Source organism: Campylobacter sp. RM16189, assembly GCF_012978815.1.
Taxonomy (GTDB): domain Bacteria; phylum Campylobacterota; class Campylobacteria; order Campylobacterales; family Campylobacteraceae; genus Campylobacter_A.
Window position 1 is genome coordinate 1 of record NZ_LIWR01000004.1, and the last position, 57,671, is coordinate 57,671.

52 protein-coding genes, 1 tRNA gene, 1 other RNA gene and 1 pseudogene (1 of these 55 running past the window's edge) are annotated in these 57,671 nt (G+C 34.7%); 17 read left to right on the top strand and 38 right to left on the bottom strand.

Annotated features, from left to right (window positions below; translation table 11 throughout):
* Positions 1-122: 122 nt before the first annotated feature.
* The 5 genes from CDOM16189_RS03345 to CDOM16189_RS03365 form a co-directional block, all read right to left on the bottom strand.
* Entirely contained in the window at positions 123-794 is a 672-nt protein-coding gene (locus CDOM16189_RS03345; protein ID WP_169973106.1) for a hypothetical protein, read from the bottom strand.
* Positions 795-882: 88 nt separating this feature from the next.
* Positions 883-1,425 carry a hypothetical protein gene (locus CDOM16189_RS03350; protein ID WP_169973104.1) on the bottom strand — a complete coding sequence of 181 codons (543 nt, stop codon included), beginning with the start codon at positions 1,423-1,425 and terminating at the stop codon, positions 883-885.
* Positions 1,412-1,879 (bottom strand): Arm DNA-binding domain-containing protein, encoded by a 468-nt coding sequence (locus CDOM16189_RS03355; protein WP_169973102.1) that lies wholly within the window; start codon positions 1,877-1,879, stop codon positions 1,412-1,414. The genes CDOM16189_RS03350 and CDOM16189_RS03355 overlap by 14 nt, the downstream gene beginning before the upstream one ends.
* 214 nt (positions 1,880-2,093) lie before the next feature.
* Positions 2,094-2,454, bottom strand: a transfer-messenger RNA (tmRNA) gene (gene ssrA / locus CDOM16189_RS03360).
* 39 nt (positions 2,455-2,493) lie between these two features.
* Positions 2,494-2,901: a phosphorelay protein gene (locus CDOM16189_RS03365; protein WP_169973100.1), complete on the bottom strand. Its 408-nt coding sequence runs from the start codon at positions 2,899-2,901 to the stop codon at positions 2,494-2,496.
* A gap of 84 nt (positions 2,902-2,985) precedes the next feature.
* Here CDOM16189_RS03365 and panB point away from each other — a divergent pair, with 84 nt between their 5' ends.
* Genes panB through CDOM16189_RS03385 form a run of 4 tightly spaced genes read left to right on the top strand, consistent with a single transcriptional unit; the run spans position 2,986 to position 6,711 of the window.
* Positions 2,986-3,801, top strand: a complete 816-nt coding sequence (gene panB, locus CDOM16189_RS03370) for a 3-methyl-2-oxobutanoate hydroxymethyltransferase (RefSeq protein ID WP_170000722.1) — start codon at positions 2,986-2,988, stop codon at positions 3,799-3,801.
* A gap of 8 nt (positions 3,802-3,809) precedes the next feature.
* Positions 3,810-4,649: a tetratricopeptide repeat protein gene (locus CDOM16189_RS03375; RefSeq protein ID WP_169973096.1), complete on the top strand. Its 840-nt coding sequence runs from the start codon at positions 3,810-3,812 to the stop codon at positions 4,647-4,649.
* Positions 4,650-4,658: 9 nt separating this feature from the next.
* On the top strand, positions 4,659-5,675 hold the full coding sequence (gene ruvB / locus CDOM16189_RS03380; protein ID WP_169973094.1) for a Holliday junction branch migration DNA helicase RuvB: 1,017 nt from the start codon (positions 4,659-4,661) through the stop codon (positions 5,673-5,675).
* On the top strand, positions 5,665-6,711 hold the full coding sequence (locus CDOM16189_RS03385) for an AI-2E family transporter (RefSeq protein WP_169973092.1): 1,047 nt from the start codon (positions 5,665-5,667) through the stop codon (positions 6,709-6,711). The genes ruvB and CDOM16189_RS03385 overlap by 11 nt, the downstream gene beginning before the upstream one ends.
* A gap of 1 nt (position 6,712) precedes the next feature.
* Here the strand turns inward: CDOM16189_RS03385 and CDOM16189_RS03390 are convergent, their stop codons facing one another.
* The 10 genes from CDOM16189_RS03390 to CDOM16189_RS03435 form a co-directional block, all read right to left on the bottom strand.
* Positions 6,713-8,557, bottom strand: a complete 1,845-nt coding sequence (locus tag CDOM16189_RS03390; RefSeq protein ID WP_169973090.1) for a dynamin family protein — start codon at positions 8,555-8,557, stop codon at positions 6,713-6,715.
* The gene (locus tag CDOM16189_RS03395) at positions 8,550-10,676 is read right to left on the bottom strand and encodes a dynamin family protein (RefSeq protein WP_169973088.1); all 2,127 of its coding nucleotides are present in this window, start codon (positions 10,674-10,676) and stop codon (positions 8,550-8,552) included. Before CDOM16189_RS03395 ends, CDOM16189_RS03390 begins: the two co-directional genes overlap by 8 nt.
* 111 nt (positions 10,677-10,787) lie before the next feature.
* A complete protein-coding gene (locus CDOM16189_RS03400) occupies positions 10,788-11,507 on the bottom strand; it encodes a fumarate reductase iron-sulfur subunit (protein ID WP_169973086.1) in 720 nt (239 codons plus the stop codon).
* Positions 11,500-13,488, bottom strand: coding sequence for a fumarate reductase flavoprotein subunit (locus tag CDOM16189_RS03405; RefSeq protein ID WP_169973084.1), 1,989 nt, complete (start codon positions 13,486-13,488; stop codon positions 11,500-11,502). The genes CDOM16189_RS03400 and CDOM16189_RS03405 overlap by 8 nt, the downstream gene beginning before the upstream one ends.
* A 16-nt stretch (positions 13,489-13,504) precedes the next feature.
* A complete protein-coding gene (locus CDOM16189_RS03410) occupies positions 13,505-14,209 on the bottom strand; it encodes a fumarate reductase cytochrome b subunit (protein ID WP_169973082.1) in 705 nt (234 codons plus the stop codon).
* Positions 14,210-14,311: 102 nt separating this feature from the next.
* Positions 14,312-15,124: a prolipoprotein diacylglyceryl transferase gene (lgt, locus tag CDOM16189_RS03415; protein ID WP_169973080.1), complete on the bottom strand. Its 813-nt coding sequence runs from the start codon at positions 15,122-15,124 to the stop codon at positions 14,312-14,314.
* Positions 15,121-15,678: a hypothetical protein gene (locus tag CDOM16189_RS03420; protein ID WP_169973078.1), complete on the bottom strand. Its 558-nt coding sequence runs from the start codon at positions 15,676-15,678 to the stop codon at positions 15,121-15,123. Before CDOM16189_RS03420 ends, lgt begins: the two co-directional genes overlap by 4 nt.
* Positions 15,679-15,727: 49 nt before the next feature.
* A complete protein-coding gene (locus tag CDOM16189_RS03425) occupies positions 15,728-17,896 on the bottom strand; it encodes a heavy metal translocating P-type ATPase (RefSeq protein WP_169973076.1) in 2,169 nt (722 codons plus the stop codon).
* A 1-nt stretch (position 17,897) separates the two neighbouring features.
* Entirely contained in the window at positions 17,898-18,101 is a 204-nt protein-coding gene (locus CDOM16189_RS03430) for a heavy-metal-associated domain-containing protein (RefSeq protein WP_169973074.1), read from the bottom strand.
* Positions 18,101-18,652 (bottom strand): GNAT family N-acetyltransferase, encoded by a 552-nt coding sequence (locus tag CDOM16189_RS03435; RefSeq protein ID WP_169973072.1) that lies wholly within the window; start codon positions 18,650-18,652, stop codon positions 18,101-18,103. Before CDOM16189_RS03435 ends, CDOM16189_RS03430 begins: the two co-directional genes overlap by 1 nt.
* Positions 18,653-18,768: 116 nt before the next feature.
* Between CDOM16189_RS03435 and CDOM16189_RS03440 the strand changes: the two genes are divergently transcribed.
* From CDOM16189_RS03440 to CDOM16189_RS03450, 3 genes are all read left to right on the top strand, one after another.
* Entirely contained in the window at positions 18,769-19,476 is a 708-nt protein-coding gene (locus tag CDOM16189_RS03440; RefSeq protein ID WP_169973070.1) for a YebC/PmpR family DNA-binding transcriptional regulator, read from the top strand.
* Positions 19,477-19,493: 17 nt separating this feature from the next.
* On the top strand, positions 19,494-19,988 hold the full coding sequence (locus CDOM16189_RS03445; RefSeq protein WP_169973068.1) for a peptidylprolyl isomerase: 495 nt from the start codon (positions 19,494-19,496) through the stop codon (positions 19,986-19,988).
* Positions 19,989-20,182: 194 nt separating this feature from the next.
* Positions 20,183-21,487 carry a cation:dicarboxylate symporter family transporter gene (locus CDOM16189_RS03450; protein ID WP_169973270.1) on the top strand — a complete coding sequence of 435 codons (1,305 nt, stop codon included), beginning with the start codon at positions 20,183-20,185 and terminating at the stop codon, positions 21,485-21,487.
* 36 nt (positions 21,488-21,523) lie between these two features.
* Here CDOM16189_RS03450 and CDOM16189_RS03455 read toward each other — a convergent pair.
* Positions 21,524-22,546 (bottom strand): annotated as a pseudogene (locus CDOM16189_RS03455) (dicarboxylate/amino acid:cation symporter).
* Positions 22,491-22,649 carry a hypothetical protein gene (locus tag CDOM16189_RS10015; protein ID WP_349304323.1) on the bottom strand — a complete coding sequence of 53 codons (159 nt, stop codon included), beginning with the start codon at positions 22,647-22,649 and terminating at the stop codon, positions 22,491-22,493. Before CDOM16189_RS10015 ends, CDOM16189_RS03455 begins: the two are co-directional and overlap by 56 nt.
* Positions 22,650-23,060: 411 nt before the next feature.
* Between CDOM16189_RS10015 and pepT the strand changes: the two genes are divergently transcribed.
* On the top strand, positions 23,061-24,293 hold the full coding sequence (pepT, locus tag CDOM16189_RS03460) for a peptidase T (protein ID WP_169973066.1): 1,233 nt from the start codon (positions 23,061-23,063) through the stop codon (positions 24,291-24,293).
* 337 nt (positions 24,294-24,630) lie between these two features.
* Here the strand turns inward: pepT and dcuC are convergent, their stop codons facing one another.
* The 13 genes from dcuC to CDOM16189_RS03525 all read right to left on the bottom strand — a co-directional run bounded on the left by dcuC (position 24,631) and on the right by CDOM16189_RS03525 (position 38,159).
* The gene (gene dcuC / locus CDOM16189_RS03465; protein ID WP_169973064.1) at positions 24,631-25,920 is read right to left on the bottom strand and encodes a C4-dicarboxylate transporter DcuC; all 1,290 of its coding nucleotides are present in this window, start codon (positions 25,918-25,920) and stop codon (positions 24,631-24,633) included.
* Positions 25,921-26,006: 86 nt separating this feature from the next.
* Entirely contained in the window at positions 26,007-26,711 is a 705-nt protein-coding gene (gene pepE / locus CDOM16189_RS03470) for a dipeptidase PepE (RefSeq protein WP_169973062.1), read from the bottom strand.
* A 295-nt stretch (positions 26,712-27,006) separates the two neighbouring features.
* Positions 27,007-27,225 (bottom strand): hypothetical protein, encoded by a 219-nt coding sequence (locus CDOM16189_RS03475; protein ID WP_169973060.1) that lies wholly within the window; start codon positions 27,223-27,225, stop codon positions 27,007-27,009.
* A complete protein-coding gene (locus CDOM16189_RS03480) occupies positions 27,222-28,919 on the bottom strand; it encodes a PepSY domain-containing protein (RefSeq protein WP_169973058.1) in 1,698 nt (565 codons plus the stop codon). The genes CDOM16189_RS03475 and CDOM16189_RS03480 overlap by 4 nt, the downstream gene beginning before the upstream one ends.
* Positions 28,916-29,164: a hypothetical protein gene (locus tag CDOM16189_RS03485; protein ID WP_169973056.1), complete on the bottom strand. Its 249-nt coding sequence runs from the start codon at positions 29,162-29,164 to the stop codon at positions 28,916-28,918. Before CDOM16189_RS03485 ends, CDOM16189_RS03480 begins: the two co-directional genes overlap by 4 nt.
* Before the next feature lie 174 nt (positions 29,165-29,338).
* Positions 29,339-29,827 (bottom strand): heme utilization cystosolic carrier protein HutX, encoded by a 489-nt coding sequence (gene hutX / locus CDOM16189_RS03490; protein WP_169973054.1) that lies wholly within the window; start codon positions 29,825-29,827, stop codon positions 29,339-29,341.
* Positions 29,828-29,877: 50 nt separating this feature from the next.
* Positions 29,878-30,030 (bottom strand): type II toxin-antitoxin system RelE family toxin, encoded by a 153-nt coding sequence (locus CDOM16189_RS03495; RefSeq protein ID WP_169973052.1) that lies wholly within the window; start codon positions 30,028-30,030, stop codon positions 29,878-29,880.
* A gap of 191 nt (positions 30,031-30,221) precedes the next feature.
* A complete protein-coding gene (locus CDOM16189_RS03500) occupies positions 30,222-30,887 on the bottom strand; it encodes a M48 family metallopeptidase (RefSeq protein ID WP_169973050.1) in 666 nt (221 codons plus the stop codon).
* Entirely contained in the window at positions 30,880-33,921 is a 3,042-nt protein-coding gene (locus tag CDOM16189_RS03505; protein WP_170000723.1) for a type I restriction endonuclease subunit R, read from the bottom strand. Before CDOM16189_RS03505 ends, CDOM16189_RS03500 begins: the two co-directional genes overlap by 8 nt.
* Positions 33,918-34,874, bottom strand: a complete 957-nt coding sequence (locus CDOM16189_RS03510; protein WP_169973046.1) for a hypothetical protein — start codon at positions 34,872-34,874, stop codon at positions 33,918-33,920. Before CDOM16189_RS03510 ends, CDOM16189_RS03505 begins: the two co-directional genes overlap by 4 nt.
* Positions 34,875-34,878: 4 nt before the next feature.
* Complete coding sequence (locus CDOM16189_RS03515; protein ID WP_211436575.1) at positions 34,879-36,084, bottom strand: restriction endonuclease subunit S; 1,206 nt, start codon at positions 36,082-36,084, stop codon at positions 34,879-34,881.
* Between the two features lie 9 nt (positions 36,085-36,093).
* Positions 36,094-37,581, bottom strand: a complete 1,488-nt coding sequence (locus tag CDOM16189_RS03520) for a type I restriction-modification system subunit M (RefSeq protein ID WP_170000725.1) — start codon at positions 37,579-37,581, stop codon at positions 36,094-36,096.
* A gap of 2 nt (positions 37,582-37,583) precedes the next feature.
* A complete protein-coding gene (locus tag CDOM16189_RS03525) occupies positions 37,584-38,159 on the bottom strand; it encodes a restriction endonuclease subunit S (RefSeq protein ID WP_170000726.1) in 576 nt (191 codons plus the stop codon).
* A gap of 129 nt (positions 38,160-38,288) precedes the next feature.
* Here CDOM16189_RS03525 and CDOM16189_RS03530 point away from each other — a divergent pair, with 129 nt between their 5' ends.
* Complete coding sequence (locus CDOM16189_RS03530) at positions 38,289-39,635, top strand: ATP-binding protein (protein WP_169973038.1); 1,347 nt, start codon at positions 38,289-38,291, stop codon at positions 39,633-39,635.
* Positions 39,636-39,985: 350 nt separating this feature from the next.
* Here the strand turns inward: CDOM16189_RS03530 and CDOM16189_RS03535 are convergent.
* From CDOM16189_RS03535 to kdsA, 5 genes are all read right to left on the bottom strand, one after another.
* Positions 39,986-40,076 (bottom strand) — tRNA-Ser (locus CDOM16189_RS03535).
* A gap of 303 nt (positions 40,077-40,379) precedes the next feature.
* Positions 40,380-41,075 (bottom strand): orotidine-5'-phosphate decarboxylase, encoded by a 696-nt coding sequence (gene pyrF, locus CDOM16189_RS03545; protein ID WP_169973036.1) that lies wholly within the window; start codon positions 41,073-41,075, stop codon positions 40,380-40,382.
* On the bottom strand, positions 41,072-41,467 hold the full coding sequence (gene nusB / locus CDOM16189_RS03550; RefSeq protein WP_169973034.1) for a transcription antitermination factor NusB: 396 nt from the start codon (positions 41,465-41,467) through the stop codon (positions 41,072-41,074). Before nusB ends, pyrF begins: the two co-directional genes overlap by 4 nt.
* A 1-nt stretch (position 41,468) precedes the next feature.
* Complete coding sequence (gene ribH / locus CDOM16189_RS03555; RefSeq protein WP_169940120.1) at positions 41,469-41,939, bottom strand: 6,7-dimethyl-8-ribityllumazine synthase; 471 nt, start codon at positions 41,937-41,939, stop codon at positions 41,469-41,471.
* 2 nt (positions 41,940-41,941) lie between these two features.
* On the bottom strand, positions 41,942-42,742 hold the full coding sequence (gene kdsA, locus CDOM16189_RS03560; RefSeq protein WP_169973032.1) for a 3-deoxy-8-phosphooctulonate synthase: 801 nt from the start codon (positions 42,740-42,742) through the stop codon (positions 41,942-41,944).
* A gap of 97 nt (positions 42,743-42,839) precedes the next feature.
* Here kdsA and CDOM16189_RS03565 point away from each other — a divergent pair, with 97 nt between their 5' ends.
* Together CDOM16189_RS03565 and CDOM16189_RS09835 are read left to right on the top strand one after the other, a co-directional pair.
* Positions 42,840-46,058, top strand: a complete 3,219-nt coding sequence (locus tag CDOM16189_RS03565; RefSeq protein WP_169973030.1) for an AAA domain-containing protein — start codon at positions 42,840-42,842, stop codon at positions 46,056-46,058.
* The gene (locus tag CDOM16189_RS09835; RefSeq protein WP_249321521.1) at positions 46,039-47,406 is read left to right on the top strand and encodes a phospholipase D-like domain-containing protein; all 1,368 of its coding nucleotides are present in this window, start codon (positions 46,039-46,041) and stop codon (positions 47,404-47,406) included. Before CDOM16189_RS03565 ends, CDOM16189_RS09835 begins: the two co-directional genes overlap by 20 nt.
* A gap of 14 nt (positions 47,407-47,420) precedes the next feature.
* Here CDOM16189_RS09835 and CDOM16189_RS03575 read toward each other — a convergent pair whose 3' ends face one another.
* Entirely contained in the window at positions 47,421-48,311 is an 891-nt protein-coding gene (locus tag CDOM16189_RS03575) for a DMT family transporter (RefSeq protein WP_169973266.1), read from the bottom strand.
* Between the two features lie 107 nt (positions 48,312-48,418).
* Between CDOM16189_RS03575 and der the strand changes: the two genes are divergently transcribed.
* From der to CDOM16189_RS03600, 5 genes are read left to right on the top strand one after another with little or no spacing between them, the layout of a single operon-like run.
* Positions 48,419-49,807 (top strand): ribosome biogenesis GTPase Der, encoded by a 1,389-nt coding sequence (gene der, locus CDOM16189_RS03580; RefSeq protein ID WP_169973028.1) that lies wholly within the window; start codon positions 48,419-48,421, stop codon positions 49,805-49,807.
* Positions 49,797-50,321, top strand: coding sequence for a shikimate kinase (locus CDOM16189_RS03585; protein WP_169973026.1), 525 nt, complete (start codon positions 49,797-49,799; stop codon positions 50,319-50,321). Before der ends, CDOM16189_RS03585 begins: the two co-directional genes overlap by 11 nt.
* A gap of 4 nt (positions 50,322-50,325) precedes the next feature.
* Entirely contained in the window at positions 50,326-51,291 is a 966-nt protein-coding gene (gene trpS / locus CDOM16189_RS03590) for a tryptophan--tRNA ligase (protein WP_169973024.1), read from the top strand.
* Positions 51,292-51,299: 8 nt separating this feature from the next.
* Positions 51,300-52,544 carry a serine--tRNA ligase gene (gene serS, locus CDOM16189_RS03595; RefSeq protein WP_169973022.1) on the top strand — a complete coding sequence of 415 codons (1,245 nt, stop codon included), beginning with the start codon at positions 51,300-51,302 and terminating at the stop codon, positions 52,542-52,544.
* Positions 52,544-54,889, top strand: a complete 2,346-nt coding sequence (locus CDOM16189_RS03600) for a tetratricopeptide repeat protein (protein WP_169973020.1) — start codon at positions 52,544-52,546, stop codon at positions 54,887-54,889. The genes serS and CDOM16189_RS03600 overlap by 1 nt, the downstream gene beginning before the upstream one ends.
* 99 nt (positions 54,890-54,988) lie before the next feature.
* Here the strand turns inward: CDOM16189_RS03600 and CDOM16189_RS03605 are convergent, their stop codons facing one another.
* On the bottom strand, positions 54,989-56,101 hold the full coding sequence (locus tag CDOM16189_RS03605; protein ID WP_169973018.1) for an SEL1-like repeat protein: 1,113 nt from the start codon (positions 56,099-56,101) through the stop codon (positions 54,989-54,991).
* Positions 56,102-56,300: 199 nt separating this feature from the next.
* Here CDOM16189_RS03605 and CDOM16189_RS03610 point away from each other — a divergent pair, with 199 nt between their 5' ends.
* Positions 56,301-56,654 (top strand): DUF805 domain-containing protein, encoded by a 354-nt coding sequence (locus CDOM16189_RS03610; protein ID WP_169973016.1) that lies wholly within the window; start codon positions 56,301-56,303, stop codon positions 56,652-56,654.
* 52 nt (positions 56,655-56,706) lie between these two features.
* Here CDOM16189_RS03610 and CDOM16189_RS03615 read toward each other — a convergent pair whose 3' ends face one another.
* On the bottom strand, positions 56,707-57,671 hold the 3' portion of the coding sequence (locus CDOM16189_RS03615; RefSeq protein ID WP_169973014.1) for a 2-isopropylmalate synthase. Its footprint extends 559 nt past the window's final position; only the last 965 of its 1,524 coding nucleotides appear in the window; its start codon lies off the right edge, out of view — the gene reads right to left on this strand; it ends in the stop codon at positions 56,707-56,709.

Below are 57,671 nucleotides of genomic sequence, written 5' to 3' on the forward strand. Positions count from 1 at the left end.
AACTTGGCTATAGATATTTGTATGTTATATTTATATGATAGTTGTTGCTTTTAAATATCATATTTTCTTTAGAAGTATTAATTTGTTTTATAAAAAGCTTACATAACCTACTTAAATATACTCTACATTTCAACTCCTACTATGTCATGCGTACTTTTAATCTGCTCTACATTAGTAAAATTTGCAATCTTTGGAAATTCAACCCTTTGATTTTGTTCCACACACATCTCCCACTCCATAAGTCCATTCTCCCTTAGCTCTTTTATAGATACATTATTTAAATATCCGATTTGTAATGTATTGCCCTTTTTTATGAACTTGTCAACCAAATAGTGCTGCTTAATATTCTCAATACCCTCTTTATCATCCCAATCTTTTAAATATCTTGTTATATTTGCAGCTATCCCTGCGTAGTTTATTTTTGTTACTTTATCCCATAGTTTTTTGCCAGTTATAATAACTCTTGAGAAAAATTTAGATATCTCGTTGATATTTCTGGGATTAAAGTTTTCTAACTCATTAGGCTTTAGAGCTAGTTTTTCAATAATTTCATCTGAATATAGCCCTTTGTCTATAGCTTGCTTAGCTTCATTAAATCTATCTACTAGATATATATAAGGCGTATAATGCTTATTTTTCTTAAAAAGATATGCAGTGTTTTCTTGTTTAAAATACAGATGTCTTCCTTGCTTATTATGAAGTATAGTGTTGCTGCCCTCTTTGATTAGTTTTGTGGTTTGATCAAAGTAGCTCATAAGATCATAAATAGGCACATTATCATACAGTCTCTGCAAGCTAACCCTAGTTAGATATTTTTCATTGTCTTTGGGTTCGTGCTGTAGAATTATGGCTTTTGCATGTTGATAATCTTTTAAAATTCCTTCAAACCCTTTTTTGCTTAATAATCTCTTTCTCTTTTGCTAGCCCTATGTCATATTCGGATTGTTTTATTATCTTACTGTTATCCAAAATTTGACCCGGTACTATAATCAGCTCAGTATCTTTTTTGGGTGCATAGTAAAGTTGAGAAGGTGTTTTGTAAACTTCATCAACTTTGTCTTTTAATCCCAGAAACTTTGTTGTATTATCCATATATATCTTATATCCGGTAGTTTTATGTTTTAAATAGTCAAATGCATTGAGTGTTGATATTAGAAGTCTAAACTTCTGCGTCTTTTCATCCAAAAGATGAGAAGCCGAAGGGTAGATATATCCTTGAATACCTTTTGAGTTTAGAGTATTTACTGCATCATTTATTGTGAACTGCGGCTTTTTATTATCGCTATTATCTATATCATAAATTAGCAGAGGATTAACTTTTGCTATATTTTCATTACTTCTCTTACCTCTCTCAAATACAGCCGTCGATATAGCTGAATATGACTTTAGGGTGCTTTCTAGATTAGAAGGCTCAATCTCTATCATCTTCCAACCCGTTGAGCGCTTGATATTTTGGTTTTTTCTTTGTGCTACCCGGCAATAGCTTAAAATCATCACTTACGCTAATTTTTATCTTATAGTTTTGCGGTATTGCGGCACCGTTTTTCTGTTTTTGCTCTATGTATATATTAAATAGGCTTTTAAATTTATACTTATCGTTCTTGCCTTTAATAGTATATATATCCTTACCACTTTCAAGCTCTTTTAGGAGTTTTACGGCATCCATCCTTGCTTCGCTTACACTATTGCCTTCTCTAAACTCACCTATTGTAAGCGACTTATCATCTTTTGTTCTTATAAAGAATGTTTTCTTACCACTTGGGTTAAGCCATAAATATAACTCTTTGGGATTCCCTACAGCTATTTTCTTTTTAGATTTTGGAGGTTGCAGTTTTCTAATATCTTTATCTTGAAGGTTTGCCTTAGAGATGTTTGCCATTTAATTCCTTTCGTTTTCATGTTTTCTTATGTTTTTTTACAAAAGTCCCAGAATTAAAAAAAGTCCCTTAATTAGTCCCTGAATTAATCAGAAACAATTATAGCACAAAGGGTAATCAAAGCAACTAATTGGAAATCAAAAATGCTGTAAAGCCCTTAAGTAAGGCATTTAACAGAATTAAAAAGAAAGGATTGAAACTTAAAGAAAATTTAAATGGTGGAAGCGAGGGGGATCGAACCCCTGTCCAAAAACAAACCACCCACAGCCTCTACACGCTTAGCAAAAGTGAAAAATTCATCTAGCAAAGCTCACTTTCCAAAACCAAAAGCTAGACTAAGACAAAATTTCAGCTTATAGTTCGTCAGACCACAAACCTACTCTATCTAGGGTTACTCGCTATATTTTTTAGATAGTATCAAAAACAAGCAGGGCTCAACTGAACTTACGCAGCTTTAGCGTAAGCAGGAGCGAATTTAACGTTATTTGCGTTTAATTTTAACTTGAGCTTTTTACGCTTTGCTCAAAGCGACGTGCCACCATGTGCGCTCTGCTCCTGTCGAAGCCAAGTCGCTCCCATAAAAAGTTACGTATTGTAGTTTATTTTAATCTTTTTGTCAAATATCGAGTCTTGAAGGAATTTTCACAATCATAGGATTTAAAACACTAAAAAATTCAGCATCAACCTCTATATCTTCACGATATTTGCTAAATTGATCACTTACCACTAGTAGCCAATCCACAAATTCATCATTTGCAGGCCCTCTTAGATCCCTTGCTTCAGAGCAAATTTCTTCACTAAGAGTAGTAAGTTTTAATATAGGATCAATCTTCATAAATGATGTAGCCGATTTAATATTGTGAAAAATTCTAAATAACTCCTCTATACTACTCTTGTATCTATCCTCCCTAGCAAGATCAATTATGAGAGGTTCCATAAGCTCACACATCATAGAATAGTGCGTTAAAAATTCTTCAACAATATCATAAGAGTAGTCAATTTCAAGATTTTTTAATATCCCCATTTTTATATCCTTAAATATTCAGAGTGATTGTAGCATTTTTTTGATAAAATTAGAAAATTTAACTAAATAAAAAGTGATATAGAAATGCTTTTAAAAGAAAAAAAAAATACAATAACCGACATCAAAAACAAAAAACTAATCCAACCTATAGTTCCCATAGTTGCGATTACAGCTTATGATGCACTTTTTGCTAGGCTTTTTGATGATTACGTTGATATTATTTTAATAGGAGATAGTCTTAACTTGAGCTTCAATGGCAAAAAAGATACATTAAGCTCCTCAATGGAGATTATGCTGTATCATACAAAAGCCGTTTGTGCTGGCTCAAAACACGCTTTTAAAGTCGCAGACATGCCTTTTGCAAGCTACATAAATGAAAAAACAGCAATTAAAAATGCTTCGAAATTTTTTAAACAAACCAATGCCGAGGCTATTAAGCTAGAGGGTGGACTAAGAGTAACAAAAATCATAAAAAGGCTTTGCGAGGAGGGAATAAGTGTGATGGGCCATATAGGGCTTATGCCCCAACAGGTAAGATTAGAGGGTGGATACAAAGTAAAAGGTCGCGCACAAGATGATGAAAATAGGCTTATTGAAGAGGCAATAGCTATAGAAGAGGCTGGCGCATTTTCTATAGTTATTGAAGGAGTAATAGAAAGCGTAGCAGAAAAAGTGGCTAAGAGTGTTAAAATACCGGTTATAGGCATAGGTTCAGGAGTTAAGGTGGACGGGCAAATTTTAGTCTGGTCAGATATGCTAGGATTCTTTGAAGAGTTTAAACCAAAATTTGCAAAACGTTATATCGATGGCTCAAATTTGGTTCGTGAAGCGGTGCAAAGATACGCGGAAGAAGTAAAAAATAGAGCTTTTCCAAGCGAAGAATACAAATACAAAATTTAGGATAGATAATGAAATTTAAAATTTTAATATTATTTTTAATTTTTACAAGTCAAATTTTTGCTATGCAGAGTGAAATATCGCAGGCCAGAGATGCATTTGAAAAAAAAGATTACAAAAAAGTCAAGGAAATAGTGACAAAAATTTGCGATAAAGGCGATGGATACGGATGTGCTGTTTTGGGAGATATGTATTATAAAGGGCTTGGCATCGAGCAAGATAAAAAAATGGCATACGAGTTTTTTAACAAAGCTTGTGAGCTAAAAAATGGGACAGGATGCTTTGATCTAGCCCTTATATATAAAAAAGGCGAGATTGTAAACAAAAATACAAAAAGAGTTTTTGAACTTTACTCAAAGGCTTGCGAGCTAAAAGAGGATAATGCCTGCACAAATTTGGGCGTTATGTATTACAATGGTGAGGGTACTGAAAAAGATCACCGCAAAGCATTTGATCTTTATTATAAAGCTTGCGAACTATACAATGGAACTGCATGCTTTAATATAGCATCTATGATATACGAAGGAGTATCTACCGAAAAAAATTATAAAAACGCCTTGAAATTTTTTGATCGCTCATGCTATATGAAAAACGCTCTTGGATGTAATGCTCTAGGCATAATGTATGAAAACGGCTACGGAACAGATAAAAACGTCTATAATGCCTACGATTCATACGCAACAGCTTGCCATATGGGCAATGAAAATGGATGCAATGCACTCGGAATCAAATTTGAAAATGGAAAAATAGACGAAAAAAAATACGAGGAGTATGAGTCTATAGCTGCTTCTTGCAAGATGGGCGACAAGCAAAGATGCGAAATACTGCAAAAGCTATTGGAGAAATTTTAGGTAAATTTGATGGATAGAATCGTAGAAATAGAAAAAGTAAGCTTTGAAAGCGAGTTTGAAACATCGCTTCGCCCTGCAAAATTTGAAGACTATATCGGGCAAGAAAAGATAAAGCAGAATTTAGATGTCTTCATAAAGGCTGCTAAAAAGCGCGGAGAGTGCCTTGATCACGTGCTTTTTTACGGACCTCCCGGGCTTGGTAAAACCACTCTTGCGCACATCATCTCAAACGAGATGGGGGTAAGCATAAAAATGACCGCTGCACCGATGATCGAAAAGAGCGGAGATCTTGCTGCCGTGCTTACAAATTTGCAAGAAGGCGACGTGCTCTTTATCGATGAAATTCACCGCTTAAGCTCGGCTATCGAAGAGGTGCTTTACCCTGCGATGGAGGACTTTAGGCTTGATATCATCATAGGCTCAGGCCCTGCAGCACAAACGATCAAGATCGATCTGCCTAAATTTACGCTAATAGGCGCTACAACAAGAGCCGGCATGATCTCAGCTCCGCTTAGAGATCGCTTCGGAATGGACTTTAGACTTCAGTTTTACAGCCACGAAGAGCTAGCCAAAATAGTTCAAATAGCATCCGTAAAGCTTGGCAAAGAGTGTGAAAAGCTAGCCGCACTTGAAATCGCAAGACGCGCCAGAGCAACACCTAGAATCGCGCTTAGACTGCTAAAGCGAATTCGCGACTTTGCCGAAGTAAACGATGAGCTTATTATCTCTCAAAAACGTGCTAAAGAGGCACTTGACGCACTTGGAGTAAATGAAATCGGCTTTGACGAGATGGATATAAAATATCTTAAAATTTTACTTGAAGCCAAAAGAAGACCACTAGGATTAAACACTATAGCGGCTGCACTTAGTGAGGACGAAGGCACGATAGAAGACGTTATAGAACCTTATTTACTTGCAAACGGCTTTATTGAAAGAACCGCAAAAGGTAGAATAGCAAGCGCAAAATGCTTTGATACTTTTAAACTAAATTTTAAAGAGCAAAAAGGACTTTTTGATGGTCAATAACAGTAGAATTTTCTTCGGAATTTTCGTATTTTTCGCAATCTCTTTGGTTATTTATTTATTTAAGCCATTTTTGCTAAATATTTTTATAGCCGCTCTGCTAGCGGTCGCGACATCTAATATAAACGTTAAATTTTTAGAACTTACCAAAAACCGCAAAACACTATCAGCAGCACTTACTACGGTAGTTTTGTTTTTACTATTCATCGCTCCTTTTATCTACGCTGTGATAGAGCTTACAAGGCAAGCAGCCGGATTTAATATGAATAACGTTACAAATACTATTGATTATATTAAAAACTATGATTTCGCACTTCCGGCAAGCATAGATTTTTTAGAACCTAAATTTAAAGAGCTAATTGCAAATATAGACATAAAGGCGATCTCAGCTAACATTATTTCAAATTTAGCAAACATTGGTAAATTAAGCGCTAAATTCTTAACCGATATGGTCATAATCGTAGTTTTTGTATTTTTCTCTTTCGTTTACGGAAACGATCTTGTGAGTTATCTAAAAGAGGCTCTTCCTATGCAAAAAGAGGATACTCAATTCATACTTAGCGAAGTAGCAAATGTAATGAGTGTCGTGTTCTTTTCGATAATAGCCAATATGATCTTACAAGGATTTTTATTTGCGATTATAACGATGTTCTTTGGATACAACGGCTTTTTAACAGGCATTGTATTTGGTTTTTCATCTTTAATTCCCGTAGTCGGCGGGCTACTTGCATGGGGGCCTATCAGCTTATATGAATTTGCTAACGGAAATACTATGGGAGCGATAATAATAGCACTTTATACTATCATTATGATATCAATAGTGGCAGATACTTTTTTAAAACCATTAATAATTAAATTTATAAATGATAGACTAGTTGAGATTCCAACTAAAATCAACGAGCTTCTTATATTTTTCGCGATGATAGCAGGCATCACAACATTTGGTTTTTGGGGCATAATACTTGGCCCGGCGATTGTGACATTCTTTCTCTCCACAATTAAGCTTTATGTCTTACTTAAAGAGAGATCCTTTGTCTAAATTAGTCACAACAAAAAGATAAACTAAGATTTTCAAGCTCGCTCTTTAGGGCTTTATGTCTATTTGAGAGGCTATTTAGCTGCTCTATTTTAGCCTCTTTTATCTCGCCAAATTCCATTCTAAGCTCATTTATAATTTTGTTCAAAAATGAGCTATTTGATAGCATCTCATTTTCAAATTCATATAAATTAAGAGATATCAAAACCCTATCAAAAGTCTCAGCACTAGTTGGGATAAATAGCGCAAAATGCAGCGGATCTTTTTCGTAAGCAATGGCGGAGTTTTCGATCTTATCTTTTATAAAATGCACAGCAATTTTTATAGCATTTTCATAGTTTGCAACTACTTTTAAATTTAGCTTTTCAAAAAACAAAGAGAGCTTTTGAAGCTTGTTAAATTTAACCGTTTCAAAATCTCTTAATATCAATCTATAAATTTGCCCCGCATAAGTTCTAATCGTAGCAAACTCAGTATCAGAGTGTATAGAAATCTCTTTAATTATATTTTCAAACTCGGATTTATAAATCAGAAATTCACGCTCTAAATTTTTATAAATTTCATCGATCTCAGCCTTAAGCTCATCCTCAAGTATAGATAAATTTCGCCTATAAATTCTAAAAAATTTACTAAGCTTTACATCATTATAAATAAGCTTTGAAAAAATCTCATCACTATCAAAGCTCATCATTTCATACTCTTGCCTTTCGTAAATATCACTCTTTAAAAGCGACTTTTTGGATATAAATTTATACTTTTTTTTAGGCTTTAAACTACTTAAAATTTCATCACTAATAAACTTTGAAATTTCCTTTATTTCATTAAAGGCTGTCTCTGTTTTTGGTTTAAATTTATTTTTAATTCGCTCTAAATTTGCATCAAGTTCAAAATCAAATTTAGTTACAACCTCTTTAGCCTTTTCGTAAATTTCACAAAAATACTCATGCTGATTTATACTTTGAGCCAAAATACTCTCGCATTTTTTTAACACAAATTTCTTTTTTATTTTTTCGCTCGTAAAGTGTCTATCTATAGCATCTAAAACACTTTTAAAATTTGAAACAAGCATTAAATTTTCATCTTGATTTTTTCTAGCCAAATTAGCCTGCTTAGCAGAAATAGCAATAATCTCTTCAAAAATTCCATCAAATGTTATTTTCGCATGAGCCAATACATTTTCGAGCTCAAGATCGCTTAGTTTATCCTTTTGATTTAATACACAAATTGCTGTTTTACCAGTATTTTGCAAGAACTCTTTAAGATCATTTAATTCACTTGCGCGAGCGGCATTTTCTATAAGGCTTAGCCAAATAACGCTTGAAACGGAATCCAAAACCTCTTTGGTTATGTTAGTATCCGAGCTTGATAGCGAATTAAGTCCAGGAGTATCGATAAAATTTACAAGTTTTAAAATAGGATTTGGCGCATATATACAAAGCTCCTTAACTTCATCGCCATAAACGCGCTGATCGACGAATTTAGCTATTTCATTCACATTTAGACTAAGCTCTTTGCCATTTTTATAATCCACTCTTAAAGAAAAATTTTCGCCATATTTTATGCGCGTGAGCCTCGCAGTTACCGGTGTAACTCCTGTAGGCAAAATATCAAAGCCCAAAAGAGCATTTAAAAAGGTCGATTTACCACTTGAAAACTGCCCTATAATAGCGATCTGAACAGGCTCGCTTAAAAACAGATCAAGCTTTCTAAGCTCATCTTTTAATTCACTACTAGGGTGAAATTTAGGCTCTAAAAGCGCATTTTCATAAGCTTTAAATCGCCCGTAAAAATCATCTCCGAAAATTTTAAAATAGGTCATCTTGTAAGAGGATATAAATTTTTCAAGCATCTTTTAACTCCTCTAAAATAGAGCTCAAATCATCTCTTAATTTTTCAAAATGAATTAAATTTTCGGCTATTTCGCCACCTGTTTTGCTTAAAATTTCACTCTCTTTCGCAAGCCTTCTTTCATCCTCTTCAAAAATTATGCGTCTATGCTGCATTTTTGCGTTAAGCCTCTTTTCAAACTCATCTTTTTCAAACTTAATTAAATTAAATACAAAATTGGCAATCTTTTCATCTTTTAAAAACTCTTCTAAACTTGTATTTATACTATTTTCCAACTCTTTTGAATTTAAAAATTTGCAAATTTTTTGCGCTACATCCATATATCCAAAACTGACACCTTGTGCGCTTAGATAATCTCCGATATTAAACACCTTCTCATCTGCATCAATCTTAAAATCTGCAAATTTTAAACTAATATTTGTGGCGCAAGATTTTATGCGTCTTAAAATTTCATTTCGTTTTATTCTAGCTGTAGCCAAAAGACCGTCGTTTAGAGATGTTTGAATGATGTATTTTATTCTATCCTCATCTATATTTTCTTTACGCCTTTTAGCAAAATCAACTTCATTTAAAATCCTATCTTTAAGAGTTGTGCCAACTAATCTTAAGCTCATTAAAAAATCAGCATCAAGGCTATTTATATCAATCTTCTCAAATTCACTAATAACCATATCTTCTATAGCCTTAAACTCTTCGGTAAGGGCGTCTTTTCTCTCTTTTAGGCTTTTTAGATTTTGACTTAGCTCTAAATTTGAACCGGTTAAATGAAGTAAGCTCTCTTTAGTCTCTTCTAAAAACTCGCTTGCAACAGAGATAAGCTCTTTTTTGTATGCTTCCAATACAAGCCTTGATTTCTCGCTATGCTGTCCAAAAAATATCTCATAAAGATACTCTTTAAAGCTATCCACTCCGCTATCTTCATCACCTTCAAAAAACTTCTTGGCACTAATTGTAAAGAAATTAATCTTGTTTGAAATTTTATCAAGCCCGTTTGTTTTAAGCTCTTTTTCTAGACTTTTTTTAGTGTAGTTTATCACTTCGCTCAAATCCTGAACCTGCAACAAATCAGCATGTGTAAGAACTACTACAAGCCTAACTATATTAGAGCTTTTAAGCGAATTTATCAAAAACTCTACATCTTTTTGCGTAGCACTTTGACTTACATTCATTAAATGCACCATCAAATCGCACTCATTCATATACCTTCGCGCAATCTCTTCACGCAAAAACACGACATCATCTATGCCTGGAGTGTCGACTATACATATCCCATCTCTTAAGAGCTCTAAATTTTCATATAGCTCTACAATTTTAACAGCCTTTGAAATTTCATTTTGAGCGGTAGTATAGCCTTTTAATTCCTCGGGTTTTATTTCAATCTCTTTGCCTACAAAACGCCTTATATCATCATTTATGTCTAAATCAAGCTCTCTTAACTCACTTTCATTCCAAAATTTTACTCTCGCAAAAGAGTTATCAGAATGCTTTAGAATAGTTAAATTTACAGTTTCCGGCACATTTGAAGTACCTAAAACTTTAGTTCCCAAAATAGCGTTTAGCAGAGTGGATTTGCCTGCATTTACAACTCCGGTTACAACTACATTAAATACAAGTTCGCTATTTTTTTGTTTTGCTTTTTTTAATCTATCTTCATAATATCTTCCATTGCAAAGAGATAAAAGTTTCTCGTAAATAAAATCTAAATTGTCCATCTTAGTATGAAAAAAATCTTTTTGTTCATTATTTTTGTTTTGGTTTTCAGTACCAGAGTCAGCAGATATGGAATTTATAAAATTTTCTAAATTTTCTAGCTCTAAAGCAGTTATAATAGCTTCATTTTGAAGTCTTTTAAGGGTATCTAATAGTCTATTTTTTGAAATTTTTGAGTTTAAAAGAGCATTTATTATCCCAACTTGAGCGCTTTGGACGCTGTATATGTTAGCTTTCAAATTTAATGTATGTAAAATATCCCTAAAGTCGTAAATGGCAATAAATCTATCATAATTTTTCTGATTAGTAGCCATCAAAACGGCTAGTAATCTCTCATCGCCGATAAGAAGTTTTTTCATATCCAAAAACAACTTATCACTACCCCAAATTTCACTTAAAAATTTATCCATACATAGCTCTTTAACAAAGATTATCAATATAAGATTTTAGTATATTTTCACTTAATGGTAGAGAAATAAATAGTATTGTAAATACAAGAGAGCCAAGAGGCTCTCTTAAAATTATTTTACTGTAGCTAGTTTGCGACGCATATATGCGATTTTGCTTTGAAGCGGAAGGTGTTTTGGACAGTTGTCTTCACACCCTAGAAGAGTCATACATCCGAATACTCCGTCATCATCACCCACAAGCTCATAGAAGTCTTCGTCTGTTCTTTTATCAAGTGCATCTATTTTAAATCTTGCTACACGGTTAAGTCCAACAGCACCGATAAAATCAGGTCTCATTATAGCTGTTCCGCAAGCCGCTACGCAGATTCCGCACTCTATACATCTATCAAGCTCAAAAACCTCTTGTGCCACTTCAGGCTCGACCTTCTCTTCAAGCTTGCTAATATCGGTTTCGTGATCTGTATGTATCCAGCTCTCGACTCTTTTACTCATAGCGTTCATCCAGTTGCCAGTATCCACGCTTAAGTCTTTTAGTAGCTTAAACACAGGAAGTGGCATAAGCTCTATTACACCGCTTTCGTAGTCTTTTGTAAGTGTTCTACAAGCAAGCTTTGGCGTACCGTTTACCAACATTCCGCAGCTTCCGCAGATTCCCGCTCTACATACGAAGTCAAAGCTAAGATCTGGATCAAATTTCTCTCTAATAACATTTAACGCTATAAATAGCGACATACCAGGAGTCTCATCTAGCTCATACGAAGCAAAATGTGGTTTTGAAATTTTGCTTAATGGATTATATTTAAATGCTCTAATTGTAATTTTTCTACTCATATCCTATACCTGCTCTTTCATTTGGCGCTTTATATTTTGGTTGTAGCTCATAAGGCATAAGCGCATTTTGAATCTCATATCTACCCTTACCTTCAGCCTCCATCTTAGCACGGATCTCATCAACCTGTGCTTGGCGGATAGCACTGTCAGGGTGCTCTATAATATTTCCTTTAGCTCCATATCCTCTAAAGGCTGGCGGAATCTCCATCTTCATAATATCAAGTGGTTCATACTCTACAGTAGGCATTGTATCGCCCTCTTTCCAGCTTGTTATAGTTCTATTTAGCCAATTTAAGTCATCTCTTTTTGTATAATCTTCTCTATAGTGAGCGCCACGGCTCTCTGTTCTAAGAAGCGCACCATAAGCTATACAAAGCGATAGTTTTAGCATTTTTGGTACTCTGTAAGCTTCTTCTAGTTCAGGATTTCCAAATAGATTTTTATTAGCTACTTTAACGTCAAGAGATTGCTTATAAAGCTCCTCAAGCTCTTTTACGGCCTTTTCAAGCCCCTCGCCCGTTCTAAATATAGCTACGTGTTCCCACATAACATCTTTCATTCTGTTTTTTATCTCAAATACGTTAAATTTACCCTCTTTTTTAAGAAGGCTATTCATATAATCTATCTGACCTTGAACAAATTTGTAGATATTTTCAGTTCTAATCTCTATATCGTGAGTCGCACAATAATCTGCAAAATAATCACCCACAATCATACCTGCCACAACTGTCTCTGATACGGAGTTTCCACCAAGACGGTTAAATCCGTGCATATCCCAACAAGCAGCCTCTCCTGCACTAAATAATCCAGCCAAAGTAGGGCTCTCACCTCTAGGATTTGTCTTAATTCCACCCATTGAGTAGTGCTGCATAGGAAGAATTGGCGCCCAACCTTTTGGACCCTCGTCAGCAGGATCTATTCCGTTGAAAATTTGGCAAATTTCTTGAACATCACGTAGGTTTTTTTCTATATGTTCGCGTCCAAGTATACTAATATCTAGCCATACATGCTCTCCATAAGGACTCTTTACGCCTTTTCCTGCACGAATATGCTCCATAATACGGCGACTTACGACGTCACGGCTAGCAAGCTCTTTTTTCTCAGGCTCATAATCAGGCATAAAGCGATATCCGTCCACGTCACGTAAAATTCCACCGTCACCACGACATCCTTCTGTTAGCAAGATTCCGCTTGGAACAATCGGAGTTGGGTGAAATTGAACCGCTTCCATATTTCCAAGTTTTGCCACACCTGTTTCAAGTGCTATCGCAGCTCCTATACCCTCACAAACAACAGCGTTTGTAGTATGTTTATATACTCTTCCGTATCCACCTGTGGCTATCAAAGTGCCTTTTGAAACGTAAGCTATAATTTCACCTGTTACTAAATCTCTAACTATAGCTCCATAACAACGGTTATTCTCATGAATTAAGGCTATAGCCTCTTTTCTATCTTCAATAGCAACATTGTGTTTTAAAGCCTCATTTGCTACGGCAAATAGCATAGTGTGACCTGTGGCGTCAGCTGTATAGCAAGTTCTCCATTTTTTCGTACCGCCGAAGTCACGAGAGTGAATTAGTCCATGAACCTCATCTTTTTCTACTATCGTTGTTTTTTGAGCATTGATAATAGCGCTTCTTTCACCTTTAGTAATTCTAGTCCAAGGTACACCCCAAGCGGCAAGCTCACGAATAGCTTTTGGAGCTGTTTGACAAAACATTCTAGCTACATCTTGATCGCATCCCCAGTCGCTTCCTTTTACGGTATCCGCAAAGTGCACATCCTCATTATCACCCTCGCTCATCTTTGAGTTTCCAAGACTTGCTTGCATACCACCTTGTGCGGCAGCTGAGTGAGAACGTTTAACTGGGATAAGACTTAAAACTATAGTACTAAGACCTTTTTCACCGGCTGCAACAGCAGCTCTAAGTCCGGCAAGTCCTCCGCCGATAACTAATGCATCACAATATTTTATATTCATTTCTAGCTCCTATCCATTAATGACTAAGGCCGATCCAGACGAAATCGGCAATTAATGCGATTAAAGCGAGCCCGCCAAAAACAGCAAAAATTATAGTTCTGGCCTTATTTCTTTTTGCTAACATCTCCTGTCTGCTAGCTCCTTCAATACTTACCCATTTAACATACAATCTATACATTCCTACACCTGCGTGAACTACCATAAATACAAGCAATGCAAGATAAAAAATTTCCAATCTAGCAAAATTGGCAGCAGAGCTATCAGCGGTAATATGTCCACCAAAAACTATATCAACTAAGTGCCCGCTTGCAGCAAAAAAGAGTGCAAATCCTGTTAAAAACTGAAACCACCATAGAGTAGTATCAAGGTGTTTCATGCGTTTTTTGTGTCCTATAAACATCAAATATTGTCTAAAATTGGCAGGGAATTTTCTCATAGCCAAAAACGCATGAGCGATAAAGACAACAAAAATTACAGCGGCTATTACGTTTGTAATCCACCAAGTAGCTTCGCCAAACAAAAATTTTGCTTCCGCAAAGCCAACTACGGCATTGAATGCATCCTTACCAAGTAAAATGGTTGAAGTAAATACCATATGACATAGTATAAAACAGGCCAGAATAAATCCTGTTATACTTTGCCACCTGTCCCAGACCGCAGTACAGCGACTCTTTTTACAGTCAGCCTGTGTCCCCAGAAACCCTTCTATAAGCCCACTCATGAGCGCTCCTTAATATATTGTAATTTTTAGCTTTATACAAATTTTGATAAACCTAAAATTTGTATGCAATAATACTACACTGTAACTTTAATTCTTGTTAAATTATTTAGTATAATTTTTTTTTAAAAAGAAAAATATAAAAATTCCGCACAAAAACATTATAAATGATAATATCTGTCCCATTGAAAAATTTAAAAATACAAAACCTATTCCAAAGTCAGGTTCTCTATAAAACTCGCATATAAACCTTGCTAAAGTATAAAATATGGCATACATAGCTATAAGCTCTCCATCGAATTTCTTAAACTTTCTATAAAAAAATAATATAATAAAAATGATTATGCCTTCTAGTAATGCTTCATAAATTTGAGATGGGTGTCTAAGTATACCTGCGACATAAATTCCCCAAGGAACATCCGTAGCACGACCGACAAGCTCTTGATTTAAGAAATTCCCAATACGACCGAAAAAATATCCGAGCGGAATAGAAAGAGCGCAAAGATCAAGGAGTGCAAGTGTATTTTGTTTATACTTCCTGCAAAAAGCGATCGTCGCTATCAAAAATCCAATAACCGCACCATGATAGCTCATACCTCTAATTCCTATAAATTCTCCGTTATAAAAAGGATTAAAAATTTGCCAAGGATGAGTTAGATAATAAAAGGTATTTGGATCATAAATGACTATATAGCCGATTCTTGCGCCTAAAATTACTCCAATTTCAACCCAGAAAAAGTAGTTATCAAGTAGAGAATCCGATATATTCATCTTATCAAATTTTACTATCAATTTAGCCACTCCAAGCGCAAGAATAAGGGCTAAAACATACATAATCCCATACCAATGAACGCTAAGTCCAAATATTTTAAAGGCTACCGGATCAAAATTATTATAGATGTTGTTCCACCAACTCATCTAGGAACAACTCTTATCTTAAATATTTTTTCAATCCCTTCGCTAAAATCCTCGAAAAGATACCCCATAGAGCGATAAAATTTGGTCTTAGCCTCTTTTTGAAGTAAGGGGTATAGCTTTTTAGAGTAAGGTAAAAAATAAGAGCTTAAAAAAACCCCTAAAATTTCTTCTATTTTTTTATCGGCCTTAAGTTGTAATACAGAGGATAAAAATGAGAGTTGAGAGGTTATACTATCAACATCACTAAGCTTTAAATTTGGCTCAAATTTACATACCCTATAAAGACCCTCAAGCCTTTTTTTGTCACCTTCAAAGAAAAATTCTGCATTAAAATATTTTTTTAAATTTAAAAAATCCTCTTTTATCTCTTCTAAATTTTCCACCTCAAGCGACTCTTTATATAGCTTCGAGCCTGTTAAGTTAGCTTCGTTATTGTTTTTTATAACCCAATTTGAATTTTTTTTGATCTCGTTAAAAATTTCTTCACTTAGACAATTTGCAAAATTTAGTGCAAAAATTCTGCAAACCACAGAGTAAAATTCACCAATCTTCATACCTCAGCCTTTTTTAAATTTTAGCCATTTTACAACTATTTTTAAAAATTTATATTTTTTTAAATCTTAATCTTATTGAATTTAAAACTACAGTAACCGAACTAAAACTCATCGCAACTGCGCCATAAACAGGAGTTAAAACAAGTCCAAATACAGGATATAAAACTCCTGCTGCTACAGGAATAAATATGAGGTTATATATAAATGCCCAAAACAAATTCTCTTTTATCGTTTTCATCGTATGCTTAGCTAAATTTATAGACTGCAATACGCTTTTTAGATCATTTTTAATTAGAACTATATCGCCGGCGTCCTTTGCGATATCAGCTCCGCTACTCATAGCTATACCGACATCGGCTTGCTTTAAAGACGGAGAATCGTTTATGCCATCTCCTACAAAAATAACTTTGGCTTCTTTTTGAAGCCTTTGTATGATTTCAAATTTTTCATTAGGCATTACCCCGGCAAAAACCTGCTCTATCCCAAGCTTACCAGCGATATTTTTAGCCGTAAATACATTATCTCCTGTTAGCATTACCGGAGTTATATCCCTTGATTTTAGCTCATCTATTACCTCTTTTGCACTCTCTTTTAAAGTATCACTAAGGCTTATAAAACCTACATATTTACCTTTAATAGAAGCTAAAACCACCCCATTTCCATCATTTTGAGCTTTTAAGATTTTTTCCTTCTCCTCATTTGGAATTTCTACTTTAAATTCTTTTAAAAACTCCTCATTTCCTACTATTATCTGATTTTCATCGAGACTTCTCACCCCTCTTCCTGCAATATTTTCAAACCCGCTCTCGTTTCCTAAAATTTTAATATCAAGACTTGCTGCATACTCTACAATAGCTTTTGATATAGGATGTGAACTTTTTGCCTCTATGGCTGCGATTGGGGCTAAATTTTCTTCATCTATGTCTGTAAAATTTACAGAAATTTTACCATGAGTCAGGGTTCCGGTCTTATCAAAAATAGCATATTTAGCAGTGTGAATGATCTCTATGACTTCGGGATTTTTGACCAAAATTCCATTTTTAGCACCAAGCGAAAGTGATGAGATAATAGCTATAGGAGTAGCAAGCCCTAATGCGCAAGGACAAGAGATTATAAGCACACAAATCGCACTTAATACTCCCTGAGTAGCATTTCCGGTGAAAGCAATCCAAACCAAGAAAGTAACAAAGGATATAACTATCACGGTTGGCACAAATATATTAGCCACCCTATCGGCAAAGCGACTAATAGGCATCTTTTTAGTACTAGCATCGCTTAATAAGTTTAAAATTTGAGCCAGCAAAGTTTGACTTGAAAGTTTAGTAACCTTTATATTAAGATATCCATTGGTATTTACAGTGCCTGCATTTACCTCATCGCCCATCTTTTTATATACGGGCAGACTCTCGCCGGTAAGCATAGAGGTATCTATCTCTGCTCCGCCATTTATAATAACACCATCGCAAGGAATATTGTAGCCCGTTTTTACGACTACTATATCCCCTATTTTAAGATTTGCCACTTCGGTTTCTACAGCTTGACCGTCTGGTTTAAGCACCAAGGCAACCTTTGGCGACATATCCATCAAGCTTTTTAGATAGTCGCCGGCCTTAGCTTTAGAGCGCTCCTCAAGATACTTCCCAAGAAGAACGAAAGTTATTATCATAGCTGAACCCGAAACATACATATGACGCATATTTTCAGGTATAAGGTTAGGAGCTAAAAATACGAATACCGAATATAAAAATGCCATCGAGGTGCCAAGTGCAACGAGCACATTCATATCGAAATTTCTGTTTTTAAGTGCTCCAATGGCGTGTATAAAGAAATCTTTTCCGCATACGGCAAGAGTGATCAATGCCAAAAACAGCATTATAAAGGCTTTTGGCTCACTCATGCTTCCGCTCATCTCAAGCCACATTATTATCGCGCTAAAAATAGTGGCTGAGATAAAGTTATTTCTCAAATTTTTTATATGAGCGGCTCGTTTTTTCTCGAACTCTCCAAGATCTTTAGCGATTTCATAGCCAAGTTTTTTTATCTTTTCTTCTATTTTGGGACGAATACTCTCATCTTGCACTATAAATTCGCCCGTAGCATTAGCGAAATTTACTTTAGCCTCTACTATTCCATCCATCTTTTTTACAGCTCGTTCAATAGCATTCGAGCAGTTTACACAGGTCATGCCTGCGATATTTAATTTGAGATTTTTCTGCATATTAAATTTGCTCGATTACTTTAAATCCGATCTCATCAAGTTCGGATTTAAACCTTTCAATATCCTTATCTTCTATATCTAGGCTTACTACACGAGGCTCTACGCTTAGATCTACGTCTATTTTACCAAACTCATCCTCAAGCGACCTTTTAATAGTATTTGCACAATTTTCACAATTAATATTTGCAACTTTAAATTTTGCCATTACAGCTCCTTTATCATATGGTAATATTTATGAGAATTGATAATTTTGATACAATTTTCCTTAAAACCAAATTTTTCATAAAATTCTTTCGTTTTTATTTTTTCTTCATCTACTATCAAGGAGACTTTTTTAATGCCTCTTTGGTTCGCTATTTCAAATATAAATTTTATCAGCTCTTTAGCTATGCCGCGACCTCTAAATTTCTCATCGACAGCTATGCTATCTATGTAAAATTCATCTTCAAAGCACTCAGCTTCAACATTGGCGCTTGGTTCTTTTAATCTTAAATGATTTATTATAGGTTCATCAAGACTCTTTAAATCTCCGCCAAAATATGCGCAAACAGCTCCTAATATCTGATCGTTATCCCTATAAATATATATATTGTTATAACTTAATCTATTTATATCTTGATTAAAAAATGAGGTTAAAATTTCATTACTCTTAGCCCTGCTTGTAGTGCCACTAAGACAAAAAGCGATATCCTCCATGGCTAAATTTAGCAACTCTATGCAGCGTTTAGAATCTTTTTTATCAGCTCTTGTTATCATAATCCAAATTATAAATTTAAAACATAAATTTTTCACAAACAGTATTAAAACTTTAGCTTTTAAAAATGATAAAAAGATTTTTAGCTATAATTACCAAAAATTTTTTAAGGAATTTTATGGGAAGAGCATTTGAATATAGGCGAGCGTCCAAAGAAGCGCGCTGGGATAAGATGAGCAAGGTATTTCCAAAGCTTGCAAAAGCGATTACAGTAGCAGCCAAAGAGGGCGGATCAGACCCCGATATGAATCCAAAGCTTCGCTCGGCGATAGCTGCCGCAAAAAATGAAAATATGCCAAAAGATAATATCGATGCGGCTATAAAGCGCGCAAACGGCAAAGATAGTGCAGATATAAAAACCATATCTTATGACGGCAAGGCAGCTCATGGAGTGCAAATCATAGTGGAGTGCGCTACCGATAATCCTACGAGAACAGTGGCCAATGTAAAAGCTATTTTTAGTAAAAATGGAGGAGAAATTTTACCAAGCGGAAGCCTGGGCTTTATGTTTACGAGAAAGAGCGTTTTCGAGCTTGAAAAGCCAAATTTGGAGCTTGATGAGATTGAACTTGAATTAATAGACTTTGGACTAACCGAGCTTGAAGAAGAAGACGGAATTTTATATATTTATGGCGACTACACAAGCTTTGGTACACTTCACGATGGCATAGAAAAACTCGGACTTGAGGCCAAAAAATCAAGCCTGCAATACATTGCAAATTCTCCTATAAATTTAAGCGAAGAGCAGATGGAAGAGATAGAAAAGCTGCTTGATAAGTTAGAAGACGACGATGACGTTCAAGCCGTATATACAAATATTGAATAAATTTAATAAGGGAAAATATGAGAAACGAAGAGCTAAAAGTTTACGATATAAACAAAGATGAGTTGGCGAAATTTAAATTTGCTATTATACATACGCAAAAAGGAGACATCAAGCTTGAGCTATTTGGGGAAGAGGTGCCACAAACAGTTACTAATTTTGCAACTTTAGCCAATGACGGCTTTTATGACGGTCTGAATTTCCACCGCGTAATCCCGAATTTTGTTATCCAAGGAGGATGCCCATACGGTACAGGCACGGGAGGTCCGGGCTGGAGAATAAAATGCGAATGTGTAGACCAAAAGAGTAAACATAAACGCGGTAGTCTCTCTATGGCTCATGCAGGACGCGATACCGGCGGAAGTCAATTTTTCGTATGCCATAGCGCACAGCCTCATCTTGATGGAGTTCATACTGTTTTTGGACAGGTCGTAGATGACGAAAGCCTAAAAACACTTGACTCTATAAGAGCTGGTGATAAAATAGACTCTATCGAGATAAAAGATAATTTATAAAAACTATTAAGATTAAAGCTTATAAAGCTTTAATCTTAACTATCTCATAAAATTCATTTATAAATATAACTTTTGCAATAATATTTATTTAATAATTTCTTGGATAAAATATCATTATCTTTAAAAAAAATAATTAATTTAAAGGATTATGCTTGATAGAAAAAGTTTCAAGTGAAGATTCAAAACAACCTCAAATAAAATCCCAAAAAAGTAAATTTAAAAGAATTGTTACAAGCCTTGCGTTCTGGGTAGTTTTAGGTATAGCTGCTGGTATTTTCGTAGGAGTTACCTTCCCTGATCTTGGTGTGGCTAGCAAACCGGGAATAGACTGGTTTATAAGGGCTTTAAAGGCTCTAATAGGGCCTATTATCTTCCTTACTATAGTATCTGGTATTATTGGTCTTGAAAGCATGAAGGATCTTGGCAGTATAGGACTAAAGGGCTTTATCTACTTTGAAATAGTAAGCACGATAGCTCTTGCTGTTGGAATTTTATTTGGAGAAGTATTAAAACCTGGACATGATATGCATTTGGATTGGACTACACTAGATCCAGGAAGCATAGAAAAATACACATATATAGATAAAGATGTTGGCTCCGTCTGGTCAATACTAAAAAGTGCGGTACCAAGCGATCCTATAACGCCTTTCTTGCATTCAAACACATTGCAAGTGCTTTTTATGGCGATAGTTACTGCGATTACTATTTCCTTTTTAAAGAGCGACTACAAAAAGAAAATTTTAAAACCGCTTGAGTTTGTTCAGCATTACGTATTAAAACTTCTTACCATACTAATGCTTTTTAGCCCTGTTGCTGCGTTTTCTGCAATGGCATTTTTGATAGGCAAATTTGGCATAGATTCACTTTTAGGAATGATAGAGCTTCTACTAGTAATGGCAGCAGCTAGCCTATTTTTTATTTTTGTGGTTCTTGGCACTATATGCTATTTTGCTAAGGTCAATATATTTAAATTTATGCGCTTTATAGCAAAAGAAGTTTTAGTAGTATTTGCGACAAGCTCGTCAGAAACGGCTCTGGCACCACTTATGCAAAAACTAGAAAAAGCGGGCATCCATAGAGGTGCAGTAGGGCTTATAATACCTACAGGATATTCTTTTAATCTTGATTGCACCAATATATACTTAAGCCTTAGCGTTATCTTTCTGGCTCAAGCTTTTGGCATACCTCTAACTATCGAGCACCTAATACAAATTTTAGTTATATTGATGGTTACAAGCAAGGGTGCAGTAGGAGTTACCGGATCTGGATTTATAGTTTTAGCAGGCACCCTAGCGGCCCTACCTAGTGCCGGAATACCTGTAGTTACGGTAGCGGTACTACTGGGAGTAGATAAATTTATGTCAGAGATGAGAGCGGTAGGAAATCTATGTGGTAATGCCGTTGGATGTCTAATCATATCAATTTGGGACAAGAAAGTAAATATGGAGCAATTTCGCTACGCATTAGATCATCCTGAAGAATTTGAATTTCATGCATAATTTAAGAGGAGAGATTAAATCTCCTCTTAAATTAAATTAGCTATTCCAAATTTCCTCATCTAGCTCACGTTCACTTTTAGCCACAAAAACTGCGCCCATCATATCCCCAACCACATTCATAGATGTTCTTCCCATGTCAAGTATGGCATCAATGCCCAAAATCATACCGTAAGCTATAGCTATCACGCTACTAGCCTCTACTTTTAAACCTACAGATTCAAGAACCATAAGAAGCATTACAGCTCCTGCTCCAGGCACAACTGCTGTTCCGATGGAGGCCAATAAAGCAGTTATTACTACTGTTAATTGCTGAGAAAAATCAAGTGGCATGCCTACTACGTTTGCAATAAATATCGCACAAACTCATAAATATATAGTTGCTCCATCCATATTGATAGTTGAACCCACAGGCAAAGTAAAACCATAAATACTTCTATGTACACCCATATCTTTTTCAGCAGTCTCCATAGAGATAGGCAAAGTGGCTCCAGAAGACCTAGTAACAAATGCAGTAATCATAGGAGGACGCACTTTTTTTATAAAAACAATCGGATTTAGTCCAACAATCAAGCACGCCACACAATAAACTAATGAAATTTGCAAAGCAAGCCCTATATATACGCTTATAGTCACATTAGCCAAAGGACCAAACGCCTCTTCTGCGCCACTTTTTGAAAATACTATAAGAATAAGAGCAAACACACCAATAGGCGCATATTGCATAACCCAACCAACAACTTTAAACATAACGCTACTTACGCCCTCAAAAAACAGATAAACATTATTAGCCGCATTTCTTACAGCCTGACTTTCACTGTCTTTGCAAAAAGCCAAAGCGATTCCAAAGAATAGACAAAAACATATAGTCGGCAAAACCTCGGCATTCGCTATAGAGCCAAATAGGTTAGTAGGAATTATATTTAATAAAATTTCAACCAATCCAGGAGATTTAGCCTCTTTGGCCACTCCTGCGATATGAGCCAACTCAAGCCCTACTCCTGGCTTAAAAATAGATCCAACAAAAAGTCCTATTACTATCGCACAAAGCGAAGTAGCCATATAAAACACTATAATTTTTCACACCGACTTTTCCAAGATGTGCAGGAGAAGTACTGCTAGCACCAACTATCAAAGTACAGACTATGACAGGGATCATAATCATCTTTAAAAGCCTTATAAAGATATCTCCAAAAGGTTTTTAAGATCTCTATCGCGCTGGAATATCATATAAAATATAGCACCCAAAATAAGACCTATTAAAATTCTAACCAATAAATTACTTTTGAAGTAAAAACTAAAAATACTTTTTTTGACTCAGCCACAAAAGCCTCCTTGATATTTGATTGGTATCTGATTTTATCTTTATTTGTCTTAAAAGGATAATGATTTTAAAAAAACCTAATAAATTTAAATTGAGTGTTAAAAATAATCCAAATTTTTAAAATTTTAGAGAATTTAGCTTAAAAAATATTTCTTATAAAATTTATAAATTTTATTTTAAACTTATTAATTTATTTTAATTTTTATTACACTATAATTTTATAAATTTTTAATCTAAATTTAGGAGGAATAAATGGATATAGTCGAAAGATTTTTGCGATATACAAAAATCAACACAACTACAAATAGAGAGGCTGGAGCTGCTGGCATAATGCCTTCAAATCCTGTTGAAATGGAGCTTGCAAAGCTTCTTGAAAACGAGCTAAAAGAGCTTGGACTAAAAGATATAAAAAGGCGCGAGAATAGTATAACAACTGCTATTTTGCCTTCAAATTCAAGCAAAAAGCTTCCATCGGTTGCATTTTTTGCACACCTTGATACAAGCGCGGAGCAAAAAAACGATACTAAAGCTCAAATAGTAAGCTACAAAGGCGGAGATATAACTCTAAATAAAGAGCTAAATATCGTAATGAAAGAAAGTGAATTTCCAGAACTTAAAAACTATGTAGGCGATGATATAATAGTAACCGATGGCACTAGCTTGCTTGGGGCGGATGATAAGGCTGCAATAGCGAGCATTATGAATGCTTTGCAATTTTTTGTGCAAAATCCTGATATCGAGCACGGCGATATAGTGGCTTGCTTCTTGCCTGATGAAGAGCAAGGGCTTAGAGGAGCTAAGGCACTAAATATAAGCGAGATAAACACAGATTTTGGTTACTGTTTGGATTGCTGTGGCATAGGTGAGTTTATATATGAAAACTGGAATGCGGGCGATGCGGTGGTTACTTTTACAGGTCAATCCGCTCATCCAATGAATGCAAAAGGTAAACTTATAAATTCACTTCTTATGGCACATAAATTTATCTCTATGCTTCCTGGTGGAGAGGCTCCCGAGTATACCGAAAATAGAGAGGGATACTACTGGGTAAAAGAGCTTAGCGGAAATAGTGCAAAGACTGTTTTAAAACTTGATGTAAGAGAATTTAATGATAAAAAATATTCCGAGAGAATGCAATTTTTACAAGATTTAACAGACTCTTGCAATAAAATTTGGGGTGCCGGCAGAGTAAGTATAAAACTTTCCGATAGATACAAAAATGTTTACAACTATCTTACAGAAGGCGAAAATAGTCTTCCTATAGTGGCTGCCAAAAAAGCTTATGAAAGCTTAGGTATCACACCAAAAGTTATCCCTATGAGAGGCGGATATGACGGATCGGTAATATCCGAAAAAGGAATTCCTTGCCCAAATATCTTTACAGGCGCCCACAACTTCCACTCAATATATGAATACCTGCCGGTTAAATCTCTTCATGCTTCAAGCAACGTTGTTAAAGAGATAATAAAAAATTTAGCAAAATAATAAATACAAAAGGCTGTTTAAAGCAGCCTTTGACTTATCTTAAAACTTTGGCTCTGTTAAAATATAGTGTTGATTATGATATTTTAGATTCCAAAAAATGTAACTAAATATTGTATAAAAGACGATAATGTCCGAAATTAGCAATCGACGTAAATGACTTTTTAAATTTATAGTATATCTTTAGTGTTTTACATTTATAACGATTAAGCTTAGTATTTTTTGCCAAGAAATATCACAATTAGGTATTTTAATAGAAACTAAAATATATAGAAAATTTTAAATTTATAGATCAAGTGGTTTAAAAGAGGCGGGAGATCCGCCTCGAAGTTTATAATTTTTAGAGCATAAAGAATGCTATTACCACAACAGCTATGGCCATAGCCGGAGCGGTTCTTTTTGCAATCTCAATAGGGCTTACCATCGCAAGACCTGCACAAACGATAGCAGCACCAGCAATTGGAGATGATGAGCGACCAAGAGCACCTGCTATAGCAGCAGCCATACCAAGTTTGGTTTGCTCGAAACCAAGATCTTGAGCGTGTACAGTTATAGCACCGTTAAACGCCATAGTAGCAGCATCGCCAGAACCTGTAACTACAGCCATTAGATAAGGTATAAACGTACCTCCAAGTCTTACGAACTCTTCTGAGTGTTTTAATACGTTAGTAACAGCATCTATGGCTCCGCAAGCCTTAAGACCGGCAACGAAAACGCCCGCAGCGATGATGATACCGATAACCTCAGCATAAGCGCTTCCCATACCTTTGAAGAACTCTGAAGTAATCTTTTCTGGGCTTGTCCATGTTACAAATACAGCCAAAATAGCACCAAGCAACATAGCTTCGGCAACACCCATCTTAGTCCAAGTTAAAAATGAAATCTTATGTAGATCAGTTCCGCCAATAACAAGAATAATAAGTGGTACTAAAGGCATAAGAGCAAATAAAATATTTACTTTTATAGGCTCTGCAGTAGCTGCGTCTCCGACTTTTTGTGAAAAATCTTGACCTTTTTGATAGTCTTTAAACAATATAGCCGTAACGCTTAATATAACTAAAACAACTATAAATGCAGCCATAGCATTTGGAAATTGAACCTTAATAACATCAGGTATAGTTACCTTAGCCATATCTGAAACAAATGCGTTGTGTGCTGATCCAGGACTTAACACTCCACCGAAAGTTCCTGAAAATACAGCAGCGCCAGCCATAGCAGGACGAACACCAGAAGCCATAAGAAGAGGTATCATAGTGGCACCAACAGCAGCAGAACATCCAGCAGCAGAAGGGATAGCTATGTTAACAAAAAATGTAATCACGAATGTGAGAGGAACAAGTAAAAATCCTATATTTTTCATAGGTTTTGTAAGTAGAGTAACCAGATGCTGATCACACTTAGTAACCTTCATAACGTAAGCAAAACCCATACTCGCACAAATAGCCTTAATAAGTCCTGCTGAAGTCATTGACTTTGTAAACTGAGCAAGAGCATCAAGAGGAGTAAGGCAAATCGCGCAAAGCACCAAACCAACACCTATAAGGACGGTTTTAGTCTCTCTCTTTTTAATAAGCAGATATACAACTGCAACTAAGCCTAAAACGGCACATATTAGCTTTAAAGTAGCCATATTTAACCTTTCTTATAAATTGTATATAATGTTTACATACTGTTTAATTATATTCATCTTAATTTTAAATAAAAATTAAAATCTATCTAAAATGTAAAACTATCTCCAACCGCGATACTTTCCGTATCTTTTTTATAGCGCATTTTTAATACAGCATCATTTCCTAGTATCTTTGCGCTATTGCCGGCTATCTTTAGTCCAACCCCTTCAGGTAGAGCGTAGATGATACTCTCTTGATTTACTATCAAAAACTCTTCAAGCCTCTCTTCCCTACTCTCTCCATTATGTCCAGCTATCTTTCCGCTAATGAAGTGAGGGTTGATTTGATGAGGGAAAATATTTAAAGCGTCAAAAAGTTTTGGCATTATGATAGGCATATCGTTTGTTGTCATAATAGTACTTCCAGCTACGTTTGCGCCAGCAGACCAGCCAAAATACGGAGTTCCGGCCTCAACTTTCTCTCTTATTGCATCAACTAAATCATATTTATATAGATAATAAAGCAAAACAAAGGTGTTCCCCCCTCCTATTGATATTGCTTTAGCATTCTTTACAGCCTGTTTTGGATCGTTAAATCTATGAATTGATTTTATATTTTTATTTTGGAGACAATCTTGAACCTTAAGCTCATATTCATCGTTTGTGCGTCTAACTCCCGCATAAGGGATAAAGAGTACCTCCTCATCGCAAACTCCATGCTCTGTCAAAAACTCGTTAATCCAAGGCCTACAGTGGTTTAAATAACCAGTATCCTTGTAGCCTGAACTGCTTAAAAGCAAAGCTTTTTTCATAATACTCTCCTGTAATAAATGTTTTTTATTATTGTTGTATTCTAAAAACAACTTTAAATTTAAAAAAATATAAAAAATAATTTTTAAAAATCTAATTTATAAAACGATATATAAATAATGCTTAAAAAAGGGTTAAAAGCTACGCTTAAGTAAATATTTTATTAATAAACCCAGGCAATAAAAATCAAATAAATTTTTAAGCAAAAAGCCACCTTAAAATCACACATTCCAACTAAAATTTAAAATACTGGGTATTAAAAATCGCCATATTCTTAATTTCTTTAAATTTAAATTATCAATTTTTAAATTCTTTAAAATTTAAACAAATACCAATTGCAAGCTGGCAAAGTCCTGCTGCAAAGAAAAAATATATAAAATCCAAAAATTTATTATCATTCATAATCATAAGAAAAACAAACAAAACAAGGCAAACAATAGAACCCAAATAAAATCTCTTGTCAAGTCTTGCAAAAGCGATAAAAGCTACACTTAAGATTCCAAGCAAAATGCTCATGCTTTCTCCTTTTTAAATCTAAGACTAAGCCACACAAAGACAAGAGAAACAAAGAGACAAGTAAGCGAAATCTTAAAAATTTCAAAATTTACGAAAGAACCATTTGCTATAGAGACTATAAAAACAACAGCAAAAACCACAGAAGTTATAACAGAACTTAAAGAGTATCCATATTTTTTGACAAAAATTGCGCCGATCAATGAAATAAACGCAAAAGCGGTAAAAAAGGCATAAACTTCATATTCGTACCTAAACTCATTTTCATAAGGTATTAGCTGATTTGCAAGTAAATAAATGCCAAGAGCGGTAAATAGCCCTATAAAAAACGCATTATTAAATACTTTTATCATATATATTGCGACTTTAGAGTGCTGCTTTTGACTCCACAAATAAGCTCCTGAGGCGCACATAATAAGCCCAAGACAGCCAAATACAAAAAATACAAATCTAACCAGCTCTCCACCAAAGCCGCCTACATGAAAAATTCTCATAAACAGCATTACAAGATTTGCCCTAGGAACCTCTCTTTCAAAAACCTCCTCAAGCTTTTCTCCGCTTACGGCATCGAAAACTTTAGATTCAAAGCTTAGGCCTTTTTCGGTAAATGGCTTACTAGGCACAAAATTTAGCTGTATATGAGCTGTGCCCTGCATACTTCTTTGAATCACTATACTCTCAAAATTTTTATTTGAATGTTTATCTACAATACTTTTAACTTGATCGGTAGTAGGCATAAATTTAGCTCTTCTTGTCATCATATTAGCCATAAATTCCTTACTTTTGCTAAACTGATCTCTCATTTTTGATAAAGATTGTTCAGTGATATTTATCTCTTTATTTTGAGATAAATTTTGCATTACCAAAGGCTTCATATCATTTGATTTTACATTCTGCTTAACTAAATTTTTAGATACTTCATCATCTTTTTTAATAGTTAAGTTTTGCTCAGCCATCGCCTTTGCAAGAGCCCTTTGTCTTTTGCGCTCCTCATTTCTAGCCTTAGCCTTGGCAGTAAAATCCTGTTGCATACTCGCCTTATTTTGATTGGCCACTTCAGAATATATACCCTTTAGCATAAACCTCTCGACCAGATAAAGTCCTGAAACGCTAAGCATTAAAAATATCACAAACCCACTAACACTAGCTAGAATATGAGAATCCATCCAAAAGGACTTTTGTCTAAATTTGAAAAAATCCTTTAAAATTCTCTTATGTATCATAATGCCAGACAATAAAACAAAAAGCATAGCTATGGTTATATAGCCGATTATTTCGCGTGCAGTTACTCGATTTATAAACCACAAATCATAATGAAGCGCGCTCAAAAAACCTCCGCCGTAAGTGCTTCTGCCTCTTATAATCTCAGATGTGTCCGGATCTATCTTGACTATTTTTCGGTTTCTTCTATGCTCTCTAACTCTTACGTCATCATGCCAGGATATGGTTATGTAAGGGGTAAATTCACTAGGCGGTGTTATCCTCCAAATATCGGAATTTGGATGGTGTTCTTTAAGATATTCAAGCGAAGTATCCAGATATTCACTATTTTTGTAATTTATCTTATAATATTCAGGCTGCATAAACAAAGTTATATCATCTTTATAATAAGCCAAGGTTCCACTAAAAAATATAAAAAATATTATCCATGTAAAGGCAAGTCCAAAATATCTATGAAAGAGTCGAAGCATCATCATATCGTGACCGCCAAAGTAGTGAATAAAACTGTTAATACAAGAACAAATTTAAGTCTTATTGTATAGCAGAATAAAAACCAAAGGGTAAAAATGCCCATAAATAAAAAATTTGCAACTACAAGCTTTTCATTTTGAATAACGCTTAAAAAATTTGGAATTTTGACACTAAAATAATAAGATATGATAAATCCGAATACGCTGCAAACAATCGTTCTAATGATAAACTCTTTAGTTTTTGAGAGCAAAAGCATCCTTGATCTTTAGAAATTAATTTAGGATTATAAATTAATATGAATAAAAATTAACTTAATACAATTATGATATTTATTAATATTTATCCTGAATTTTGATAATCCAGGATAAATTTCGATATGCCTAAAAAATCTTAGTATCCAATCAATTTGTTTAAAAATTTGATATTATATTCTAGTTTTTAACTCCTCAAAAGCACTTTCTTGATTTTTTAAAAGATTCCTCTCTTTATCTCTCGCTACATAGATTTTAAAAATATTTTCTCCGTTTTTATCATAAAACTGCACCGATTTTGAAAGCATTCCCATGAATGTCTGAGTTACGAAAAAGATCTTATCTATATCGCTTGCTTTTAGGTGTCCGCCGAAATTTGACTCTTTCATGCTGAAGTTATAATACCCTTGTGCATGCTGTCCGCTTGGAATTTTGGTTTTAAACTCTATGATAAACGATGGAGTGTTTTTAACAAAAAGCACTTCACCCCAGCTGCCTATCTCACCGATGATCTCGTCAAATTTAGCCCCATCGGCAAATCTGCAAAACTCGCAAGGCAGGTTTAAAAGCACATCCATCTCTTTTAGCCCAAGCTCTTTACCTATTTCACCTAGTGAAATTTTTGGATTTTTCTCGATTAGAGATTTTACTTTTTCTTTCATTTTAATCCTTTTTAAATAAAATTTGGCAAATTATAGCATAATATTACAATTTAGATAATAATTATCAACACAAAATGAACTGATATTAAAAGAGGATTATCTAAGCCCTCTATCTCTTTTAGCTTTTTAAGTATTTTAATGCTAACACTATTATCTAATTTCTTAAGCTCTTTTAACGCATTTTTACTGAAATTTACTTTCATATTTTTACGCCAAGCTCTTTAGCTACTTCATCAAGAGTATAAAACTGAGGATTAGGATCACTCTCTATCTTTTTTAACTCTTCCATGGCATCTATATAATCATTCATATCTTCTAAGAATCTTTTTATAGCTTCTTGAACGTAAAAGCTTTTTGTTATTTTAGTATCTTAAGTAGTATTAATAACATAAAACTAATTCAACGAATTTTCAAGCACTCTTTTTCTCTCTTGCCAATCACTCATATAAACACTAAGATATTCATAAAATTTTTTACTATGATCAGTATGAATCAAATGCGCTAATTCGTGAAATATAACGTATTCTACGCATTTTTTTGGTTTTTTGATTAGTTCAAGATTTAAGTTTATATATGATTTTGCCGCATTGCAGCTGCCCCAGCGAGTCTTCATCTTGCGAATTCTTACATTTTTTATATCTCTTTTTACCATCTTATTAAACTCGTTTATGATGTTAAAAAAACAGATAAGCGCCTTATCTTTATACCACTCATCAAGTAGTTTTTGCTTCTTTTTAAAGTTATTCTTATCTCGCACAAAAAGCTCTAAAGTGCCTCTGTTAAGTCTTACAAACTCTTCTTTGCTCTCATTTACTTTTAGCCTATAGCTTCTTCCTAGATACTTCATCTCTTCGCCGCTTACAAGCTCTTTTTCACGACTTTTAAATTTGGCAAAGAATTCCTGCTTGATAATTATCCACTTCTCGCGCTTTTTAAACACAAACCCTATATGCTCATCGCTCGCATCTTTTGGTGCGTTAATTATTACTTCACCGCTTGGCTTAACTTTAATGCTAAAGTTTTTAATATCCTTTTTGATAATTTTTACGCTTTTAAGCATAATGATTTATTCCTATGTTGCGCATAACTTCATAAATTTCAGTTTTATTTTCAATATTTATGTCAAATTTATCCTCTATATCCCATAAAAGCTCATCTATAGCCCCCTCTATCTCGTTTTTTACATCTATATTTTTATCCCACTCAGGTCTCAGTGCGTAAGAGCTGTAAATTTCATCTATCTTTTGAGCTAAAGCGACAAGCTCCTCTTCATCTATCTGAGTTAAGTCTGCTAAATTCTCATACATATCGGCAATCGATCTCTTGCCCTTAAATTCCTCTTTCATCTCATCTTTTTTATTTACTATCTGCTCTTTTATAGCTCTTAAAGCGGTTAATTTTTCTTCATCACTCAAGCGTCCGGCGGTATATTCATCTATGATTTTTTGAATTTGAGCTGAAATAGACCTGTAAAATGCCGGATTTGAGTCAAATTTTTCAGTCACAACTGCATCTAGCGCACTTTTGATACTTTCAGCTTTTGCATTTGCCGCCACAAGCCTATCTACTTCACTATCAAATTCCGCCTCAAATATATTTACAATCCTACTTAGAGTATTAACTCCTTTTGCGTTTATAAAAGTATCAAGCAGCTTTTGCATATCTTTTTCATACTTATTAAAGTCGCATTTTTCTTGATACATTATCTGCACGATACTTCTTAATTCATTATAAAATTTGATTTTACTCTTATACTCTTTTATCTCAATACCAGTTAAAATTTCTGCCGTCTTGTCACTACTTAAGGCTAGAGCAAAAGCCCTCGCAAGAGATGAAAGCCACTCTTTAAAATTTTTACGCTTATCTTTATCATCCAAAGACTTCGCATAACTCTCTACATCATTTTTAAACTCCACATCTTTAAAAAGCTCCTCTAAATGAGTATAGTAAGTTTTTACTTTTGATATCTCGCTTCTTACATCTATAACAGCCCCCACTATATCCACCCCGTCAAATCCGCTTAGACACTCGTAGCTTTCAAGGCTATCGCTTAGCTCTCTTAAAAGCCCTCTATAGTCTATTATAAGCCCGTAGTCTTTGCCCTCATATACCCTGTTTACTCTTGCTATGGCTTGAAGCAGATTATGCTCTTTTAAAGGTTTATCGACGTATAAGATAGCGGCTCTTGGAGCGTCAAAACCCGTTAGAAGCTTATCAACGACTATCAGCATATCCATATCATCACCGTTTAAAAACTCATCTTTTACGGTATCTATATATCTTTCATTATCTCCATACTCTTTTTCTATATCTTTCATTGCATTTATTACAAATTCTCTGCTTCCGCCTACATTTTCATCCTGTTCGTTTGATATGACAAAGGCTGTTTTTATCTCGCCCAAATCTTTAAAAATTTGATGATACTTTATCGCCTCAAATTTTGAGCTAGTTGCAAACATAGCTTTAAATCCGGGCTTTGCAAACTCTTTAAAATGTTTATTTATATCCATAGCCACAAGATATAGCCTTTGCTCACTTGAAGCCACCTTGCTAAATTTAGCCCACTTTTGCTGCAAATCTCTCTTTTGCTCATCGCTTAAATTTCTGCAAATCGCCTTAAATCTCTCATCTAAAATTTCAGGATTTGAAATTTCTTGCTCCACAAATCTACCCTCATACAAAAGCGGCAGCACTGCTCCGTCTCTAACCGCGTCATCTATCGTATATCTGTGTATCTCTCCGCCAAATTTTGCAAAGCTATTTTTCTCACGTTTTAAAAGCGGAGTTCCCGTAAAGCCTATATAGCAAGCGTTTGGCAACGCTCTTCTCATGGCTATATGCAAATCGCCCCCTTGAGTTCGGTGACTCTCATCAACCAATACAAAGATATTGTTATCGTTTAATACTGTTTTGGAGTTTGCAACGCTTGCAAATTTATGCACTAAAGTTGTTATAACGCCGACATTACTTTTTAGCTTATGGGTCAAATTTGCACCGCTAAAGCAGCGTTCAACCCTTATATCGGTATTCTTAAAAGCTCCTTCTATCTGCTTATCAAGCTCGATACGATCGCTTACTATTATTACTTTTGAATTTGTATAAATTTGCTTTAAAAGCTTGGTTAGCATAACCATAGTTAGGCTCTTTCCGCTTCCTTGGGTATGCCAAATAAGCCCACCCGTTCTTTTGCCGTCTTCTATTCGCTCGACTCTTTTTAGAGTTCTTTTGATACCAAAAAACTGCTGATACCTGCAAATTTTCTTAACTCTATTATCAAAAAGGATAAAATTTCTCATGAGATCAAGAAGTCTATCCGGTCTTAGCAAGGCATAAAGTGTCATATCAAGAGCTGTTATGCTTCTATCGTTTACAAATTTAGCTAAATTCTCTCTCGCACTCTCTTCTTCCTCTTCTTTCCAAATAGAGTAAAATTCAGGCTTTGTTAGAGTGGTGCCGTATCTTGCTTCATTTGCGTTGGCAGCTAATGTAAGCTGTATAAATTTAAAAAGATGTGGTATCTCGCCCTTTTCTTGCTCTTTTAGAAGCTGGTTTATACCGTTTTGGACGTTTATGCTTGATTTTTTAAGCTCAATGACAGTCAAAGGAATGCCGTTTACAAAAAGCACCAGATCGGGTCTTCTGCTCTTTTTGTCGCTTTTATCAGACTTGGCCACGGCAAATTCTTCGGTTATATAAAAGTCGTTATTGTAGATATTTTCAAAATCGATAAATTTTATGCTAAAACTTCTTTTAGAGCCGTCAGGCAAGCTCTCTTCATAACTCTCCCCCATTAAAAGCATATTTGTAACTCGCTCGTTTGCCACGCCTAGACCCTCATTTAGGCTTACATCGAGATGTTCGATAGCTCTGGTTATGCTTTGAGGAGAAAATTTATAAATTTCACCCTTGTATTCGTATGAATTTAGCTCGTTTAGCTTTTTAGCCAAAATTTCTTTGAAAAGAACATTTGATGTTTGGTTGTCTCTTAGTTTTAAATTTTCATCTCTGCTTATAAATTTATAACCAAACAGTTCACTTTTAAGTAAATTTATGCAGTTTTGTTGCAATGCTTTTTCCGATGTGTTTGGGGTCATTTTAGATCCTTTAAATCACTACATTCTAAAAATAAACTTTTTACTTTTTCATCAAATTTTTTCTTCCTTTTTTTAATACCTTCTTTTCTTATTTTCCATTCATCAAAAGCATCTTTTTTTATTTCATAAACTTTTACAACCCTATAAAGTCTTGCTTTGCTTTCTTCTCCAAAATCATCATACGTTTTTACAATTTCAAGATGACATTTTATAAAAGAGCCATTTCCGAAATCATATTTGCTATCAATGACATCGTTTTTAAATTTACTATCCCCCATGCTAAAATCTATCTTTTCATTTTTATAAATTCCTTTCCATTTGTATTTACCTTCTTTTAGAACAGGAGATATTAATTCTATGACGGCATCATCATCTTCTTCCAATTCCTTACCATCGTTGATAATAAAATTTTTAAACTCTACTCTTTCAATGATTGTTTCTTTTTTAACTTCAGAGCCAAATCCAACTTTTTGTATTTTTTCATATTTTTCTAACTTTGAATAATAATTTGATAACGGTCTTGCTATTTTTTGTTCTAAATTTATATCTTGCGAAATATCATTTTTATTACTCTTATTTTTAAGTTCAGCTATTTCAAGTTCTAATTTTTTAACTTCCAATCTATTTTTTTTATATGCACCGCTACAAATATGTTTTATCAATTCAACAATCTTATTGGCAACATATCCTATGGTAGCTGCTGAAATTGAAGATGCTGTTGGGTATTTTTCTATTACCTCCAAAATTTCAATATATCCGCCTTTTTCAGGAACTTTACTTTCAAGTTTTATTTCGACATCCAACACAGCACACACGACACTAACAATATTTAGAAAATCTTTTTCTATACTATTTCTAACAAATGCATTCATAGAGTGAGAATTATCATTTAAATAATAATGAACTATCAGTCTATTTCTTGCTTGGCTAATATTTTTATTATTATCATTCATAACATCAAGTCCTTACCTTTCCTGTTAATAAATTTTGCATAAGTCCTTGCTTTTGTGTTTTTAAGCTCTCTAGTTTGTTTTCTAAAATTTTTATCTCATCATCACAAGCGGTTAAAATTTCTGCGATTTTTTGTTGTTCTTTTAAAGCTATTGGTATCAAAATTTTTTTTGATAAAAATGTTGCATTTGATATATTGATAGTATTTTTAGCACCTTTTTGAATAATTGTTTGCAAGTAGTTTTTTGTTCTTATTGATGACTCAAAATAAAAATGTAACCAAGCTCCCAAATATCTATTTATTGGTGTAAAAACTCCATACAATGGAGATACTATAACATTTTTTCCATTGAAATTTTGCTTTATTATTCCATAAGGAAAATTACCAGTAGGGCTTTTCGTGTAAACAATATCAAAAGGTTTTACAAGATTATAATTTAAAGTATCTTGTGCTGCAAAGCTTCTCCCCAAATACTCTATTTGGTTGATAATTCCGACATGAACAGACACAGAATACACATCACTTTTACCATCACTTTTAAGCTTATGCTCTGTCAAAATCTCTCCAAGTTTAGTTTCTTGCCACTCGTCGTTGAAGTTTGGAAGGCGGATTTTGGTGGTAAGAAGGTTTTGCATTAAGCCTTTTTTGAACTCTTTTTTTGATTTGATTAGTTCTGCGGTTAAATTTATAGCCCTATCCCAAGTAGATAAAATTTCCGCTATTTTTTCTTGTTCATCAATCGGCGGAAGTAAAATTTCTAATGAAAAAAAATCTTTATCCGTGATATTTATCCTATCGTGTCTAGCACCATAGTTTGCTACACTTTTAACTTGGTTATACCAAAAAATACTCTTAAAAAAATACGATAAAAATTTTGCCTTTTTCTCATCTTCCACTCTAAATACAGTATATAAAGGTGAAACTATACCAATGGAAATCAAATTTCTATTAATAGGTCCTGTTGGTGCATTTATGGAAATTCGTGGGTTATAAACAAAATCTCCATAATCTACAATATAGTAGTCTTGAATATTATTTTTGTTTGCTATGTCTTTATCAAAATATTCATTTTGCACGACAATTCCATTTGTTGCCGAATTTGATAAAACTAAATTTATAAAGCTATCTTTATTTTTAGTTGAAACTTTTTCAGCAACATCTCCCAGCCTTACAACCCTCCACCCGCTCGGCAAATTTTTAAAACTATTCATCTTTATCCCTCATAGTCCAAGCTCCTTAAGATAGCCATCCATCTTATCTTGAACTATTTTTAGCTCATCTTCAAGCCGTGAAATTTCAAGCTTAACAGCGGTCATATCGACTTGCTCTTCTTCCTCGTAAGTATCTACATATCTAGGGATGTTTAGATTAAAATCATTTTGCTCTATCTCGTTTATGCTTGCTACGTGAGAATACTTATCGATCCGGCTTCTATTTTTGTATGCGGTGATGATCTTTTGGATATTTTCATCAGTTAGGCTGTTTTGATTTTTGCTCTTTTCAAATTCACGGCTAGCGTCTATAAAAATCACGTCTTCTTTAGTGCGATTTTTCTTAAAGATCATGATGCAAACCGGTATACTTGTGCCGTAAAATAGATTTGCAGGCAGTCCGATGACCGCATCAAGTAGATTTTCTCTTATTAGTTTTTCTCTTATCCTTCCCTCACTAGCTCCCCTAAATAGCACGCCGTGGGGCAAAATCACGCCCATAGTTCCGTTTGAATTTAAAGAGCTTATCATGTGAAGCACGAAAGCAAAATCGCCCTTGCTCTTTGGAGGCACACCTCTTTTAAACCTGCCAAAACTGTCATTTGCGGCTATATCTTCACCCCATTTATCAAGGCTAAAAGGCGGATTTGCAACGACCACATCAAAGGTTTTTAAAAGACTATTTTCAAGATGAAGCGGATTTCTTATCGTATCGCCCCACTCGATAACCGAGTCATTTATCTCATGCAAAAACATATTCATTTTACAAAGCGCTTGGGTTTGGCTATTTTTCTCCTGTCCGTAAAGACGGAAATTTTGACCGTTTGTCTGCTTGCTGACTTTTATCAGCAAAGAGCCTGATCCGCAGGTTGGGTCATATATCATGGCGCCGTCTTTTGGCTCTACAAGCTGAGCTAGCAGATCAGAAACCTCTCCCGGAGTATAAAATTCTCCGCCTTTTTTACCGGCATCGCTAGCAAATTTTGATATAAGATACTCATACGCATCGCCTATAGCGTCGCTACTTGCTAGGCGTGATGGACGCAGGTCAAGTCTAGGATCGCTAAAGTCTTCGATTAGGTGCTTTAAGATAGCATTTCTTTCTTTTGTGTCTCCAAGCTTGTTTTTATTGTTAAAATCAATGCTTCTAAAAATCCCTTCCAGCTTTTCGGAGTTATCCTCCTCTATCTTATCAAGCATTTTATTAATGATCTCGCCTAGATTATCCGCCTCTTTTTGCTCTATAAGCCTTTCAAACGTATGCTCTTCATCGAGTCTAAATTTCTCACGCTTTAAGCTAGCCTCTATGCGATCTTTTTTATCGCCATATTTTTCTTTTAAATTTTCAAGCTTTTCTTTATAAAAATCGGAAAGATACTTTATAAAAAGCATCGTTAAAATATAATCCTTATAATCGCTACTATCTATAGTGCCGCGAAATGTATCGCAAGCCTTCCAAACTACATTATTTATAGTATCTTTTGTTGTTTTTTGCATTTTTATCCTTTGATTGCTTCTTGGAATACTGATTTTGTAAAGATTTTGTTTTTCTCTACCATAGATGTTAAAATTTCATTTTTTTTAGCTGATATTTCTAAAAATTTTACGATTTGTTGCTGTTTTTGCAGACTAATACTAGGAACTTTAATCTTAGCAAGATCGCTTACTTTTATAGCGGCTATTCTTCCTGAAATGTCGCTATAAAGGGCTTTTTTAACGATATTGCTGTTTAGGTAGTAAGCTATAAATTTTGGCTCAAAACTATTTTTTAATCTTAAGCGAGCAACAAGAGATGAAAATATCAAATTTTCGTATTGAGCATCTATACTCACGGCAAAATTTGGCCATCTAAGGCGTATTAAAACATCTCCTTTTCTTACTAAATAATCATCTTTTAATTGCTCGTTTGATATAAAATTTTCACTAAAGTCGTGACTATATATACCGTCTTCACTGAAAGATTTAAGGGAAACTAAGTTGTATCTTTTCTGTGTAGTATCAGCGACTAACGCCTTTTTGCGTTCAGTCATTAGCCCGATTTTAATTTCAGATATATCTTTAAGCTCAATCCTCAAAATTCAAATCCTTTTTGTTATATTCAAGAATTATACAATATCGAACTATATAAATCAAGCTAAATTTAAGTATATATCTAAATTAGTTTTGATATTATTATAATTCAAAAACGATATTGAAGGATAGATATGTTTGCCAATAGAATTAAAGAGCTTAAGCTATTAAATGACGAATATTCTAGTTCTAATTTTTCATTTACAGTGTTATACGGCAGAAGAAGAGTCGGCAAAACAACGCTTTTAAAAGAGTTTATAAAAGATAAGCCTTCTATATACTTTTTGGCTACTCTTGAAAACTTTAATGTAGTTTTAAATAGATTTAAAGATATAGTGGCGGAATTTTTACAAGATAGTCTTTTAAAGAGCTTAGAACTAACTGATATAAAGCAGCTATTTAAATATCTCTCAAACAAGAAATTTGATAAAAAACTAATAATAATCATAGATGAATTTCAATATCTTAGCAAGATAGATAGCTCTATACCGTCACAATTCCAATACATAATAGATGAGCTACTGAAAGATAAAAGTATCCACCTAATACTTTGCGGCTCTATAATATCGATGATGTACGAGCAAACTCTATCTTACAATTCTCCTTTATACGGCAGAAGAACAAGCGATATAAAACTTGAGGCTATAGAGTTTGATTATCTAAAAGAATTTTTTAATAATAAGTCAAAAGATGAGCTAATAGAGCTTTATAGTGTGCTTTATGGAGTACCTAAATACCTAGAGATGTTTAGAGATAGCGGTAATATATTTAAAAGTATAGAGACAAATATATTAAATCCGAATGGATATTTATACAATGAACCTCAATTCATCTTGCAAAATGAGGTAAACGAACCAATCACCTACTTTTCTATACTTGAAGCTATAGCGAACGGAGAACATAAGATAGGAAATATAGCCGGCAAGTTAAATAAGAATGTTCAAAACATCACCTCTTTTATATCGAAACTAATAGAGCTTGATATCATATATAAAGATGTTCCGATAACAGAGAGTAATCCACTAAAGAGCAAAAAAGGACTTTACTTTATTAAAGACAACTTCTTTAGATTCTGGTTTAGCTATGTACTACCTTACAAGAGCCAGCTAGAAATAGGTAATACTAACTATGTTTTAAGTATATTAAAAGAAAACTTTAATAGCTTTATATCTCCTATATATGAAAAACTAGCCTTAAGATATATGATGAATAATTATAGTCTCATAAAATGCGGCAGATGGTGGGACAAAGATACTGAAATAGACGTTGTAGGCATAGCACAAGACTACTTAATAGTAGCAGAGTGTAAATACTCTAATAAAAAAGTAGGTATAGACGTATTAAAAGAACTGCAAGAAAAATCTAAAAAGATAGACTCAAATTTGCCTATAAAGCATTTTTTTATATTTAGCAAAAGTGGATTTACCGATGAACTAAAGAAGCTTAATAGTGATGAAATTATATTGGTGGAGTTGGTGTAGATATTTTGACTGCAGAAACAATTCTTTTTAATCATTAAATAGCATTTTTAAATTTAATATTAGGCTCTGTTTTAGCACTTCATTGATTTTTAAAATTTAATAAATTTTCTGATCTTTTATAAAATTTGTCGTCTATTTTGCAAAATCGTAATTAGCATGAACCGAAACGTTTAAGTCTTTTACGGTCTCCACTATGTTTTCATAAATTCCCGATGTTAATTACATTAATCAAAACTTAGATGATTTTAATCGAGATATAAGCATTTATGTTTAATTTTGCCGGCGGGGGTCGGCAGAGGGATTTTTCATTTTTTAAAAAGTGCTTTGAAATGCCGTAGTTTAGGTCTTCGTGGCGGACAGAGAGGGATTTGAACCCTCGAAGCCCGATTAAGACTTGCACCCTTAGCAGGGGTGTGGTTTCAGCCGCTCACCCATCTGTCCATAAAAGAAGAAATGTGATTATATTAAATAGCTCCTGATATGCCGCTTAAATTTTGTAAATTCTAACTAATCTTTCCAAAGACACTATTTTAGCCTATTCTTATTCGGATTTAGAGTATTCGCATAATATCAGATCATGCGATAAACATACAAAATACACCTATCGCTTCCACGATCCATTGTGATAGTTCGCCCTATACATATCCTCAAGATCAAGCATATCTGAGCGAAGCTATATCTGAATATCCAAGAGCTATTAGATCTGCTTCGGTAGATTTTCCGACAAATGGAATTTTTCTAAGCTCACTCATTTGTAACTTCTATTTCAGATAGTATTCTTTCGCAGATTTCCCTAGGATTACTATCTTCATATATCGGTCTGCCAACTACGATAAAATCGCTATTTTCTCTTTTTGCGGCATCCAAATCAGCTACTCTACTTTGATCGTTCGTATCCTCATTAAAAGGACGAATTCCTGGAGTTAAAGTAAGGAAAAAACATGATGTCGCATCTTTTATCATATTACTCTCAAATACCGAACAAACCATCCCATCAACACCTACTTCATAAGCACTAACACAAAATTTAAGAACAAAATTTTTTATATCGTCGTTATAAACTATTCTAAAACCATCCTCATTAAAACTAGTAAGCGCCGATACAGCAAGAACCAAGGGACGATTTTTTAATAAATTTAAACGGTTCATAACCTCGCTCATCGCCCGTTTTCCCGCACTTGCATGTATATTTATCATATCAACAGGCAAGCTTGCTATCACTTCTGCGGCATCGGCCATCGTGTTTGGTATATCATGCAGCTTAAGATCTAAGAAAATTTTAAAATCATCTATTTTTTTTATCTCATTTATGATTTTAGCTCCGTCTCTTAAATAACTTCTAAGCCCAACTTTCATCCAGACATCAAGGCCACTTAACTTTCTAGCAAGCTCTAAATTTTGCTCCATATTAGGCATATCCAAAGCTACACAAAGTTTCATATATCACTCCTTGCGGCATCAAGCACGCCGTTTATAAATTTCGGAGCCGAGTCGCTTCCAAGCTCTTTAGCAAGCTCTATCGCCTCATTGATTACGACTGCCTTATCGGTATCAGTAAATTTCATCTCATACACTCCAAGACGCAATATCGCTCTTTCAACCACGCCTATTTCGTGAATTTTATACTCTTTTAAGTGTACATTAAGGATCTCATCAATAGCGGCTAAATTTTCATTCACTCCGTCATAAAGCGAGGTCGTGAAATTTCTCTGCTCGTTTCTTATCTTTTTTTCCTCTAAAAACTCATCCTTAAACTCACTCATCTCACTACCCATCTCCTGAGCGTAAAGTAGCGAAATGACGGCTTGTCTGACCTGATGACGAGTTGCCATTTTAAACCTTTATATTTTTATATAAATTTAAAAGCTCTATCGCGCCGCTCATCGCTTCAAAGCCTTTATTCCCGGCCTTACTGCCCGCTCGCTCAATGGCCTGCTCGATACTATCTACCGTTAGCACGCCAAATGTTACGGGCTTGCCGTATTTAAGAGTTACGTTTGCGATGCCTTTTGTGGTTTCAGCCGAAACATAGTCAAAATGAGGGGTTGAGCCTCTAATAACCGCTCCAACGCAGCATATCGCGTCCCATTTGCCGCTCTCAAGAGCTTTTTCAAGAGCCATAGGGATTTCAAATGCCCCCGGAACTAAAATAAGGCTTAAATTTTTTTCATCTCCGCCGTGGCGAAGAAATGCATCCCTAGCGCCTTCGACAAGCCTATCAGTAATGATGTGGTTAAACCTCGCGTTGATAATTGCGATTTTTTCTTTTCCGCTTAGTTTTAAATTTCCTTCGATTATGTTCATAATTATCCCCTTAAAATTTCTTGTATTTTTAAAGTCTGCTCTACAACTCTATCCAGCTCGCCTAAATTTAACATATTTGGTCCATCACACATCGCTTCACACGGATTTATGTGCGTTTCGTAGAAAAACCCATCCACACCCACACTTGCCGCCGCTCTTGCAAGATACGGCACAAATCTTGCATCTCCGCCACTCTTTTCACCAAGAGCAGAAGGCATCTGAACGCTATGCGTAGCGTCAAATATCACAGGCGCAAATTCTCTCATTAAAACTAAATTTCTCATATCAACGACCAAATTTCCATATCCAAAAGTGCTTCCGCGCTCCGTTAGCCAAATTCCGTTTTGTTTAGCTATTTCATATCCGTCGCCATCTACACCACGAGTTTCAAGCACTTTTTTAACCGAATGCTTCATCGCGCTTGCTGCTAAAAACTGCCCTTTTTTGATATTTACGACCGAATTTGTCTTGGCCGCAGCCACAAGCAAGTCTGTCTGACGACATAAAAACGCAGGAATTTGAAGCACATCGGCAACCTCAGCTACAGGCTTAGCTTGATAGCTCTCGTGAATGTCCGTTAAAATTTTAAAGCCGAATTCCTTTTTCACACGAGCTAAAATTTCACAACCTTTTTCAAGTCCGGGACCGCGAAAGCTGCTTATGCTCGTGCGATTTGCCTTATCAAAACTTGATTTAAAATAAAACTCTATCCTATTATCTTCATTAAATTTCACAAGCCTTTTTGCCACGTCAAACACAAGCTCTTCGCTCTCGATGACGCAAGGCCCTGCGATTAGTATCATTTTCAGCCTTTAAAAATAAAATCTACAGATTATAATCAATTTAACTTTAAGATTATATCAATAGATAAAAATATATAATAAAAACTACTGAAAATTTATGAAAAATGAGCTTAAAATCATGAATAAAATTCTGGGCAAATATAAAATTATAGAAGAACAAGACAATGGCAGAATCTTGGCGAAATACAATGATAATCTATACGAAATAGAATGTTTTACTAAAAATCAAAATGATGGTTTTTACTCATACACGGCAAAAAACTTGACTCAAATTCATCATCAAAATATAAGTAATCTCATAATAGAAGAAGATAATGATAAATTTTATTTTATTCAAAAAAAATATCAAGAAGTTGAAAAACTGGAATACAAAATTTTTCAAAAATACAATGAGACTTATAGGCATTCAAACCTTATAAAATGTTATTTACAGATAATTTCAGCCATTAAATATATTCATCAAAAAAATTTTTATCATGGAAATATAAATCCAGATAATATATTAATTGACTATCAAAATAACGTATATTTGCTTGATTTCGGAAGAAGTTACCTGTATTCTATGCTACAAAATAAACCAAATAAAATATTTTATGCTCCAGAACAATTAGAAAAAAATGAGATTAGCAAACAAAGCGACATATATTCTTTTGGTATTTGCATGCTAAAATTAATAATAGATAGTTTTAATGGATTTATTTTTTTTAAAGCCTACAAAAATCCAAATGATCTAAATAATTTATTTCAGCAAATTTATGAAAATTATGAGCTTGATGATACTGAAAATAGCTTATTTTTAATAGCAAAAAAGATGATAGAACTAAATCCTGAAAACAGGCTAAATTTAATAGATGCAGAAAAAGAACTTAAAGAACTTTTAAGTAAGTATCAAAAATTAAATATTTTCGAGATAAATTTAAGCGATAGAGTGGTCAGTGATTATATTCAAAAAAATTCAGGAGTTGATAAATATAATATAGAAGAATCATTAACAGAAAAACTTGCACATAAAAAATCTTTTTGGAGTTTTGGGCTAGATAAAAAAGGTCAAGAAGAGATAAAAATAGCTATTGATAACAATATATTTTGTTGCTCTGCCAAAGATCAGTCTTATTTGTTTTGTTTTAACATTTTAAATAATTCAAGAAAGACGGAGGAACTTTATAATCAAGGCTTAGAAAGCGATGATTATTTTAAGATAACTATAGGACATAATCACTGTAATGCTTGTGATGATGTAATGGATTTTAGAGACAGCTTAAGAGAAGCATTTGAATTAAAACAAGCCGAAGATAAAAAAATAGAAATAGACAAAAAATCAATTAGTACAGAAGAAGAACTTTTGGATGCAGAATATAAAACTATACAAGAAAAGAAAAATGAGCAATTTTTTATGCTTAGCGATATAGACAAAAGCAAAGATGAAATTAAATTTAAAAGATATGATGATGAAAAAGACAGTGATTTTTTAGATTCGATTAATAGCATGGATAGTCTTAGCTCAAATTTAAAAAAATATAAAAATTTCAAACCAGGACAACAGGTCATAATCGAAAGTGATAACAAAACAGTAAATTTAGCCGGAGAAGTAGTTGAATATAGACAAGACACAAAAATACTGACTGTTAAATTTGAAAAATATACAACAAACAGAGAAATTGAAAAAAATATAAAATATAAAATAAGCTATGATTATCAAATAGAAGAAATTATTTGGAACAAGAGACAAAGGGCTTTAAAGGATCTTCAGACATCTAATGTAGTAATACCGAATTTATTAAGGAAAATAAACAATCCTAATGAATTTATAAAAAATGATCTTGTGGATGTTAAAAGTTGGAACAATGAATCACTAGATAGCAACCAAAAAGAAGCTGTAGTAAAAAGTTTAAGCTTGGCAGAAGATTGTGAAGTTTTGCTTATACAAGGCCCTCCTGGCACAGGTAAAACAACAACTATAACAGAAATAGTCAAACAAATTTTGCAGAATAACAAGCACGATAAAATTTTAATAGCATCTCAAAGCAACCAAGCCGTAGATAATGTTCTAGAAAAAATTTGCGAGGATGAAGGTAAAATTTTACGCATAGGCAATGACGAATCAAAAATAAGCATGCAAGCTAAAAACTATACGCCAAACAAAGTCATAGATAATCTAATAAAAGAGAATTTAGACAGAATTAAAAATAATGCAATAAAACATATTGACCGCAATATACAAAGTGATCTCAGAGAATTACAACAAGATTTTTTCAAAAGATTGCAAACAATCACATCAAATTTAACAAATAAAAAAGGTACCAAAAATAACGAATTTGCAGTTTTTTTTACAAAAAATATAAGACTTATCTTTGGAACCTTACTTGGAATTTCATCCTGGAAGGATTTTAAAGATATAAAATTTGATATTGCTATAGTTGATGAGGCGGGAAGAGCTACTTTAAGTGAATTATTAGTTCCTTGTATAAAAGCAAAAAAGATAGTTTTAGTTGGAGATCATAAGCAGCTTGCACCTGTAATAGATGATGATGTTTTTGAAAAAATAGATGATAAAAATAACGCCAAAACATCTTTTTTCGAAAGGCTCTTTGAGAGGCTTAAAACAGCTGATAGAGAAAATTTGAAACATACACTAACTAACAATTATCGCTCCGAAAGAAATATATGTGAGCTTTACAGCAATGCCTTTTATGATGGAAATCTTAATGTTAGTGATGAAGTAAACAAAACAAAACAACATGGATTTAAATATTTTAATTCAAGTGTAGTATGGCTTGACACCTCTGGGCTAGAGAACAAAGAAGATGCTCAGCAAGGAACAGGAAAGATAAATCGTTGCAACGCAACTTACATAAGAAAAACCCTAGAAACATTATATCGGACAATAATCGATGAAAAACTAAACTACGATATAGGCATTATAACACCGTATAAAGCGCAAAAATCATTACTCGAGCAAAATATTAAGAAAAAAGACTTTAAAGAGCTAAAAATAGATATAGGAACAGTTGATAGTTTTCAAGGAAGCGATAGAGATATTATTATCTATGATTGTGTTAGATCCTCAAAAGTTAAAAACAAAAAAGGCAAAGGAAAAATAGATTTCATAGCAGATGAAAAAAGACTGAACGTATCTCTATCAAGAGCAAAAAAACTTTTAATTATTGTTGGAGATATGGAATTTTTGTTTGATGCCGATATAAGTGGCGAAAGCAATCCTTTTAGAGAAATAATAAAGCATTGTAAATCAAATAAAGACAAATACCAGATAATAAGCCTAAAAACAGGAAATAAAAATGGCAAAATTAAAAAATAAAGTAGAAACAAAAGAAAATTTTAAACCCGATTTAGAACTTTTAAATCACAAGTATAGTGATTTCTATGATAAATTTGTAATTTATGATGCTAAAGAAATAGTTTATCCTATATACAAAACCAAAATAGAGTATGAAATTTCAAAAGAGCAAGAGGTCCATCCCATAATTATAGGAATTTTAAAAATAATAAGCTATCTACAGAAAACAAAAGACACTCAAAGATATGATATTTTAAAAGATATTACACTAATAGACACCGACATACTAGATAGCATCTTGGCAGAATTTAATATAAAAGGCTATATCAAAGTTGATAGTCTAAATGAGATCTCTTTAACTTCAAAAGGCAACGAAATACTTAAAAAAGAAAAAGAAAAAGTTAAAGAAACAACAACATCTTATATAGCCATAGATGGAGTATTAGGCAAAATTATAAAAGCCTCGAAGGAATCAAAAGACATAACACTAGACAACAAATCCAACAAAGAAGCTTTTGAATTCAAACCAAATTTCAGCATAAGACCAAGAATGCAAGAACTCGATAGTGAATTTATAGACCAAAAAACATTAAGACAATTCATAATAGAGACTCTAAATGGAGTTGATAGGACAGATGACAATAAGCATGAAAATTATCAAGTGGATGAAATTTTAGCTATAGATACTAATAAATTTTTTAAAAAATATTTTTGTCTTTTTTATAAAAATATATATGAAGAGGAAAAAATTTTAGTTATAGATAAAGAATATAATGAAGATACGAACGCTACACAACTTTTTGATAGATTACTTCAAGAGCAAAAATTTAGTGATGAAGTAAATCAAGAAGCGAAGGAATATAAAGAGAATGCAAGAAAATTTCAAGAACAAACTTCTGAACAAATAGAGGAAAAGTTAAGTATCAATCTAGATGAGGGTGCAATAATCCAAATGATGGAGCATAAAAAATATTTTAAATATGTTTTAAAAAATGCTAAAAGTGCAATTTACATACAAAGCCCATGGATTAAAAGCAACATTTTAGAGATTTATATAGAGGATATAAAAGAAGCATTAAAAAGAGGTGTCAATATAACTATAAAATATGGAATGAAGCCTAGAAATAGGTTTGATAAAGTCATAGACGATAAATCAAAACAAATCCTAGGCAGCCTTGACAAAAAAAGATTTAATCTTATAAAAACCGATGATCATTCTAAAATAATAATCTGTGATAATGATTTTATGATAATCGGTAGTTTTAATTGGCTAAGTTTTGGAGGCGAAGGAGACAGAGGCGAAATCTCAACTATAAATAAAAATAAAGAAGCTATAGAGGAAGAAAAGAAAAAATTTATTTCAGTATAACTCACTATATTATTTTACTTTTCTTTTACCACTATAATTCCACTAAGAATTACTAGAATTATACCCAAAAATGCAACAGTGTTTGGCAGCCCATCCCCCATAAAATATCCGATGATAATGGTAAAGATTACGTCGGCGTAGCTTACAGCCGCAACCGTGCCAGCCTTTTTACTTGCCGCATAAGCTTTAGTAAGATACATCTGAAAGTAAAGTCCCGCAACACCCATTAAAAGGATCAAAAAGATGTTCTTGGTATCAGGCAGAACAAATTTGGAAAACAAAAATTCAAAGCCATCTATCTGGATAAATTCCGCCAAACCCATAAAAACGATCGGAAGAGCCGTGCCAAACCCCATAAAAGAAAAGACTATAACGCGAGTATCATAGCTCTTTTTAAGCTCTCTAACGCTCGTATACGCCATCGCAGCCCCTACTCCGCTCCAAATTCCAAGCCAATCGGTCTTTGAGATACCAAGCTCAGGCTGTATAATAAGCAAAATCCCGCCAAATCCGATAAATATCGCCATCCAACCGCGCGAGCTTAGCCTCTCGCCCATAAACATCGCAGCAAGCAGTGCCGTAAATATCGGGCTGGTTTTAGAAAATGTAAATGCCGCGCCTAAATTTATATGAGCGATGTTATAAAAAAACGCAAAGAGCGCGAGCGTGCCGATAACTCCTCTAAATATGAGCAGATACGGATGTCCGCCCTTTTGATGCGCAGGCTTTTTATAAAGCGAATAAACGATCATCACAAGACCGATCAAATTTCTAAAAAAGACAACTTCGATAGACGGCATATCGGCACTTATTACTTTTGCAAGAGCTCCTGTTATCGCAAAAAGCATACAAGCGATAATCATATAATAAGTGCCCAAATGCCTCATTAAAAATTTATGCAACAACCCCATAACCTTTTTAAAATTTGAGCGTATTGTAGTGCAAAACGGCTTAAATTTATAAACATCGCAGGCAAAAATTTGTATAATAGCGAAATTTAAAGGAATATAAAGTGCAAAAAATCATACTTGTCGGAAAGCCAAACGTAGGCAAAAGTTCGCTTTTTAATCGCTTGGCAAAAAGGCGCATAGCTATCACTTCAGACGTAAGCGGAACCACTCGCGACACGAACAAAGCCCAGATCACCATAGATGATAGGCAATGTATTTTGGTAGATAGCGGCGGACTTGATGACAGTAGCGAGCTTTTTAGAAACGTTAAGGAAAAAACCCTCAAAGAGGCGCAGAATTCAGACGCGATTATCTACATGGTGGACGGCAAAAATTTCCCAGACGATGAAGATAAGGCTATGTTTTATGCACTTTTAAAGCTAAATTTGCCGACCGCACTTGTCGTAAATAAAGTAGATAGCAAAAAAGACGAGCAGCGAGCTTGGGAATTTGATAGCTTCGGCGCAAGGGATATTTTTAGCATATCCGTCACTCACAATGCGGGAGTAGATGAGCTTAGCGACTGGATTTATAAACACCTTAAAGACGAGATCAGACCCGACTTGGATGATGATTTTGACGAATTTTTAGAAAATTTCGATGAAGAGGGCGAATTTAGCGATACTATCCAAGAGCAAAATTTCGAATCAAAAAATATAAAAGTAGGAATTATAGGCCGCGTAAATGTGGGCAAAAGCTCGCTTTTAAACGCTTTGGTTAAGGATGCAAGAGCCGTAGTTAGCGATGTGGCGGGCACTACTATAGATCCTGTAAATGAAACATTTGTTTATGAAGATAGGGTAATAGAATTTGTCGATACCGCAGGCATCAGAAGGCGCGGCAAGATAGAAGGCATCGAAAGATACGCGCTAAATAGAACAGAAAGCGTGCTTGAAAACACCGATATCGCTCTGCTCGTGCTTGACTCTAGCGAGCCTCTAACCGAGCTTGATGAGCGTATCGCAGGGCTTGCGAGCAAATTTAACCTCGGCGTGATAATCGTGCTAAACAAATGGGACAAAAGCGAAGTAGAGTTTGACGAGATGAAAAAGATCATCAAAGATAAGTTTAAATTTCTAACATACGCGCCGATAATCAGCGTTAGTGCGCTTGGCGGCAAGAGAGTGCATAAAATTTACTCGCTCATCTTTGAAGTTTATAAAAATTTCACTCAAAAAATTCAGACTTCAAAGCTAAACGAACTCATCGAAGAAGCTACCAAAATCCACCCGATACCGCGTGAAAAAGGCAAGAGTGTTAGGATTTATTATGCCGTGCAGTTTGGCTTTGCGCCGCCTAAGATAGCTCTTATCATGAATCGTCCGCGCGCGCTTCACTTTAGCTATAAACGCTATCTTACAAACAAACTGCGCGAAAGATTTGATCTAAACGGCGTTCCTGTCGTACTCATACCAAAAAATAGAAGCAGCGAGGAAAAAGATGAGCAGTAACTTAGTCTTAATCGGCTTCATGGGCGTTGGAAAAGGAACGGTCGCAAGGGAGCTTTGCAAAAGACTAAAGCGACTCATGCTTGATACGGACGATCTTATCGAAAGTAGCGAAAATTTAAAAATTCGCGAAATTTTTGAGACAAAGGGCGAAGAGTATTTTAGAAAGCAAGAGCGATTAGTCGCTAAAAATTTAGCCGCTAACGTACAAAACTGCGTGATAGCAGGTGGCGGAGGCTTTGTAAACGTTAAAAATTTAAACAAAATCGGCACTGTTATATATCTTAAATCAAGCTTTGAGGGCATAATAAAACGCATAGAAAATAGCCAAAACGCCGAGAAGAAATTTGCCAAACGTCCGCTTTTAAAAGATAGAGACAAAGCAAAAGAGCTATTTAAAACAAGAAAGAAAATTTACGAGAAAAAAGCCGATATCGCCATCGATGTTGAAGGTAAAACCCCTGAAAAAATAGCAAAAGAGATTATTAAAAAATTTAAAGACAGGCAAAAAGGATAGAAATTTGAGAGTATTAACGGGACTTCAGCCCTCGGGCAAGCTGCATCTTGGCAACTATTTCGCCTCGATAAAGCAAATGGTTGATGCGCAAGATAGTAGCGATATGTTTATGTTTATCGCAAACTACCACGCCATGACTTCGGTTAGCGAGGCGAGCAGACTTAAGCAAAATACCTTTGAAGCGGCATGTGCGTTTCTTGCGCTTGGTATTGATCCCAACAAAAGCGTATTTTGGGTGCAAAGCGACGTAAAAGAGGTGCTTGAGCTATACTGGGTGCTAAGCCAATACACTCCGATGGGACTGCTTGAACGCGCTCACAGCTACAAAGACAAAACAGCAAAAGGCATAAGCGCGAATCACGGGCTTTTTAGCTATCCCGTGCTTATGGCTGCCGATATTTTGCTTTTTAGCGCAAATGTCGTTCCAGTTGGCAAGGATCAAATTCAGCACGTTGAGATAGCCCGCGACATAGCTATTAAATTTAACAACGAACATGGAGAAATTTTTACTCTACCCGAGAGCAAAGTCGATGAAAACGTCGCAACCGTGCCAGGAACGGACGGAGCTAAGATGAGTAAGAGTTATGGAAACACGATAGATATCTTTAGCGATGCCAAAGCGCTTAAAAAGCAAATCGGCTCTATAACAACCTCATCTGAACCGCTTGAAGCCCCTAAGCAGTGGCAAACCTGCAATGTATATAACATAGCAAAGCTGTTTTTAAACCAAAGCGGACAAAAAGCGCTGCAAGAGCTTTACGAGCGCGGCGGTGAAGGACATGGACACTTTAAAATGTATCTAAATGAACTAGTGTGGGAGTATTTTGCTTCAGCAAGGCAAAAATACGAATACTACTTAAGTCACGAAAACGAGGTGAATGAGATATTGTTAGCGGGTGCAAAAAAGGCTCGCGAAGTAGCGCTTCCGCTTATTGAAAGAGTGCGTGAAGCGACGGGAATTTATAGATAGGTATTAGAATGATAAATTTAAAACTGCTTGAAACAAACTACGATGAATTCGTATCGAAACTACGAGGAAAAAAGATAAAAGAAGAGGTTCTAAGCGAACTTTTAGCGACCTTTAACGAACTTAAAGCAAAACGCCAAAATTTAGAAAGCCTTCAAGCTATCCAAAACGCTAAAAGCAAGGAGCTTGGCATCAAAGCAAGAAACGGCGAAGACGTAAGCGCGCTTAAAGAGGAGCTAAATTCAAATAAAGTCGCGATGAATGATGCTGAAAAAGTGGTTCGCGAGCTTGACGAAAAGCTTGACGGCATAGCTTCGGGTGTGCCAAATATCACCGATGATGACGTGCCTTTTGGAAAAGATGAGGATGATAATGTCGAGCTTAAAAAAGTGCTTGAGCCACGCAAATTTGACTTTGAGCCAAAGGAGCACTACGAGCTTGGCGAGAAGCTTGGTTGGCTTGATTTTGAGCGCGGGGCAAAGCTTGCGGGAAGCCGCTTTACGGTGCTAAAAGGAGACGGTGCAAAGCTTAGCAGAGCGCTTGTTAATTATATGATTGATTTTAATATGTCTCGCGGATTTGAGCTGGTAAACGTGCCGTTTTTAGTAAATTCTCGCACGCTTTACGGCACAGGACAGCTGCCAAAATTTGAAGAAGATCTTTATAAAATTCGCGACGAAGACTTGTATCTAATCCCAACTAGCGAAGTTCCCGTTACAAATTTATATAACGACGAAATCATCGATGCCGGCAACCTACCTATAAAGATGACTTGCTACTCGGCTTGCTTTCGCCAAGAAGCGGGCTCTGCTGGCAAAGATACGCGCGGCATGATACGCCAGCACCAGTTTGAAAAGGTAGAACTTGTAAGCATAACAACCCCTGAACAAAGCGAAAAAGTATTTGAGGATATGGTGGCGTGTGCTAGCGACCTGCTTACTTCGCTTGGCTTGCCACACCGACATCTGCTTCTTTGCAGCGGAGATCTTGGCTTTAGCGCGGCAAAAACCATCGACCTTGAAGTTTGGTTGCCGGGGCAAAATAGATACCGAGAGATAAGCTCGGTTTCAAACACTCGCGATTTCCAAGCAAGAAGAGCTAAAATTCGCTTTAAAGACGGCAAAAAAAACACACTCGTTCACACGCTTAACGGCTCAAGCCTAGCCGTAGGCAGAACACTCATAGCCATCATGGAAAACTACCAAAAAAGCGACGGCACGATCGAAATTCCGGAAGTTCTTAAAAGGTATATGTAGTGGCTGAAGAAAATGTAGTCATACTAGAGGAAGCCGACGAATCAAAAAACGAAAAACCTCAAGATGAAGGGCTTATCTCCCTTGATAGTTTGCAAGAGGAGCAAGCCAAATCAGATCAGCCTGAGAAGATCGTAGTCAAAAAAAGCAAAAAAAAGCTTTTAATAATCGTCGCAATTGTAGCCTTAGTATCGGCTATACTAATAGCTATAATTTTATTTTTTGTTTTCAAAGAAGATAAGAGTTCAGATATTGATCCGTCTAAACTCGCAAGAGAAATCGAAGACCGCTTTGAAGTGCAGAAATTTGGCGCTTCAAAGATCGATGACATGATACAAAAGGCTAATATCTTATACGAAAAGGGCAATAAATTTGAAGCGCTTAAAATTTATGAAAACATAGCAATTTTTAACGAGTCTTTATCAAACTACAACTTAGGCGTATCTCAAATGAGACAACAAAAATTTGATGATGCGCTAGAGTCATTTAAAAAAGCGATCAACAACAAAGAAAATATAGCAGTAAGTGCTATAAATGCGGCTGTATGCTCACTAGAGCTTAATAACAAGCAAAATTTTCAATACTATATAGATTTAGCAAATTCATTTCTTCAAGATGAGTCAGATTCTCCACTTTATAACTACTACTATGCACTTATAAACTACTACAAGAGTCATTATATAGAGGCTTTGCGAGCACTTTCCCATCCTGTCAACGGACACTATAAAGACAAATATGAGTACCTTAGTGCAAAAATTTTAAGCTATTTAAATCAAAACAAAGAGGCTATAGAACTACTAGAAAAACAAAGGGAATTTGATGCAAGTTTGACCCTTGGTATGCTTTACGCTAAAGAAGGGGAGTATGAGAAGGCTAGAAACAAGCTAAATATCGCTCTTAAAAGTGAAAGCAACACTGATAAAATCGACTCGATACTGGCTTTAATCGATATTAAAACAAATAACTATCCAGCTGCAGCCGATGGGCTAAAAATGGTCTTTTTAAAAGATCCGTTATTCTTAAATAATAATTTTCCGATTAAAACGATACTAAAACCGGAACTATTTGATGTAAATTTAGCTCAAATGCATTTTAAAAACGATATATTTTTTGACAAAACCAGAAGATATGAGGTCTTGTTTTATTTCGCACCTTACAAAGTTTTTGATCCTGGCCAAACGATAAACTACATAAGAAAAGGTGGAGTTAGTCTGTTTTTAGATGATGCAAGCGCAGCAAGCAACTACCTAAATACAAGCGGAATGATATCAAAGGTAAATTTAGAAATATCAAAAGCCATAGCAAGCGCTTTAAACTACAAACTAAAAGAGGCAAATGCGCATTTTGCAAAGCTTATTTCAATCTATCCGGAACACTCAGTGCTTCACTACAACCTTGCTTTAAGTTACGCTCAACTTGGCAACTTCTCTCTTGCGGCTAAGCACTTTATTACAAGTTATCACCTTGATCCTACAAATCATCTTGCCGGAGTTTTTGGCGCAATATCAAACGATATAAATAGCATTAATAACACAAAATTTATTAAAGAGATAACTGAAAATTTAGCGCAAGATCATAATATAAAAGAGGTTAATTTGTATAAGGCTCTAATGGAACTCATCTCCGGTAATCAAAATGCGCTAATAAGATGGCTTGAAGAAGAAAAGGAAGAGAGCGCTATAAATTTAGCATTTGACGCGATAATAGCTAAAATTGTAAATAGAGATGAGGACTTTATCGCAAAGAGCGAAATTTTAAAATCGAAGCTTCCAGATGACGTAATATCAAATATTTTAAGCTTTATATCCAAATTTAAAGATAGTAATATCAAAGAGTATGTGCGCCAAATCCAAATCTATTTTCACAATAAAGAGCTAAATGAAGCAGCTTTTTATCACGGCGCAAACATTATCAAAGAACAATATATTAAGCTTCTTCAAATTTCAGGACTACTTAACTACGAGAGAGAAAAACTTAAAAAATTAATTGCAAACGGTAATCAAAATGATATAAATTTATTACAAACTCTCGCGTATATAGATATTTTTACTAACGATTTCGAAGAGAGCTATCAAATATACAATAAAATCATAGATGAGTTTAAGATTACCGACGCAGGAACACTGTTTCTAACATCTGTGGCCGCAATAGGCTCCAATCACCCTCAAAATGCAATCGCTCTTTTGGAGCTATCAAAGCTAACCGATCCAAACGCCTTTGAAAGCAGACTGGCGCTTGCACTCTTATATCAAGAGATTGGCAATATAGATGCTGCTGTAATACAATACAATCTAATCAAAGATACTAAATTTAAAAGCAAATTTTTTGATTTTATGTTAAAGCATTAACTTTAATATATTATTTTAAGAATTATTTGAATACATTAATGGTTCACATCATCAAAGCCGAATGCCAAATTTAGCAAACGGCTTGTAATAGAGCTAAATTTATTTACCTGTTTTCATTCTTTCCAACCACTTGCAACCCTCCTCATTGCCGGCTTGGCAAGCCTGTGTGGAAATTTGTGCTAGCCACTCGCAAGCATCAACGCTATTTAATTTGCAAGCTTTATATGCGTACTCCATTGCTTTTTTAGCATCTTGTTGGCTAAGAGCGGCAGCTCCAAAGCAACCGTTGCTATATCCGTATTCGCAAGCTTTATCATAATAATAAAGCATTTTTTCAGGATCGTTTTTATGAGCGTTCGCCGCCATATAACAAGAGTGGGGATCTTTGTTTTCGCAAGCTATCTCCTCGCTTGTGATTTTGCCTAGCTTTTCGCAAGCTTTGCTTTTTCTGTTGTGTTTGCAAGCGATAGAAAATAGCTCACTTGCCTTTTTCTCATCCTTCATACCGTATTTGTCAGTTTCATAAAGTACGCCTAGTTGGGTGCAACCTTCAGGATATTTATCGGGGCAAATTTTCTCTAAAATCTCTTTGCTTTTTTTGATATCTTGTTTCACACCTATACCATCAGCGTAAAAAAAGCCCACCGTAGGGCACATATTATACACGCCCCTTTCGCACAAGCCGTTATAGACCTCAAACGCCTTTTCATAATTCTTCTCTACGCCCTGACCGTAGTAGTACATATAGGCAAGATATGTGCAAGCATCCTCGTCCTTGCCTAGGTCACAACCCTTTTTTGCATACTTAAACGAAGCTTCAAAGTCCTTTTTGTCATACGCAGAGACTGCGAGCTTACCGCAACTTGCAGCGTCATTCGCCTTGCAAGCCGCTTCACGTTTTTCTTTAAGCTCTTTTGCATAGCCCTTTTCACAGCACATTTTGTCTTGATCATTTAGGTCGCAGCACATTTTGTAATACATAATAGCCTTTTGCGGATCGCTTGCAACGCCCGGTCTTCCGAAATCATAGTACGAACCAATCTGCTTGCAAGATGACCAAACCTTATCCTTTACGCAAGCTTCGTGTTCAAAAGGCATAGACTCTATGATTTTACCGTCTACTCTTAACTCCATTGCGATTGATTCATTGGTTCTTGCATGAGCCGATAGCCCAAGAAGTGCTGCAAAAACAATAAAACCTAACTTTCTCACAGTAATCTCCTTGTATTAAATTTTCTATTGGCATTATAATAAATTTTATTACTAAATATCAATATAATGTGCTTATTCTTAATAAGGACACTTGCAAATTAAATATTTTATATAAATTTTTATTACTTTAATTTTATTATTTTAATTTTTTAGTTGTTTTTATAAAATATAAATAATATTTTTTAATCAAGGATAATTAATGACTTTTTCTCAATCTATAAAAAATTGCTTTAGCAACTATGCAACATTTCATGGCAGAGCATCTAGGTCTGAGTATTGGTGGTTCGCACTTTTTAATGTTCTCGTATACATATTGGCAAGCGCGATAGACACGACGATAAATTCTTCAATATTTTATACCATATCTGTATTAGTGCTTTTTTTGCCAACTATTTCTGTCTCCATAAGAAGACTACACGATATCAATAAAAGTGGCTGGTTTTATCTTCTGTTTTTAATACCGATTATAGGGATAATCATACTTATAATATGGTTTGTAAAGCGTGGAACAATAGGCCCTAATCAATTTGGAGACGACCCTGTTTTAGAATAAAATTAAATTAGCTCCCAACCTGAGTGGTTGCGAGCTAATTTTTAGATTATATCTATTTACTTAAATTTTTGATCCTAATAAAGCTATTTAACGCACCTACATAGGCCTTCGCACTAGCCATCATAGTATCTATATCAAGCCCATGTCCTATAACAGCGTTATTTTTATCAAATTCTACCTTAACTATAACGCTAGCCAAAGCATCTTTACCCTGACTAACCGCACTTACTTTATAGTCTTTTAATACTCCATTTATCTTACTTATGCGATCAATAACCTTAAATATCGCATCTACTGTTCCATTTCCAAGAGCCGCATCGCTAATAAACTCATCCTTATGCTTTATCGTTACAGCAGCACTTGCAAGCCCTTTATTGCAGTTATTTTGACTTAGAGTTACTATTTCGTAAGCTTGCGGAATTTTAATAAATTCACTAGTAACAAGAGCGCGGATATCATCATCAAATACCTCTTTTTTCTTATCGGCAAGCTCTTTAAATTTATCAAACGCTTCGTTTAGCGCTTCGCTATCAAGCTCAAAACCAAGACTTATTAGTTTATCTTTAAAAGCGTGACGTCCAGAATGTTTACCAAGAACCAATGAATTTTTCTCAAGCCCTATGCTTTCAGCTGAGATTATCTCATAAGTTTCTTTATGTTTTAATACGCCGTCTTGGTGAATTCCACTTTCGTGAGCAAAGGCGTTTTTACCCACTATAGCCTTATTTGGCTGAGGCTCGATACCTGTTATTGTTGCTACAAGACGAGAGCTTGGATAAATTTCTTTACAAATTATATCTGTATATAATGGAGCAAAGATATCCTGACGCGTTTTTATCGCCATTACGATCTCTTCTAGGCTTGCATTACCGGCTCTTTCTCCAAGTCCATTTAAGGTACACTCCACTTGCCTGGCTCCAGCCATTACCGCAGCTAAAGAATTAGCCGTAGCAAGCCCTAAATCGTTATGATTATGGACTGAGACTATTGCTCGCCCATTTATAAATTTTACCATCT

Bases quoted from the DNA above. Each gene is read 5' to 3' on its own strand.
- CDOM16189_RS03475 (WP_169973060.1), bottom strand. From the start codon at position 27,225: ATGAGCATTTTGCTTGGAATCTTAAGTGTAGCTTTTATCGCTTTTGCA.
- pepT (WP_169973066.1), top strand. From the start codon at position 23,061: ATGGATATAGTCGAAAGATTTTTGCGATATACAAAAATCAACACAACT.
- CDOM16189_RS03430 (WP_169973074.1), bottom strand. From the start codon at position 18,101: ATGGCAAAATTTAAAGTTGCAAATATTAATTGTGAAAATTGTGCAAAT.
- pepE (WP_169973062.1), bottom strand. From the start codon at position 26,711: ATGAAAAAAGCTTTGCTTTTAAGCAGTTCAGGCTACAAGGATACTGGT.
- CDOM16189_RS03355 (WP_169973102.1), bottom strand. From the start codon at position 1,879: ATGGCAAACATCTCTAAGGCAAACCTTCAAGATAAAGATATTAGAAAA.
- CDOM16189_RS03350 (WP_169973104.1), bottom strand. From the start codon at position 1,425: ATGATAGAGATTGAGCCTTCTAATCTAGAAAGCACCCTAAAGTCATAT.
- CDOM16189_RS03405 (WP_169973084.1), bottom strand. From the start codon at position 13,488: ATGAATATAAAATATTGTGATGCATTAGTTATCGGCGGAGGACTTGCC.
- hutX (WP_169973054.1), bottom strand. From the start codon at position 29,827: ATGAAAGAAAAAGTAAAATCTCTAATCGAGAAAAATCCAAAAATTTCA.
- panB (WP_170000722.1), top strand. From the start codon at position 2,986: ATGCTTTTAAAAGAAAAAAAAAATACAATAACCGACATCAAAAACAAA.
- CDOM16189_RS03365 (WP_169973100.1), bottom strand. From the start codon at position 2,901: ATGGGGATATTAAAAAATCTTGAAATTGACTACTCTTATGATATTGTT.
- CDOM16189_RS03420 (WP_169973078.1), bottom strand. From the start codon at position 15,678: ATGAAGATTGGTGAATTTTACTCTGTGGTTTGCAGAATTTTTGCACTA.
- CDOM16189_RS03585 (WP_169973026.1), top strand. From the start codon at position 49,797: ATGAGCAGTAACTTAGTCTTAATCGGCTTCATGGGCGTTGGAAAAGGA.
- serS (WP_169973022.1), top strand. From the start codon at position 51,300: ATGATAAATTTAAAACTGCTTGAAACAAACTACGATGAATTCGTATCG.
- CDOM16189_RS03610 (WP_169973016.1), top strand. From the start codon at position 56,301: ATGACTTTTTCTCAATCTATAAAAAATTGCTTTAGCAACTATGCAACA.
- CDOM16189_RS09835 (WP_249321521.1), top strand. From the start codon at position 46,039: ATGGCAAAATTAAAAAATAAAGTAGAAACAAAAGAAAATTTTAAACCC.
- CDOM16189_RS03385 (WP_169973092.1), top strand. From the start codon at position 5,665: ATGGTCAATAACAGTAGAATTTTCTTCGGAATTTTCGTATTTTTCGCA.
- CDOM16189_RS03565 (WP_169973030.1), top strand. From the start codon at position 42,840: ATGAAAAATGAGCTTAAAATCATGAATAAAATTCTGGGCAAATATAAA.
- CDOM16189_RS03425 (WP_169973076.1), bottom strand. From the start codon at position 17,896: ATGCAGAAAAATCTCAAATTAAATATCGCAGGCATGACCTGTGTAAAC.
- CDOM16189_RS03500 (WP_169973050.1), bottom strand. From the start codon at position 30,887: ATGCTTAAAAGCGTAAAAATTATCAAAAAGGATATTAAAAACTTTAGC.
- CDOM16189_RS03395 (WP_169973088.1), bottom strand. From the start codon at position 10,676: ATGGATAAATTTTTAAGTGAAATTTGGGGTAGTGATAAGTTGTTTTTG.
- CDOM16189_RS03435 (WP_169973072.1), bottom strand. From the start codon at position 18,652: ATGATAACAAGAGCTGATAAAAAAGATTCTAAACGCTGCATAGAGTTG.
- lgt (WP_169973080.1), bottom strand. From the start codon at position 15,124: ATGAGTTGGTGGAACAACATCTATAATAATTTTGATCCGGTAGCCTTT.
- nusB (WP_169973034.1), bottom strand. From the start codon at position 41,467: ATGGCAACTCGTCATCAGGTCAGACAAGCCGTCATTTCGCTACTTTAC.
- ruvB (WP_169973094.1), top strand. From the start codon at position 4,659: ATGGATAGAATCGTAGAAATAGAAAAAGTAAGCTTTGAAAGCGAGTTT.
- CDOM16189_RS03440 (WP_169973070.1), top strand. From the start codon at position 18,769: ATGGGAAGAGCATTTGAATATAGGCGAGCGTCCAAAGAAGCGCGCTGG.
- CDOM16189_RS03445 (WP_169973068.1), top strand. From the start codon at position 19,494: ATGAGAAACGAAGAGCTAAAAGTTTACGATATAAACAAAGATGAGTTG.
- CDOM16189_RS03495 (WP_169973052.1), bottom strand. From the start codon at position 30,030: ATGAAAGTAAATTTCAGTAAAAATGCGTTAAAAGAGCTTAAGAAATTA.
- CDOM16189_RS03510 (WP_169973046.1), bottom strand. From the start codon at position 34,874: ATGAATGATAATAATAAAAATATTAGCCAAGCAAGAAATAGACTGATA.
- CDOM16189_RS03375 (WP_169973096.1), top strand. From the start codon at position 3,810: ATGAAATTTAAAATTTTAATATTATTTTTAATTTTTACAAGTCAAATT.
- CDOM16189_RS03505 (WP_170000723.1), bottom strand. From the start codon at position 33,921: ATGACCCCAAACACATCGGAAAAAGCATTGCAACAAAACTGCATAAAT.
- CDOM16189_RS10015 (WP_349304323.1), bottom strand. From the start codon at position 22,649: ATGATTATGATCCCTGTCATAGTCTGTACTTTGATAGTTGGTGCTAGC.
- CDOM16189_RS03400 (WP_169973086.1), bottom strand. From the start codon at position 11,507: ATGAGTAGAAAAATTACAATTAGAGCATTTAAATATAATCCATTAAGC.
- CDOM16189_RS03515 (WP_211436575.1), bottom strand. From the start codon at position 36,084: ATGAATAGTTTTAAAAATTTGCCGAGCGGGTGGAGGGTTGTAAGGCTG.
- CDOM16189_RS03410 (WP_169973082.1), bottom strand. From the start codon at position 14,209: ATGAGTGGGCTTATAGAAGGGTTTCTGGGGACACAGGCTGACTGTAAA.
- CDOM16189_RS03530 (WP_169973038.1), top strand. From the start codon at position 38,289: ATGTTTGCCAATAGAATTAAAGAGCTTAAGCTATTAAATGACGAATAT.
- CDOM16189_RS03520 (WP_170000725.1), bottom strand. From the start codon at position 37,581: ATGCAAAAAACAACAAAAGATACTATAAATAATGTAGTTTGGAAGGCT.
- ribH (WP_169940120.1), bottom strand. From the start codon at position 41,939: ATGAACATAATCGAAGGAAATTTAAAACTAAGCGGAAAAGAAAAAATC.
- dcuC (WP_169973064.1), bottom strand. From the start codon at position 25,920: ATGGCTACTTTAAAGCTAATATGTGCCGTTTTAGGCTTAGTTGCAGTT.
- CDOM16189_RS03390 (WP_169973090.1), bottom strand. From the start codon at position 8,557: ATGCTTGAAAAATTTATATCCTCTTACAAGATGACCTATTTTAAAATT.
- kdsA (WP_169973032.1), bottom strand. From the start codon at position 42,742: ATGATACTAATCGCAGGGCCTTGCGTCATCGAGAGCGAAGAGCTTGTG.
- pyrF (WP_169973036.1), bottom strand. From the start codon at position 41,075: ATGAAACTTTGTGTAGCTTTGGATATGCCTAATATGGAGCAAAATTTA.
- CDOM16189_RS03480 (WP_169973058.1), bottom strand. From the start codon at position 28,919: ATGATGATGCTTCGACTCTTTCATAGATATTTTGGACTTGCCTTTACA.